A 56886-nucleotide genomic window follows, 5' to 3' on the forward strand; every position below is an offset into this window, starting at 1 on the left:
GCAAGAAGCCACGCAGGCCGATGTCCAGGATGAGGCCACCCTTGACAACCTCGATGACGGTACCGGTAACGACGCCGTCCTCTTCCTTGATCTTTTCGATGTCGCCCCAAGCGCGCTCGTACTGTGCACGCTTCTTGGACAGGATCAGGCGGCCTTCCTTGTCTTCCTTGGTCAGGACCAAGGCTTCGACGCTGTCGCCAACGGTGACAACTTCACCTGGGTCGACGTCGTGCTTGATGGAAAGCTCGCGGGAAGGGATGACACCTTCGGTCTTGTAACCGATGTCGAGCAGAACTTCGTCGTGGTCAACCTTGACGACGGTGCCTTCGACGAGGTCACCATCGTTGAAGTACTTGATGGTGGCGTCGACTGCGGCCAAGAAGTCCTCAGCAGATCCAATGTCGTTGATTGCGACGACTGGTGCGCTGTTGTTCTCGTTCGAGGTGATGGTCATGTAGTAGGGACTCCGATGTGGATAGATTTGATCAGTCGAAACCCCGGAAGTCCCGGAATTTCGAAGGGGGTAAAACTTGATTGCGGACACGGCAAAGCCATGGCACGCTGTTCAAGTCTACGCGTATACCAGAGTGCGGGTCAAAGCGTAACCCACTAACATCCACGTCAGCATTTTGTGAACTTCGTCATAACCGCCAGTTCACCGACCGGTTAATCAGAAAGCATATGGGGTGAATGGTGCGCGCTTCACCGCGAACAGATCGGCATTTTCTTCCAGCGAGTCCGAGCACTGGACGGTGGCCCGGCCCACCGCGAGCAGTTGCGGCAAGGACACGGTGCCCAGATAAAGCCCAGCCAATTCGCGTTCGCTCATCTCCACCCGCGCCACACCCGCCAGTTCTGCGGCGTCGTCGGCGACAGCTTTAACCCTGGCCGATCCCCCTGCGGCCTCGATGAGATAGGTCCCTTGTACCAGTCCCAGACGATCACCCACGCTAAGCGCCAGCCGCCCCTCATGGTGATAGCCGCGCGCTTCGAAGGCCGCCGGCACGTCAAGGATGCGCAGCCACAAGACATCGTCCACGGATCGGACTTCGTAATCCCGCACGTCCTGCAGCACCGAGCGCAGCGGGTCATCGGGCGCGCCTTGCGCATGGACAACTCGAACCAGATCATGGCTGGCTATATATTCCAGAAGTTTCAACCGCGCCACGTCATTGGTAGCCATCAGCTTGTGCACGACCATTTTGGCGTCGGGATCGTCCCACCCGCCGAACTTGTAGGCGGCGAAACCGCCCAGCTCGCCGGTCTCATCGTAGTAGGCCGCGTGGCGCATATTCTTGGCCTTGCTCAGGGTATCCCACCCCTCCCAACGACCCAGCGCCCACCCTTTGTCATGTTCGGTTCCATCCACCGAACCAAATGTCCGATCGAAGGAACGTGCCATCAGATCGTCGAGCTGCGGGGCAAATCGTTCAGGATCAATATCGAGCACAGTCCCCGGCAGATCCACCAGCAGCTTCAGTCCATCCTGGCACTTGAGCTTAAAACGCGTCTGGTAAGTAGCCGGCTCGAAACCAAAACGGCCATAGATGCCCGCCTCCGATACGGTCAGAGCTGCCAACGAAAAACCTTGGTCCTGCGCGTAGCGCAGATCGTCGACGATCTGCCGCGACAAGATCCCCTGGCGGCGATGTGTCGGCGAGACCGTCACAGCGGTGATCTTGTGCACCGCCACCGGCCGGGCGGCGCCTGCATTAAGCAGTCCCGGGAATGATCCATAAGTGTGCACCGGTTCGGTGGAATGGCGCGACTCCGGCGCCGCCTGCTGATCGAACACCATCGAAAACCGCAATTTCATGGCGCCCATCAAGTCCGCATAGGTGGACATGCAATCCTTGTCAGGCTGGTCCTCATAAAAACCGATGGTTGTGGCCTGCTGGAATTGGCCGATCAGCGCCTGCTGTTCGCCGTGCAGTTCTGCGGCGTCATACGTCACGGTCTTCAGATGGCTGGCAGCTTCTCGCGTCACTATGAAGTGCCCTTTCAGTCAGCTCACGGATGTACTCAGGTAGATATTGTGGCCCGCCCCCGGTGCAGATGCCACGATGCTGCCGGCGGTGAACCATGGCGGTTTCACTCCCGGCAGCATCGAATGCCCGCGGTAGCCCCTTTAGTGGGCGGCCTCATGCCAGGTTCGGCCGATGCCCGGCTGGACATCCAGCGGCACCAGCAGGTCAGCGGCATGACCCATTTCGCGGGTCACCAATTCCTGCACCTTCTCCAGCTCCCCGGCAGCGACTTCCAGAATCAATTCGTCATGGACCTGCAACAGCATCCGGGACTTGTACTGGCCTGCGGCCAAGCCCTCAGCGATCTTGAGCATGGCGACCTTGACCAGGTCCGCGGCCGACCCCTGAATCGGAGCATTCAGCGCAGCGCGTTCGGCGATATCGCGAAGCCGCCGATCCGAGCTATTGAGCTCCGGCAGGTAGCGGCGGCGGCCGAAGATGGTTTCGGTGTAGCCATCCTTGCGGGCCTGATCGACCACCGAGCGCAGGTAGGTGCGGACCGCACCGAAACGATCGAAGTAGTCCTTCATCAGCTTGCGGGCTTCGTCCACGCCGATCTTCAGCTGCTTGGACAGGCCGAAGCTGCTCAGTCCGTAGGCCAAGCCGTAGCTCATGGCCTTGACCTTGGAACGCATCTCCGAAGTAACCTCTTCCGGGGCCACGTTGAACACGCGCGAACCGACATAGCGGTGCAGGTCTTCGCCGTTCTGGTAGGCCTCGATCAGCCCTTCGTCTTCGGACAGGTGCGCCATGATGCGCATTTCGATCTGCGAGTAGTCCACGGTCAGCAGGGTTTCGTAGCCTTCGCCCACCATGAACACGTCGCGGATCCGGCGCCCCTCTTCGGACCGCACCGGAATGTTCTGCAGGTTCGGGTTCAAGCTGGAAAGCCGGCCAGTCGCCGCGACAGTCTGTGCGTAGGTCGTATGAATGCGACCGTCCGAGTGCGTGGCCTTGAGCAAGCCGTCCACCGTCTGGCGCAACTTGATGGCATCGCGGTACGCCATCAGGGCCACCAGGAAAGGATGCCCGGTCTTGACCAGAAGATCCTGCAATGACTCGGCATCGGTGGTGAAGCCGGTCTTGATCTTCTTGGTGCGCGGCAGATCCAATTCCTCGAACAGCACGACCTGCAGCTGCTTGGGGCTAGAAAGATTAACCTCGTGTCCGATCGCCGCGAACGCGTCGTTGGTCGCCTGATCCACTTGGGTGGTGAAGTGCGCGCGCAACTCGTTCAACCGGTCCACGTCCACTGCAACACCGGCGCGCTCCATCTCGAAGAGCACCGGAATCAGTGGAAGCTCCATTTGCGCGGCCAGCTCATCAGCATGCTTTTCGGCGAGCTTGGTAGCGAGGAAGGCGGAGAGATCGTGGATCGCCTGGGCCTGGGCCAATGTCGGCTCGGCTAGATCCGAGGTCAGCCCCAGATCCAGTTCGCCCTTTTTCGCCTCGTGCACGGGCACGGCGTACTTCAGGTGGTACTGCACCACATCCACCAGGTCGTGGCTGCGGCGATCCGGCTGGATCAGGTACGCGCTGATGAGCGTATCGTCCTTGATTCCGGCAACCGGCAGACCTCGTTCGATCAAGAGGTGCATCGCGGCTTTGGCATCGTGGAAGATCTTCGGCGCGTTCTCATCGGCCAGGAATCCGGCCAGCACGCTCTCGGTGGCTTCATCCAGTTCAGCCAATTCGAGCCAAGCAGCCTGTGCACCTTGGAAAAGCGCCAGCCCCACTGCTTCGCCGTCGACAACGGCCGGCTGCACGGCGATCGGCGCGCCCTTGCCCGCGTCGATAAAGCTCTGCAAGCCTTCGGCGTTGTCGGTGATTACGCGGGTGAAAGCCGCGACCTCAGGTGCCGCTTCCTCTTCCTGGGCAGCGAACAGGTCAAAGAGCCGCTTGCGCAGCGTATTGAACTCCAGCGCCTCAAAGAGGTTCTCGATTTCCTCGCGATTCGGCGCCTCAAGCTCCATCTCTTCCAGGGTCACCGGCAGCTCAAGATCGTGCTTGAGCTGGTTGAGGCGACGGTTGCGGGTCACGTTGTCCACGTGCTCGCGCAGGGATTCGCCGACCTTGCCCTTGATGGCATCGATATTTTCCAGGATGCCGGCCAGATCGCCGTAGAGGTTGATCCATTTGGCGGCCGTCTTCGGGCCAACGCCTGGCACACCGGGCAGGTTATCCGCGGTCTCGCCGACCAGTGCGGCCAAATCCGAGTAGCGTTCAGGCCGGACGAAGTATTTCGCTTCCACGGCCGCCGCATCCATCGGCGGAATGTCACTGATGCCCTTCTTCGGGTACAGCACCAGGGTCTTTTCGGTGATCAGCTGGAAGGCGTCGCGGTCGCCGGAAACCACCAGGACATCGAATCCCGCCTCTTCGCCCTTGGTGGCCAGCGTGGCGAGGATGTCATCAGCCTCGAAGCTTTCCAGGGTGATAGCAGGAATGTTCATCGCCTTCATGACTTCTTGGATGAGGTCGATCTGCCCGTAGAACTCTTCGGGGGTCTTGTTTCGACCGCCCTTGTACTCGGTGTACTCCAACGAGCGGAAGGTCGGGGTGTCCAAGTCGAAGGCCACAGCCACGTGTGTAGGCTTCTGCTGTCGGATCATGGTCAGCAGCATCGATACAAAACCATGCACGGCGTTTGTGTGCTGTCCGGTGCTCGTTGCGAAGTTTTCCGCCGGCAACGCGTAGAACGCGCGGAACGCCATGGAGTGTCCGTCGATAATCAGCAGTCTCTTGTCCGACGAGGGTGTCGGTTTGGTAGTTTCGCTCACACCTGAAAGCCTAGTTGCCATGAACGACAATTTCACTACTCAACCCACGCAATCTTCGGCACATCCCTTCGCCGATCAGCTGTCCCGGCACGGCATCCCGGAGACCATGTGGCCTTATCTCACCCAGAACGGCGTTGGCGAGCTGGTGGAGAAATTGCAGATCGTCTTCACCGAGTTCAGCACGCAGCGGCTTTGCGCGACCATGCCGGTGGCGGGAAACACCCAGGTCTACGGCATTCTGCACGGCGGCGCCTCGGCTGCATTGGCCGAGACGCTGGGCTCCATGGCCGCTGCCCTGCACGGGGCGGGAACCTCGCAACCGGTGGGCGTGGATTTGAACATCACCCACCACAAGGCCGGCCGATCTGGAATGGTGACGGCCCAGTGCACCCCGATCCACCTGGGTGCCCGCAGCACCAGCCACGAGATCATTATCAGCAACGACGCCGGCCAGCGGCTGGCCACCGCGCGGATCACTAATATGCTCTTGCCGCTGGAGCGCTAGCCCTAAAGCAGGGGGGTGCTCAGCCGACCGAGTAGCGCGTGATGAAGGTATCGTCGCCAAGGCCGGTGATTTCCAGCGATGACAGCTGCGCGCTGATGCCTCGGCCAAAAATGCTGGTTCCCTCGCCCAGCACCACCGGAACGGTCACGATGAGCACTTCATCGAGCAGGTTAGCCTGTACGAATCCCCCGGCTACATCAGCACCGCCGGCGATCCACACATCCCCGGCGCCCGCGCTGCGTGCAATATCCTGGCTCCAGAATCCGATTTCGCCGCGGATGAAGGTCAAGTCGGTCTGGGGCAAGGTCGGCAGCTCGTGATGAGTGAAAACCCACACGGGCTTGTTGCCGAACATCCACTGCATGCGCCCTTCGGCGACTTCACGGGCGATATCGGCGTAAGTTTTGCCTCCGATCACGACCGCTCCGACCTTCTCGAAGAACTGGTCGAAATGTTCTTTCACACCGGGTTGCTGGGCGAACGTGGTGAACCAATGCGCCCCTTTGTTGCCGTCGGCGATAAAACCGTCAACGGAGGCACCCACGTAGTACTTGAAGCTTGTCATGGCTCCAGTCTAGGGGTGCCTCCGTTGAAGGCAATATTAAGTCCTTTGCACCTGCCAGATCCTGGTTTCCCGGGATCTTCTTGGCGCTAGTGGCTTGAGGAGAAGCCCAAGATCGCTTCGCTCAGCTGCGGCACGATCAGCACGACGCCGAAGGCGACGATCGATCCGGCAACTGTGAAGCAGGCGTAGGCTCCGGTCTTGCTCAGGCTGGTGCTCTTGCCGTCGTCCTTGGCGACAGCAAGCAGGCGCACGCCGAATGAATATGCAGCGACGATCAGCATTGCCGAAATCCACGTGACAATGGCAACGATCCCAAAGGCGGCCCAGTCGATCATGAGTTATCAGCTTCCTTCTGCGCTGCAGCGAGCTTGGCCTGCTGCGCTTCGGCTTTTGCCTTGGCCCGACGCTGCTTCTTGGTCAAGATGTTGACCGCTGCGCCGGAGTTGTCGATGTCGGACATGGTGGCTTCTGCGCCGTGTGGCTGCTTGCGCGAGGCGAACCAGATCGTCAGCATGGCAGCAACGCCCAGAACGGCGACGATCATCACGCCGACGTTGCCCAGGTGGGTGATCCAGGCAGCCACGCCACCGACGATCGCGGCGGCCGGCAAGGTGAAGAGCCAGCCCAGGGCGATGCGCCCGGCGGTCCCCCAGCGGACTTCGCCGCCCTTGCGGCCCAGTCCCGAACCGATCACCGAACCGGAAGCGACCTGGGTGGTCGACAGCGCGAAGCCCAGGTGGGAGGAGGCCAGGATCGCCGAGGCGGTGGAGACCTCCGCGGCGAAGCCCTGTGCAGGCTTCACATCGGTCAGGCCCGAACCCATGGTCTGGATGATGCGCCAGCCACCGGTGTAGGTACCCAGTGCGATGGCAAAAGCACAGGCGGCAACAACCCACAGGTGCACGCCGGAGTCGGAATCCTGCAGCCCCGATGCGACCAGGGTCAGCGTGATGATGCCCATGGTCTTCTGCGCGTCATTGGTGCCGTGAGACAGCGCAACGAGCGAGGAGGAGAAAATCTGGCCGTAGCGGAAGCCGCCGCGTTTCGGCGAGGCGCCGCTTTGGCGCTTGGTGATGGCGTAGGCCAGCTTGGTGCTCAGATATGCGGAGACGCCGGCGATCACCGGCGCGCAGATCGCCGGCAGCAAGACCTTGGAAAGCAGAACACCGTAGTTCACCGAAGCGAAGCCGGCACCGACAATAGCGGCACCGACAAGACCGCCGAAGAGCGCGTGCGAGGAGCTGGAAGGAAGTCCCAGCAGCCAGGTCAGCAGATTCCAGATCACAGCGCCCATGAGGCCGGCAAAGATCATGGCCGGGCCGATGGCTACGCCGGTGGATGGGTCTTCGTTGATGATGCCGCCAGAGATGGTCTTCGCTACCTCGGTCGAGAGGAAAGCGCCGACGAGGTTCAGAATTGCGGCGAGGGCAACTGCCTTCTTAGGGGTGATTGCACCGGTTGCGATCGGGGTGGCCATCGCATTGGCCGTGTCATGAAAACCGTTGGTGAAGTCGAAAAACAACGCCAAGGCGATGACCAGGACGACGATCAGCGTCAAATCCATTTAGTACCAGCCTGAGGGGTCGAACGGCAAGGGGAAGTGTGCGGGCTTCGAATAAGTTCCCCTGCGGAAGTCAGTGTCATGCAGGACTTGGTTCCAAGCGCAGTTTCAATCTTAGGCGTACTGAGCGGTTCGTCAATCTAGGCAGTCAACTAACAACTGGCTAATTTCGGATTAACTTTGAACTTTCAGCAGGCCTAACGCTCAATGGCCGATGCCCCACACTGCGTGGACATGAAAAATGTGCGTCAAAACACAAGGTGTCTTAACGCACATCTTCATCGACGGCCTATGAGCTGCAGGCGCCTACTTGACCTGGTCGACCACGGTTTCCGCTACCTGGCGCATGCTCAGGCGGCGATCCATGGAGGTCTTCTGGATCCAGCGGAAGGCTTCCGGCTCGGTCAAGCCCATCTTGGTGATCAGCAGGCTCTTGGCGCGATCAACCAATTTGCGGGTCTCGAACTGCTCGGCGAGGTTGCTGACTTCTTCTTCCAGCGCGCGCAGCTCGTCATTGCGTGAAATGGCGATCTCGATGGCCGGAGTCAGATCGGCCGGGGTGAATGGCTTCACCACGTAGGCCATGGCGCCGGCTTCGCGAGCGCGCTCCACCAGTTCCTTCTGGCTGAAGGCGGTCAACAGCACGACCGGGGCGATCTTCTCCTTGACGATTGCCTCGGCGGCGGTAATGCCATCCATGACCGGCATCTTCACGTCCATGAGCACCAGGTCCGGCTTCAGCTCCCGAGCCTTGTCCAATGCGCTCTGCCCGTTATCGGCCTCGGCGACAACCTCGTAGCCTTCGGAGCGAAGGATTTCGACGATATCCAGGCGGATAAGAGTTTCGTCCTCGGCAACGAGAACACGACGCGGTGTGGACTGCACCTCGGATGGAATTCGGGTGATTTCGGGTAGTTCGCTCATTGGCGCCTTCCTCCATGGTCAAAAATCCTGTCCGTGCGCTGGACAGCAGATAGATGGTTTCCGATAGCGAAGCCACGTTGCCTCGGTTTCACATATAAGCCTACTTGCATGTACTCTAGTTCAGGCGAAGACGCGAGGATCCTGATTAGGAAATCTGGAAAACCTCTAGTAAAGTAGTCAAAGTGCCAGCCCAAGTGGCGGAATCGGTAGACGCGCCGCACTCAAAATGCGGTATCGAAAGATGTGTGGGTTCGAGTCCCACCTTGGGCACAATATAGAAACCGCTGGACCGAAGATTTTTTCTGGTCCAGCGGTTTTTTCATGCCCGGAATCAGCATGGCTGTGACCGAGTTCACAGCAACGGCCTTTTGCCCCCAGTGCACAAAAAGTTCCGCTGCCCGACACCAGATGGTGTTGAACAGCGGAACTTTTAAGGTATCAGCGTAATAGCCGAATGTTACAGGGACTCAGGAGTCGAAACATTCTCCGCTGCCCATGGGCCGACCTTTTCACGGGCAGGCATTGGCTTGCCGTCAACCAGCTGGCCTGCGTCGGCCAGATCGCCGATCTTGTGCACGCGCAGCGAGTTGGTGGAACCGGCCTGTCCTGGAGGGGAACCGGCAGCGATGCACACCAGGTCGTTGATGTCGGCCAGGCCTTCGGAGAGCAGAGCCTCGTCCACCTGGGCGGTCATCTTATCGGTGTGGTCCGCGTAAGCCACCAGGCGAGCCTGGATGCCCCACATCAGGGTCATGATGTTGTAGGTCTGCTGCAGCGGGGTGAAGGCCAGTACCGGCTTCTTCGGGCGCAAGCGCGAAAGACGTCGAGCCGAGTCGCCGGACTGGGTGAAGGCCACAATGTACTTTGCATCCAGCTGATCGGAGATCTCCACAGCGGCACGGGTGATCGCGCCACCGCGGGTCTTAGGCGCCGAGCCCAGACGCGGGATGCGGTCCAGGCCGTGCTCCTCGGTGGAGGAGATGATGCGGGACATGGTCTCCACGGTCTCCACCGGGTAGGAACCCACCGAGGTCTCCCCCGACAGCATGACCGCGTCGGCGCCATCAAGCACGGCGTTGGCGCAGTCCGAGGCTTCAGCGCGGGTCGGAGTTGGCGACTCGATCATCGATTCGAGCACCTGGGTGGCGACGATGACCGGCTTGGCCCAGCGGCGGGCCAGCTCAACGGCGCGCTTCTGCACCACAGGAACTTCTTCCAGCGGCAATTCGACGCCGAGGTCGCCACGGGCCACCATGATGGCGTCGAAGGCGTCGACGATCTCCTCGAGCGCAGCTACTGCCTGCGGCTTCTCGATCTTGGCGATCACTGGGACGCGACGGCCTTCTTCGTCCATGATCTCGTGCACGCGCGAAATGTCTTCGGCGTTGCGCACGAAGGACAGGGCGACCATATCGATGCCGGCACGCAGTGCCCAGCGCAGATCGTCCTCGTCCTTTTCGCTCAACGCAGGAACGTTCACAGCCACGCCTGGCAGGTTGATGCCCTTGTTATTGGACACCTCGCCGCCGACGACGACCTCGGAGTGAACCGAAGTGGCGTCGACCGAAACGGCCTTGAGCTTGACCTTGCCGTCGTTGACCAGCAGGAAGTCCCCTGGCTTGACGTCGTTAGGCAGGCCCTTGAAGGTGGTCGAGCACAGGTTGCGAGTGCCCTCGACGTCGTCGATGGTGATGGTGAATTCTTCGCCGGCTTCAAGGATGTACTTGGCGTTGTCCTTGAAGCGGCCCAAGCGGATCTTCGGACCCTGCAGGTCGGCGAAAATACCTACCGCACGGCCGATCTCTGCTGCCGCGTTGCGCACATTCGCCAAGGATTGTGCGTGCATGGAGTGGTCTCCATGGCTCATGTTCAAACGGGCTACGTCTACGCCCGCCTTTAGTACCGCTACAGTGTTTTCATAGCTCGCCAGGGCTGGACCCCAGGTTGCCACAATCTTTGCGCGTCTCATTCCGTCAGCCAAATGCCTTTCATGTTCACACAGGCAAAATGCGGCCCACCCGGGATCCGGGTGTGCCGCATTCAAGCCTATGACACTCAAATGATGCTGATGGCCCTATCGGTTGGAGCTACCGGTGCTGGGAGGGTGGTCGAGCCCATGAGGAACTTATCGACCGAGGCTGCGCAAGCGCGGCCTTCGGCGATAGCCCACACGATCAGCGACTGTCCCCGACCGGCGTCTCCGGCGACGAAGACCGATTCGGTGTTCGTCATGTAGTAGCCATCTCGGGCGACGTTGCCCCGGTTGTCGAATTCGATACTGACCTGTTCGTCCAGCCCTGAAACTTCAGGTCCGGTGAACCCGAGGGCAAGCAAAACCAGATCCGCTTTGATTACGCGTTCGGTTCCAGGCTTCGGGAGGCGCTTGCCAGCAACAAATTCTGTCTCTGCAACTGTAACACCGATCACCTTGTTCTGCTCAGTTCCCTCACCATTGACAAAGTTCACAGTCGAGGCGAGGTAGGTGCGTTCGCCGCCTTCCTCATGGGAAGACTGCACCTCAAAGAGCACTGGCATCATTGGCCACGGGTGGTTTTCGCTACGTTCAACGCCCGGCTGCTTGCCGATCGCCAGCGTCGTAACACTAGCAGCTCCCTGGCGCAGGGAGGTGCCGATGCAGTCCGAGCCGGTGTCGCCGCCGCCGAGGATCACCACATGCTTGCCCTTGGCATCAATGGCGCGCTGTGCGCTGGTGCCGGCAACCACGCGGTTGTTATCGGTGAGGAATTCCATAGCGTGGTGCACGCCATCGAGCTTGTTGCCGGGTACCGGAAGCTCGCGCGGCACGGTGGCGCCGGTGGCGACAATCACCGCGTCGTAGTCGCGCTGCAACTGGTTCCAGGTGATGTCCTTGCCGATCTCGATGCCGGTGCGGAAGATCGTGCCTTCCTCGCGCATCTGGGCCAGGCGGCGATCGATGATCTGCTTTTCCAGCTTGAAGTCCGGAATGCCGAAGCGCAGCAGACCGCCAATGGCCTCATCGCGTTCGTACACTGCCACGGTGTGGCCGGCACGAGTCAGTTGCTGGGCCGCGGCCAAGCCGGCAGGGCCCGAACCGACGATGGCCACGCGGTGCTCGGTGTGGCGTGCTGGCGGCTGCGGAACGAAGTCCCCGCCATCCATCAGGTGCTCAGCCAGTTCGGCTTCCACCTGCTTGATGGTCACCGCAGGCTGGTTGATGCCCAGCACGCAGGAGGATTCGCACGGGGCCGGGCACAGCTTGCCGGTGAGCTCCGGGAAGTTGTTGGTGGACAGCAGGCGGGCCGCCGCATCATCCAGCCGGCCCTTGTAGGTCAGGTCGTTGAACTCAGGGATCAGGTTGCCCAGCGGGCAGCCCTGGTGGCAGAACGGAATGCCGCAGTCCATGCAGCGCGATGCCTGCTGCTGCAGGGTGCCATTCTTCTGGCGCTCTACAACTTCCTTGTAGTCCATGATGCGCACCGGTACCGGGCGCTTGGGTTGGGTGACGCGCTCGGTCACCTTCAGGAATCCGCGTGGATCAGCCACGGGTCACCTCCAAAATCTTGTTCCATACCTGTGGCGAATCAGGGTTCTGCCCATTGGCTTCAGCATCACTGCGCACCTGCTGCACGGCTGCGAAGTCGCGCGGGGTAATGCTGGTGATGCGGCTGCGGGTCTGCTCCCAGTTCAGCACCAGGCGCTGCGCCAGCGGCGAAGCGGTCTGCGCGATGTGCTCGGTGAGCAGCGCGTGGATGCGCTCGGCTTCCTGATCGGTGATCGGGTTGATCAGCAGGTCGCCCTGGCTGGCGGCCAGCGGGTTGAGCTTGGCTTCGTCGAAGTCGACGATCCATGCGACACCGCCGGAGAAGCCAGCGCCGAAGTTGCGGCCGGTCTCCCCCAGGATCAGCACTTCGCCACCGGTCATGTACTCGCAACCGTGTTCGCCGATGCCCTCGGTGATGATGGTCGCCCCGGAGTTGCGCACGGCGAAGCGTTCGCCGACCATGCCGTTGATGAACATCGAACCGCTGGTGGCGCCGTAGCCCACCACGTTGCCGGCAATCACCTGTTCTTCCGGTGCGGAAGTGGTGCTCGTCGGCGGGTGGATGACGATCTTGCCGCCGGACAGGCCCTTGCCGACATAGTCGTTGGCATCGCCGTCCAGGGACAGGGTGACACCGGCTGGCAGGAATGCGCCCAGCGACTGGCCGGCACGCCCGGCGAGGTTCACCGTGATGGTGTCCTCATCCAGGGTCTCCAGTCCGAAGGTCTTGGTGACATGGTGGCCCAGCAGCGTGCCGACCGAGCGGTCGGTGTTCACGATGTCCGCGTCGATGGTGACCGGGATGCGATCCGACAGGGCCGGGCTCGCGGCGGCCAGCAGGCGCTGGTCCAGGTGGCTGTCCAGACCGTGGTCCTGGCCGATGCGGCGCCGGCGGGCGGCAACTTCGACAGCAGGCTCATGGGTGATGGCAGCCAGCGCCAGGCCCTGGACCTTCTGGTGCGCGCCGAGCTGATCGGCGTCGGTCTCCAGCAGTTCAACACGGCCGATCACTTCATCCAGGGTGCGGGCACCGAGGGAAGCGAGCAGTTCGCGGACTTCCTGGGCGATGAACTCGAAGAAGTTCACCACGAATTCGGCCTTGCCGCTGAAGCGTTCGCGCAGCACAGGGTTCTGCGTGGCCACGCCTACCGGGCAGGTATCCAGGTGGCAGACGCGCATCATGATGCAGCCCGAGACCACCAGCGGCGCGGTGGCGAAACCGAACTCCTCGGCACCCAGCAGGGCGCCGATGAGCACGTCGCGGCCGGTCTTGAGCTGGCCGTCGACCTGAACGGTCACGCGGTCGCGCAGGCCGTTGAGGATCAGGGTCTGCTGTGCTTCAGCCAGGCCCAGTTCCCACGGGGTTCCCGCGTGCTTCAGCGAGTTCATCGGCGAAGCGCCGGTGCCGCCGTCGTGGCCGGAAATCAGGACCACGTCGGCCTTGGCCTTGGCCACGCCGGCAGCCACGGTGCCGATGCCGGATTCGGAGACCAGCTTCACGTGGACGCGGGCGCTCGGGTTCGAGCACTTGGCGTCGTGGATCAGCTGGGCCAGGTCCTCGATCGAGTAGATATCGTGGTGCGGTGGCGGGGAAATTAGCCCCACACCCGGGGTGGAGTGGCGGGTCTTGGCGATCCATGGGTAGAGCTTCTGGCTCATCAGCTGGCCGCCCTCGCCCGGCTTGGCGCCCTGGGCCATCTTGATCTGGATGTCGTCGGCGTTGGACAGGTACAAGCTGGTCACGCCGAAACGGCCCGAGGCAATCTGCTTGACCGCGCTGCGGCGCTCGGGATCGAGCAGGCGCTCAGGGTCCTCGCCGCCTTCACCGGTGTTGGACTTTCCGCCCAAACGGTTCATGGCGATCGCCAGGGTCTCGTGGGCTTCGGCGGAGATCGAGCCGTAGCTCATCGCACCGGTGGCGAAGCGCTTCACGATCTCGGAGACCGGTTCAACCTCGTCGATGTCGATCGGGGTGATGCCCTCGGTCTTGAGCTTGAGCAGGCCACGCAGGGTCTTGAGCTCAGCGGCCTGATCGTCCACAGCCTTTGTGTACTCCTTGAACACGTCGTAGCGACGGGTGCGGGTGGAGTGCTGCAGGCGGAAGACGGTCTGCGGGTCGAACAGGTGCGGCGGGCCCTCGCGGCGCCACTGGTATTCGCCTCCGACTTCGAGTTCGTTGGCCTGGGAGGCGCCTTCGATCTCCGGGTAGGCGCGAGCGTGGCGGGCGGCGGCTTCAGCTGCCACCACATCCAGCTCGATGCCCGAAAGCTTGGTGGTGGTTCCGGTGAAGTACTGGTCGACCACGCGCTGGGACAGGCCCACGGCTTCGAAGGTCTGGGCACCGCAGTAGCTGGAGACCGTGGAGATGCCCATTTTGGACATGATCTTCAGTACGCCCTTGCCCAGGGCCTTGATCAGGTTCGAGTTGGCGGTGGCGCCATCGATGCCCGGCAGTTCGCCCTCTTCGGCCATCTGCTCCACCGACTCCAAGGCCAAGTACGGGTTGATCGCGGCAGCGCCGTAGCCGATCAGCACCGCAATATGGTGCACTTCGCGGGCGTCGCCGGATTCGATGATCAGCGAGGCGCGGGTGCGGTTGGAGCTCTTGAGCAGGTGGTGGTGGACGGCGCTGGTCAGCAGCAGCGATGGGATCGGGGCCCATGCTGCGGAGGAATCGCGGTCGGAGAGCACGATGTAGCGCACACCGCGGTTCACCGCTGCGGAGACCTTTTCGCAGATTTCCTGCAGGCGGGCGCGCAGCTCGGATTCGCCGCCGGCCGGGCGGTACAGGCCGCGGACCTTCAGCGAGAGCTTCGAACCGGACTCGTCGCGCAGGTTCACGATCTTGGCCAGCTGGTCGTTGGTCAGCACCGGGTAGTCCAGGGCGATCTGGGACTGCGGGACCTTGTCCAGGCTCAGCAGGTTGCCATCCGGGCCGATGGTCGTGCTCATCGAAGTGACCAGCTCTTCGCGGATGGCATCCAGCGGCGGGTTGGTGACCTGGGCGAAGGACTGGGTGAAGTAGTCGAAGAGCAGGCGCTGGCGGTCGGCCAGGGCCGCGATCGGCGTGTCGGTGCCCATGGCTGCCAGCGGCTCGGCGCCGGTGGTGGCCATTGGAGCCAGCAGGATGCGCAGCTCCTCGGTGGTGTAGCCGAAGGTCAGCTGGCGCAGCAGCACGGAGGCCGAATTGTGGCGCACGTGCTCCAGGTCAGGGAAGTCGGCCAAGGTCTTCATATTCTGCGAGACCCATTCGCGCCAAGGCTTGGCCGCAGCGACCTCGGCCTTGATCTCGGCGTCTTCCACAATGCGTCCGGCGTTCAGATCGACGGCGAACATCTTGCCCGGGGCGACACGGCCCTTGGAGACGATGTGCTCTTCAGCCACGTCGATCACGCCGACCTCGCTGGCCAGGACGACCAGATCGTCATCGGTGACCCACCAGCGGGCCGGGCGCAGGCCATTGCGGTCCAGCACGGCGCCGGCCATCTGGCCGTCGGTGAAGCAGACCGCTGCCGGGCCGTCCCAAGGCTCGATCAGCATCGAATGGTACTGGTAGAAGGCGCGCAGATCCGCGTCCATCTGGGTGTCGTTTTCCCATGGCTGCGGGATCATCATCATGATCGCTTCGGTGACGTTGCGCCCCGAGAGCATGAGCATTTCGGCCACTTCGTCGAAGCTGGCCGAGTCCGAGGCACCCGGGGTGCAGATCGGGAACAGCTCTTCGGGGACCTCGCCGAGCAGCGTGGAGTCCAGGGTGGACTGGCGGGCACGCATCCAGTTGCGGTTGCCCTTGACCGTGTTGATCTCGCCGTTGTGCGCGATGGTGCGGAAAGGCTGGGCCAGCGGCCACGACGGGAAGGTGTTGGTGGAGAAGCGCGAGTGCACGATCGCGCAACGGCTGGTGAAGGCCGGATCGGACAGATCCGGGTAGAACGGTTCTAGCTGCGCGGTGGAGACCATGCCCTTGTAGACGATGGACTGCGCGGAGAAAGAAGCGAAATAGATGCCCATCTTGTTGTGCGCACGGCGGCGGATGCGCCAGGCGGCGGCATCAAGTTCGCGGCTGCTCAACGCGGGTTCGCCGGCAGGCGAGGAAACGAAGAACTGGGTGATGTAAGGCATGACCTTGCGTGCCGAGGCGCCGAGCACCGAGGCGTCGACCGGCACTTCGCGCCAGCCCAGGACCGCGAGGTTCTCTTCAGCGGCGAGGCCTTCGAGCTCAGACTGGGCGAATTCGCGCTCTTTGGTTTCAGCAGGCAGGAACCCCATGCCCACGGCATACGTTCCAGCCGCTGGGAGGGGGAAGTTTGTGGCGCCGCGCAGGAATGCGTCTGGCATGTGAAGCAGGATGCCCGCACCGTCACCGGTGCCTTCGTCGGCGCCGATGGCGCCACGGTGTTCCAGGCGGCGCAGAGCGGTCAGCGCGTGCACGACGATCTCGTGGCTGGATTCGTTCTTCAGGGAGGCAATCATTGCCAGACCGCAGGCGTCCTTTTCAGCCGCTGGATCATACAATCCCTGCGCGGCAGGCATTGCGGCGAAGCGGGTGTACGGCGAGGCAACGTCCTCGCCGGAGCCTGGCGAGGCGTTCATTTGGACTCCGGTCATGCTCATGAGCGTGCCTTTCTGTGGTTCATGCAGGATAGGCGCGCCAGGCCCTTTGGCAAAGAGTATATTTCCTGCAAGGGCGACCGGCCGCCTGGATGTTTCATCGTGCTGAAACTTGTCGACAGTGCTAAGCGGGGTATGCCTGCGTATCGAGGTTCCGGGGACGAACATTTCCCACCTCGTTGTGGTACTGCATCGCGGGTCCGCTCCAGGGGGTTGAGGGGCCCATCACGATGCCAACATCACACGTTACGCAATTTTTGTTTCTCCAGTGCGACCGTTTGTGTTTCAGAAATGTTAAAAACGGGGTCTACGCCACATTTCCAGAACACCTCATCCTGAGGTCGAAGTCCGAAAAAACCGGTTTTGTCTACCTGTTTTGGCAGTTTCTTATGTTTCGGGAATGTTGCGGACTCTTATCGCGGGCCGCGAGAAATTTCTTCCGAATTTTTCCGCAGGTTTCGCCATACTTCGCCGATCGCGCGTCATGAAAGCAGCATCCGGCGGCCACCTGCCCGGGTTAAACAGCGGTGGCCGGCAAGCACGTTTGCTTGCCGGCCACCGCCGCTGGCTCAGGACCGGGGGTCGATCCCCGGCACCGGGCTACTGGATATCTTTTTCCTGTGCGCCCTCATCGGTTGGCTTGGCAGTCTGGCCGGCCTGATCCGATCCGGTGCCCTGCACCGCAGGTTCCGGGGCGCGCCCGGGCAGGAAGAACGGATCGGCAACCTGCGACCTGGTGCGCTTCAATACCAGCACCAGCGCGATCGCGCCGGCGATCACCAGCGCGATGGCCAGCCACTGGTGGACGCGCAGGCCCACCGGGCCGATGTTGATGATCTCCGCCGGATCCAGACGCAGGGATTCGGTGAAGGTGCGGCCGATGCCGTACCAGATCATGTAGCAGCAGAACATGGCGCCGCGGCGCAGCTTGAACTTCCGATCGAGCGCGATCAATACCAGCGCACCGAGAACGTTCCACAGCGACTCGTACAGGAAGGTCGGGTGGAAAAGCGTATCGGCCGGGAGTCCCGCGGGGAAGTTGTAGTTGTCCGGGTCGATCTGCAGCCCCCATGGCAGCGTGGTCGGTGCACCGAAAAGCTCCTGGTTGAACCAGTTGCCCCAGCGTCCCAGCGCCTGCGCCAGCAGTAGCCCCGGAACGGCCGCGTCGGCGAAGGCCGAGAGCCGCACGCCGGTTTTGCGGCAGCCGATCCAGGCGCCCAAGGCTCCGAGCGAGACCGCGCCCATGATGCCCAGCCCGCCCAGCCACAGCTGCGGGATCTCGGCCCAGTGCGACTGTTGCCCGCCCAGGCCGAAGTAGTACATCGGATCGGTAATCAGCACATGGTAGAGCCGTCCGCCGATGATGCCGAAGGGAATCGCCCAGATCGCGATATCCCAGAGCATGTCCGAATTGCCGCCGCGAGCCTGCATCCGCTTGTTCGTCAGCCACAGGGCGATCAGGATGCCGGCCAGGATGCACAGAGCATAGGCGTGGATGGTCAGCGGGCCGATGCTGAATTTGGAGAACTCCGGGGGCGGCGACGGAATGGAGGCCGGCAGCGCGAGGGCCAGTTGCGTGCTCAAGCCCATCAGGCTCGTCCGCTCAGTTCAGCCGCGAGGCGCCCCACCGCTGGCACTCCCCCGTCACGCAAGGCAGCTACCAGCGCGGTACCGACGATCACGCCGTCCGCGTAGGCGCCGATTTCTTCCACGTGCTCGCGGCGCGAGACGCCCAGCCCCACGCACGCGTTCACGGCGCCGGCCGAGTGGGCGGCGGCCACCACGGCTTCGGCAGCCGAGGAGACCTCGCTGCGCGCACCGGTGACGCCCATCAGCGAAACACAGTAGATGAAGCCGCTGGAAGCATCCACGGTGCGCTGCACGCGCTGTTCGGTGGAGGATGGCGCGATCAGGAAGACCCGCTCCAGATCGTACTTGGTGCTCGCTTCGATCCATTCGCCGGCTTCTTCGGGCACCAGGTCCGGGGTGATCAGCCCGGCGCCGCCGGCTTCGGCGAAGCGGCGCGAGAATTCATCCACGCCCAGGCGCAGTACCGGGTTCCAGTAGGTCATCACCATCACTGCCACGTCGGTGCGTTCGGTAATCCCGCGCACGATGTCAAAAATCTGCGGCACCTTGAAGCCATTGGCCAGGGACTGCACCGTGGCTTCCTGGATTACCTGTCCGTCCATCACCGGGTCGGAGTACGGGATGCCGATTTCGATGATGTCCACGCCGTTCTCGGCCAGCGCTACGGCGGCCTCGATGCTGGTCGGCACATCCGGGAAGCCGGCAGGCAGGTAGCCGATCAGCGCTGGGCGACCCTCGGCACGAGCGGCTGCGATCTTTTCGGCACTAGTCACGCGGGTCATCTACTTCTCCTCGGAGTTCTGCGAGTTGGCCGCGTTGATTTCGGCTTCGGCGTCTTTTTCGTCGATCATGTTGAACCAGGCGGCAGCGGTGCCCACGTCCTTGTCACCACGGCCCGAAAGGTTCGCGATGATGATGGTTTCTTGCGGCACGGCTCCTTCGGCGATCTTGCGCTGGGCCAGGCGGATGGTGCCGGCCAGCGCGTGGGCGGACTCGATCGCCGGCAGGATGCCCTCGGTGCGGCATAGGGCCTTGAATGCGTCCATCGCCTCGGTATCGGTCACCGGTTCGTAGCTGACCCGTCCGATGTCCGAGAGGTACGCGTGCTCAGGGCCGACGCCCGGGTAGTCCAGCCCGGCGGAAATGGAGTGCGACTCGATGGTCTGGCCGTCCTCATCCTGCATCAGGTAGGACTTCGCGCCGTGCAGCACGCCGGGGCGGCCCAGGGTGATGGTGGCCGCGTGGCGATCGGTATCCACGCCGTCGCCGCCGGCCTCGAAGCCGTAGATTTCTACTTCCGGGTCGTCCAGGAAACCATGGAAAATGCCGATCGCGTTCGATCCGCCGCCGATGCAGGCGGTCACGGCATCGGGCAGGCGGCCGGCCTGTTCCAGGATCTGCTCGCGCGCTTCGTCGCCGATCACCTCGTGGAAGTAGCGCACCATGGCCGGGAAAGGTGCCCCGCCGGCAGCGGTGCCGAGCAGGTAGTGGGTGTTCTCCACATTCGCCACCCAGTCGCGCAAAGCCTCGTTGATCGCGTCCTTCAGGGTCTGGGAGCCCACGGTCACCGGGATGACGGTGGCGCCGAGCAGGCGCATGCGGGCCACGTTCAGCGCTTGGCGGCGGGTATCCTCGGCCCCCATGTAGACCACGCACTCCAGGCCCATCAGGGCTGCGGCGGTGGCCGAGGCGACACCGTGCTGGCCGGCGCCGGTTTCGGCAATGATGCGGGTTTTGCCCATGCGTTTGGCCAGCAGAGCCTGGCCGAGGACGTTGTTGATCTTGTGGCTGCCGGTGTGGTTCAGATCTTCGCGCTTGAGGAAGATGCGCACTCCGCCGCAGTACTGCTCGGAGAAGCGCTTGGCTTCGGTCAGCAGCGAAGGGCGGCCCGAGTAGTTCTTGTTCAAGTCCTTGACCTGGGCGATGAACTCGGGATCGTTCTTCGCGGCTTCAAAGGTCTCGTTCAGCTCGTCCATGGCCGCCATGAGGGACTCTGGCATCCATCGTCCGCCGTACGCACCGAAATAGGGGCCACTTGCGTGCCTTAGCGACTGTGCATCGATCGACTGGCTGTGCTCGGAATTCTCCGGGGTGCTCATCGATTCCCTCTTTTCTCAAACGAAGCTTGATTGGTGGTATGTCTCGTGCCCCGCCGGAAGCTCCTGCGGGGCACGTGAAAGTTTGTTCGTGGTTCCTTGGCTCCGCAGCTGCTAGCGCTGCGGTTTGGCTTCGGTTCCAGCGGTGATGAATTCGGCGACGGTGGCGCGCGGATCGGCGTGCTTCACCAGTGCTTCACCCACCAGGATGGCGTCGGCGCCGGCTGCCCCATATTGGGCGACCTGCTCGATGGATTCGACGCCTGATTCGGCGACGATCACCGCTTCGGCCGGGATCAGCGGAGCAAGTTTGCCGAAGGTCGCAGGATCGACGTCAAGCGTCTTCAAATTGCGCACGTTGACGCCGATGATTTTTGCTCCGGCCTTCAGTGCCCGCTGGATTTCTTCCTCGGTGTGCGCCTCGACCAGGGCGTTCATCCCCAGCTGATGCGTCAATTCTAGGAAAGAAGCCAGCAATTCATCATTCAGCGCCGCAACAATGAGCAATACGAGGTCCGCGCCGTGGGCACGGGCTTCGTAGATCTGGTACTCGTCGACCGTGAAATCCTTGCGGAGCACCGGGATCTGCACCGCGGCACGCACCGCGTCCAAATCAGCCAGCGAACCGCCAAAGCGCCGGGCTTCGGTGAGCACCGAAATCACCGAGGCGCCGCCGGCCTCGTATTCGGCAGCCAGGGCCGCCGGTTCAGCGATCTGTGCCAGCGCCCCCTTGGATGGGGACTTGCGCTTGACTTCCGAGATCACCCGCAGCAGGTGGTCGCGGGACTCCTGCTGTTCGCGGCCGCCCAAGGCCGCAAAGGCGTCGCGGGCCGGGGCAGCCTGAGCGGCAGCCGCTTTGACCGCTTCCAGGCTGGTGATTGCGCGACGGGCGCCCAGGTCTTCCCGGACGCCCGCAATGATGTCATCAAGAACGCTCAATTTAGTGCGATGCTCCGCTGCGAGCGCCACCGACACCAAAGCCGGCTGCCTTCAGGATGGCGCCAACGATCAGGCCGAGAACCACGATGCCGCAGCCGACCCAGACGATGGACCAAGCTAGGTTCGCGAAAGCGATGCCGCCCACGACGAAGCCTAGGGTCATGATCAGCACGCAGCTCCATGCTGCGATGGAGTTACCGTGGCCAATCTCTTCGGCGTATACCGGATCGATCTCGGTGTTCTGCGACATGTCTCGCGTTCTCCTTATGTTTGTTAAGCCCTGGGACCCAGGATGCAGGCCGCGGGCGTTGGTCTTCAGGAACCATTCTGCCATCTGTGCCCGGTCACATCCTATTTGCGCGGGCTTTCGTTTCAAATCGGTGGCGCGAATCACCACCGGGCGAGCTATTTGGCCTCGGAGGTGGGATCCTCGCCGGCCGACAGCTGCTCCCAGTTCGCGATGCTGCGCGAGGAGGGATCCTTGGCTGCGGTGGCGTTTTTTGCTGCCTGGCGGTCGTATTTGCTGGCCTTGGTCGGCCACTGGCGCGCGAAGACGAAAACCAGCACGGCCTGCAGGGCCATCAGGGCTCCGGCAATGATCGCCATCACCGGCCATGCGGTCACCGTGTAATCACCGGCGTTCTGCGCCAATCCGGTGGCTTCGGCGACGGCGGTGGCCGCCACGGCCTGTGGATCGCCCAGCGCGCCGGCTCCCGCGGCGATCGCCGCCACGCCGGCCAGCAGGCTCAGCGCCGCGATGATGTAGCGGGCAACCTTGCCGGCGATCAGCAGGGCCAGCGAACCAGCCAGCACCACCACGCACACGGCCGTCACCGAGCCGGCGGCTTTCGCCCCGTCGATCACGATCTGCGGGATCTGCACCGAACTGGCGGCCACATCGACGGTGATCCAGGTTCGGGTCGCGGACCAAAAGCCCAAGAGGGCGCCGAGCATGCCAACCATGGCAAGGTAGCGGGCACTGGTCAATTTTTTCACTTCTGTTCACCTAGTTCGGTGTTGATTTTGTGTGCTGCATGCATGGATTGGGCGGCCCACACGGCGCGCAGCGGGGCGGCGGCCTTGTTCACCGTCTCCAGCGCCTCATCGGCAAACTTCGAGTCGTTGACGATTCCGCCGCCGGCCTGGACATAGGCTCGGCCGCCCTTCAAGAGCGCTGAACGGATGGCGATAGCCATATCCATGTCGCCGGCGAAGTCCAGGTAGCCCACTACTCCACCATAGATGCCCCGGCGGTACGGCTCGTATTCATCGAGCAGCTGCAGGGCGCGGGGCTTGGGAGCACCGGAGAGCGTGCCGGCCGGGAAGGTCGCGGCGAGCACATCGTAGGCGTCCACATCGTCCCGGGTCTTGCCCACGACGTTGGATACCAGGTGCATGATGTGGCTGAAGCGCTCGACCTCCATGAACTGGGTGACCTCCACGGTGCCTGCCTGGCAGACCCGGGACAGGTCATTGCGCGAAAGATCGACCAGCATCAGGTGCTCGGCGCGTTCCTTCTCATCGTTCACCAGCGACTTCTCGAAGAGCTGATCGTCCTCGTAGTTGGCGCCGCGCGGACGCGAACCGGCGATCGGGTGGGTGACCACATGAGAGTCGTTGACCGTCACCAGGGCTTCAGGCGAGGAACCGACGATCTCGAAGGCCTCGCCATCTTCGTTTTCGAAGTTGAAAAGGTACATGTAGGGGCTCGGGTTGGTGGCCCGCAGCACGCGGTAGACATCCAGCGCGTCGGCCTGGGTTTCCAACTCGAAGCGTCGCGACACCACGATCTGGAACACTTCGCCGTCGACGATCGCGGTCTTCGACTTGGCCAGCGCGTCCAGGTACTCGTTTTCCGCCCACGAATGGGTTACCGATTCCATCAGCTTTTCGCGCGGTACATCGGTGCCGGTGAGCACCGAGGCAGTGGCTTGAACCGGTTCGGCCAGCTGATCGAGCATCCGCTGCAGACGAGCCACGGCATCGTCGTAGGCTTCGTCAACGTTCTCGTCGTTGCCGTTGAAGTTGATGGCGTTGGCGATCAGCGTGACCGTGCCTTCGGCCGAATCATGCGCCGCCATATCGGCGACCAGGTTCATGCTCAGTTCCGGCAGGTTCAGGTCATCCGCCGGAGGATTCGGCAGCTTCTCCCAATGGCGAACGCACTCCCAGCCGACAAACCCGACCATGCCGCCGGTCAGGGTGGGCATGCCTGGCACCGGTTCGGTCTTCAGAGCGCGCACGGTGTCGCGCAGCACTTCGACGCCCACGCCGCCGGTTGGCAGTCCTTCGGGTGCCTGCCCCTGCCAGTAGGCTTCTCCCCCACGGGTGCTCAGGGTGGCCGGCGAGTTCACGCCGATAAACGAGTACCGGCTCCACACGCCGCCCGGAGCCGCTGATTCCATCAAGAAGGTGCCGCGGCGCCCTTGGGCCAGGGTGCGGTAGAGCCCAATCGGGGTCAGCGAGTCGGCGAGGACGGTGATCGTCACCGGTATCACCCGACGATCAGCGGCCATGGTGCGGAAGTGCTCGCGTGATGGGGAAATCTTGCCGAGAGTTTTCATCAGTGTTCTTCTTCTACGTTTTGTTCCTGCAGGTTCGCACCGTGCAGAAAGCATCAAATTCCCGCCTGCCCGCATGGGCGGCTGGAGATTTGGAAAGTACTATTCTGGGCGGTTGCCGACCACAGCCGGCAGCTGCCGATCGGTGAAACAGGATTCGGTACCGGTGTGGCATGCCGCCCCCACCTGGTCCACCTGCACCAGCAGGGCATCGCCGTCGCAATCCAGGGCGACGGACTTCACGAACTGGAAGTGCCCGGAGGTATCGCCCTTGCGCCAATATTCCTGCCGGGAGCGCGAGTAGAAGGTCACGCGGCCCGTGCTCAAGGTGCGGCGCAGAGCTTCATCGTCCATCCAGCCGAGCATCAGGACCTTGCCCGTGTCATATTGCTGTGCGATCGCGGCAACAAGCCCGTTTCCGTCGCGCTTAAGCCGATCGGCAATCGCTGGATCGAGGCTTGGGGTTTCGGGGCTCGGATTCGAGCCGTCGTTAGAAGTAGACATCCCCTTTAGCATACTGGTTTTGGCGCCGTTTCATCGCCCTGTGACGCACCGCTCGTCAACGCCATTGAGCAGATGGGCGACACTGCCCCAGCATTGCGCAATTCAATGCTTGGCCCGTGCTACTTTCAGAAGTGATGCACTTAGTTCAGGCTTCCAGACTCGCGTTGGCCGAGACCTTGCTTGCCGCAGGTCCTACCGCTGACACTCTTTGCGACGGGTGGCAAACCCGTCATCTTGCCGCGCACCTTGTGGTCCGCGAGCGATCGATCCTTGCTGCGGGCGTAGTTTTCAAACCGCTCTCCAAGAAACTCGATGCCAAGGTCGACGAGCTTGCTACTGCGGCGCAGTCCCCTGAACGTTATGCCTCGCTGATCCGCACCTTCCGCTCTGGTCCCGCCAAGTACTCGCCGTTTGTTATCGACAAGTTCGATCAGGCCGCTAACCTCTCGGAGTACTTCATCCATACCGAAGACGTCCGACGCGCCCGTGCGCAGTGGGCACCTCGCGTCCTGGACAAGGAATACACCGAGCTTTTGTGGCAGTCCCTGACTCGGATGTCCCGCGTCCTGTTCCGCAAGGCACCTGTCGGCATCATCCTCACCCGTCCTGATGGGCAGCGCCACGTGGCCAAGAAGGCACCTAACGCTGTTTCCATCACTGGACCTGTCACCGAATTGATGCTGTACGGTTTCGGACGCATCGACCAGAGCCTCGTGCTCTTTGAAGGTGGAGAGACCGCTCTGGAAATCGTCAAGGGTTTCAAGCCAGGGTTCTAGCAACACTCGTTTGCGTTACTTGACCGGAGATTACGAAGATGCCCCGTGTCTGCGCTGAGCCATCGAATATCCGAGCCTATCCTACGCAGTCAAAGCAAGATTGATAACTTCAAATATCTCCACAAGTGATTTTCAGGCTGGCCACTGTTGAAGAGCACAGCACTATTCCTGCCTCCATCTCTCTACTTACAAAATGCCACGTATCGCTCGTTGTCAATTGATCGAAAGCGCTGTATGTAGTTATTTCGTCAAGGATTAACAAGACAGCGTCAGGAGAGTTTCGGAGTGCGCTTGACATCTTCAGAACGACAAGAATCGAACATCAAGGCGTGCCTGAAGTGCAAAAAGTCTTTGAAGTTAGTCCACAATTTTGTTTAGCGATCTCCCCAAGGTGCGTCTTCGGGCATAAGATAGCGGTCAACCAGAGGACGAGAGACTATTGGAGTACACCAATGGGAAAATCCAATCTTGCGATGGCCATATTGGCAGTTGTGCTACTCGCGGGCTGCACCATGACAAGTACAGACTCGCCTTCGTCGACTCAAGTAGCTTCACCCTCGCCATCACCCACGGCTTCAAAAGTCGCTCAAAGCGCAACCCCCACTCCGACAAAGGTTTACAGACCTGCTACTGAAATGGGGCCCGCTGAGAATGTCCCATTACCTGCGATACCTCAATCTGCAAAAGCAAATACTGCAGATGGGGCTTCTGCTTTTGCCGGCTACTACTTTTCGCTCATTAACTACGCAGTTGAAACAAACGACGCTGAACCACTTAAGAAGTATTCGCTGCGTAAGTGCGAAATTTGTGGAACTGCACTCATCGATCCAGCCGGACGAGCTCAGGTAACCGGAAAATGGCAGGTCGGTGGCAAGCATGAATATAAGATGATTGACGCCTACAAACCCTCAAAGGACAAGGCAACAGTTTCGGTGCGCTTCAAGGTTGACGCAGCTAAGTTCTATATCACGCCCAAGAAGGTTGAATCGAGTAACCCAGAGTCCAGATCCCAAGTTGCCGCTCTTACCTTGGTTTATGACTCAGGTTGGAAGGTTTACGCGATCAATTTCGAAAAGACCGACCAATGACCGCTCGGTGCCTAATTATCCTGTTAACCGCCTCGTCAATCTTATTGACACCGTTATCTGCATTCGGGGACATACGGGAGCCTGCGAAGCCGGCTTGTCCTGAGTCAAATGACGAAGTTGGGTTCGGCCAGAACAACGTCAAACACAACTCAACTGAATGTGATTCGTTGGACCCTGAAGACGATAGATTGAAGAATTTCGAAATATGGTCAGACGAAGATGACGGCTCGGAGCAACACGATGAAAAAAGGGTGAAAAAGCCAAAATATCGAATACGCGATTTTGACGAATGCTTTTCAGGCAAGGAAAACAAATCAACTTGTGACCAAAACCCAGATATGGCCCGATGCCCTGACGGCTCACTACCAATCACAAGGCAGATTTACACGATCGATTTCATACTGGTGCGACAATACCGGCAATGTCCGGGCGATCCTCTTCCAGAAGATCTACCTGAGGATTTATTTGTCGAACAAATAAGAATCGACCTCCAGAAGTTTCGCTCGTTCCCAATCAAGGGCTCGACGATTCAGAGTGCACCAAACAAGTTTTCTCTTCGCAATGGACACACGCATTTCTGGGCAAGCAAGGAGACTCAGGAATTCAAGTCAAATTTGTCTGGGGCAAATGTCAGAATCAAAGCTATCCCTATCCAGTGGAACTGGAACTACGGAGATGGATCCAAACGAAACTTGAGTTTCCCTGGCGAAGCTATGCCAGGACATACCCTGCATGACGAAACTCCGACCAGTCATTCGTATTCGGAGACGGGAAAATTCGGAGTCGACGTGACGACCTTGTATCGCGGCGAATTCAGCGTAGATGGTGGACCTTGGCAAGCGATTCCCGGACAGGCAGCAGTTCCTAGCAATACCTTGCAAATGGACGTTTGGCGTACGGAGAAAGAACTCATCGCCAATGACTAAGCATACAGAAATGGCTCGACACCTCGGTGTCGAGCCATTCGCGTGTTGAGCTTAGCGAACTGGGTAGCCAGCGTCGCGGATCGCCTGCTTTACCTGGGCGATCATGTCCGTTGGACCGAAGTGGAAGATCGACGCAGCTAGTACCGCATCAGCGCCAGCTTCGATCGCAGGCGGGAAATCCTCAGGCTTGCCAGCGCCACCGGATGCGATCAAAGGCACCGACACTGCTGCGCGCACAGCCCGGATCATTTCTAGGTCGAATCCATCCTTGGTGCCATCAGCATCAATGGAATTAAGCAGGATCTCACCCACACCACGTTCTGCGGCTTCTTTCGCCCAGGCCACAGCACACATTCCGGTACCGGTTCGGCCACCATGGGTGGTCACTTCATAACCGGATGCGATCGAAGGGTCAGCAGTGCGTCGTGCATCAACCGAGAGCACCAGCACCTGGGACCCGAAGCGCTCAGTGATCTCGTTGATCACCTCAGGGCGAGTCACAGCAGCGGTATTGATCGAGGCCTTGTCAGCACCGTTGCGCAGCAGGCGGTCAACATCCTCTACCGCTCGCACGCCACCACCGACAGTCAGCGGAATGAAGACTTCCTCGGCGGTTTGGCGAACTACTTCGTAGGTGGTTTCGCGATCCGAGCTGGACGCGGTGACATCCAGGAAGGTCAGTTCGTCGGCGCCAGCTTCGTTATAACGGCGAGCCAGTTCAACTGGATCGCCGGCATCACGAAGGCCCTCGAAATTGACGCCCTTGACGACTCGGCCAGCATCAACATCAAGACAAGGAATAACGCGGATAGCAACGCTCATCGAAGGTAGTTTCCTTGTCTACTAGATGCGGCAGGCGTGGATTTGGCTCACCAAGATGGCGCGGGCGCCTACGTCGTACAGTTCATCCATGATGGTGTTGGTCTGCGACTTCTTCACCATCGCACGGACTGCAACCCAGTCGGAGTTGGCCAGATCCGAAACGGTTGGCGACTCCAAGCCCGGGGTAAGTGCGCAGGCTTCGTCAGCCTGTTCGCGACGCACGTCGTAGTCGAGCAAGACGTACTGGCGGGCCACAAGCACACCGTTCAGGCGGCGAATCAGCACATCCAGGCCAGCTGGCTTGTGGTCAACGCGGCCGATCAAAACGGCCTCCGACTGCAGCAGCGGATCGCCGAAGATCTCCATGCCTGCAGCCTTGATGGTGTTTCCGGTTTCGACCACGTCGGCAATGGCGTCGGCGACGCCGAGGCGAACCGAGGATTCGATAGCACCGTCAAGGCGGACGATCGATGCATCGATGCCGGACTTTTCCAGATAGTGGCGCAGCAACACGTCGTAGCTGGTGGCAATGCGCTTGCCGTTGAGCTGCTTGGCGTCGTTGAACGCACCGATGGGGGCGGCGAAGCGGAATGCGGACTTGCCGATGCCGAGGGAAAGCTGTTCTTCGACGTCATCGTCCACGTCTGCGTCGAGGTAGAGATCGCGACCGGTGATTCCCACGTCGAGGATGCCGCGGCCTACATATACGGCGATGTCGCGGGGACGCAGGTAGAAGAATTCAACCTGGTTCTCTTCGTCGACGAGGACCAGTTCGCGCGAATCGCGGCGCTGGAGGTAACCGGCTTCCTTGAACATGGTGGAAGCGATTTCTGAAAGGGCACCCTTGTTGGGCAGGGCTACGCGGAGCATTGTTGACTCATTTCGTCAGTGTGGCGCTGCGGCGTTCAGCCATAAACAAGCGCCAAGGATTATTTTCGTTGGCCGTCGTTACTGCCGTGCGATCGTCGCGTGCGGATCGAAGGTGATCCGCACGCGGCGATGCGACGGCTATAGATGCTTGTAAACGTCGGCCAAGGTCATGCCCTTGGCGATCATGAGAACCTGAAGGTGGTAGAGCAGCTGGGAGATTTCCTCTGCTGCGGCCTCGTCGGATTCGTACTCCGCAGCCATCCAAACTTCGGCGGCTTCCTCGACAACTTTTTTGCCGATGCCATGGACACCAGAGTCGAGTTCGGTGACGGTACGAGAGCCTTCCGGGCGTTCTTGTGCCTTGAGCGACAGTTCGCTGAAGAGCTCGTCAAAAGTTTTCACGGAACCAATCCTAGCGTTTTTCTTCACGGCTTCTGCATTCAGGTGGCCCTTTGTGACGGGCCGCCTGGGAGCTAGGCCAGGGCGGCGACGGTCATGACCGCTGCCGAGTAGGCCTCGTATCCCTTGTCTTCGCTGGAGTTTTCCAAGCCAGCGCGGTCCAAGCCCTGCTCTTCGTTATCGCAGGTGAGCACGCCGAAACCAACAGGGGTCTTGGTGTCGACACTCACATTGGTTAAGCCATTGGTCGCCGCCAGGCAGACGTAGTCGAAGTGCGGGGTGCCGCCGCGGATCACCACGCCCAGGGCGATGATCGCATCGTAGTCGCTGGCCAGCGAAGCGGCCGCAACTGGCAGCTCGAAGGTGCCCGGGACCCGAATCAGGGTGGTGTTGTCCTCAAGTCCTGCGTCTTTGGCGGCACGCTGAGCGCCGTCGATCAGGCCGTTCATGATGACCTCGTGCCAGCTGGCGGCAAGGATCGCTACCTTCAGTCCGGCGAATTTTTCGGTGCCGGCCAGTGACTTCAGCTGGTCGGTGACATCGGTGGGGGCTCCGTGCTTGCTCATGAATTTGCTCCTCGTGCAGTGGGGTATCAGGCGCCGTGGTAGGCGTTGGCTTCGGTATCGGTCAGCGGCTCATCGGGGAGATCCAGGTGGTGGCCGAAGCGTGCTTGCTTGGTGTGCAAGTAGGCGGAGTTCTGTTCGCGCGGGGTGATGCGCAGCGAAACCAGTTCGTCGACCGTTATACCGGCATCGGTCAGCTGCTGCTGCTTGTCAGGGTTATTGCTCAGCAGGCGGATGGCCTGCAGCCCCATGGCCTTGAGGATCGCCGCCACGGCAAAATACTCGCGGGCGTCGGCCGGGAAGCCCAGATGCAAGTTGGCATCCAGGGTGTCCATTCCGGATTCCTGCAAGGCGTAGGCGCGCAGCTTGTTCGCCAGGCCGATGCCACGGCCCTCGTGGCCGCGAATGTAGATGATGTGGCCGCCCTCGGCGGCGATCTGCGCCATCGAAGCATGCAGCTGCTCGCCGCAGTCGCAGCGGTAGGACCCGAAAATGTCACCGGTCAGGCATTCGGAATGGATGCGCACCAGATTTGATGGCGTGCTGCCGTCCGGCCCTTCGTGGCTGAGAACCATGTGCTCGTGGCCTTCGGCGGTAGCAGCCCGGGCAGTGAAGTCGCCGAAAGCGGTCGGCAATTTGATCGGATCGGTCAGTTCGATCTCGTCGTTGACCCGGCGCCAGCGTGCCAGATCGTCAATGGAGATCAGCGGCAGGTCGTTCTCTGCGGCGAAGATCCGCAAGTCATCCAGGCGCATCATTTCGCCGTCATCCTTGGTGATCTCGCCGATCACACCTACCGGTTCCAGGCCGGCCGCACGGCACAGATCTACCGCGGCCTCGGTGTGGCCGCGCCGTTCGAGCACTCCCCCGGCGGCCGCACGCAGCGGGAAGATATGACCGGGACGCGAAAGCTGCGCCGGCACGGTGGCTGGATCGGCCAGCAACCGGGTGGTCAACGCGCGATCGGCCGCGGAAATGCCGGTGGTGATGCCTTCGGCGGCGTCGCAGGTGATGGTGAAAGCGGTGCCCTTGGCGTCCTGGTTGATTCCGACCATCGGGCCCAGGCCCAGGGCGTCGGCGCGCTCGGCCTCTAGCGGAACGCAAATGACCCCTGAGGTGTAGCGGATGGTGAAGGCCATCAGCTCGCTGGTGGCATGCTGGGCGGCGAAGATGATGTCGCCTTCATTTTCGCGGTCCTCATCATCCACGACAACGACGGCACGGCCTGCAGCCAATGCCGCCAGCGCCGCTGGGATCGGGTCTAGCGTGGAAGAGCTCATGCGCGGGCCCCGCCAAATTCGTTCAGGCGGGCGACGTACTTGGCCAGCACGTCGACCTCGATGTTGATCTTGTCGCCGACCTGGCGCTGGCCCATGGTGGTTTCGGCCAAGGTGATCGGGATGATGCCCACTTCCACCCAGTGCGCTCCGGTGGAGCTGGCTGGCGAGACGCCGGTGATGGTCAGCGAGATGCCGTCAAGGGCGATCGAGCCCTTTTCCGCGGTCAGCGGCGCGTACTGATCGTCCAAGGAAATGCGGAAGGTGGTCCACTGGCCGTGGTCGACGCGCTGCAGGACTTCACCCACGGTATCCACGTGGCCCTGCACGACGTGGCCGTCGAGCCGTGCGCCTGCCTGGGTGCAGCGCTCAAGGTTGACGCTGTCGCCGGCACGCAGGGATCCGGTAGTGGTGCGGCGCAGGGTTTCTCCCATCACATCAACACTGAGCTTCTCCCCCTCCAGCTCGGTGGCGGTCAGGCAGACGCCGTTAACGGCCAGCGATCCGCCCAAACCGAGGTTCTCGGTGTGCCCTGGGGCGCTGAGGGTGAGTACTGCCAGGTCCTGATCGGGATCGGTCGTGATCCCCTCGATGATCCCCTGGCCGGTGACGATTCCGGTGAACATGGTTTCTCCTCGAAAAATTTGTAGTTCGCGTTAAGCGCTGGGCAGTGGTTCAAGATGCAGCATGATGTCATCGCCGAGCCGGGCCAATGATTCGTTGCTGGCGGTATCCAGCCGGTAGCGGTGTGCCTGGCTCAAGGTGGTCGTGGGCAGATTGACCGATGAACTGCCGGCGCCGATGAGCAATGGCGCCTGGTAGCAGTAGAGTTCATCGGCCAGATCGGCTTCGATGAATGCGGAGGCGACGGTGGCGCCGCCTTCGATCAGCAGATGGCCCAATCCCAGCTCGTTGGCGCGATCGATGACCGCGTGCACGTCGTGGGTGGCGATCTGCTCCCAGTCTTCGCCTTCGGCCAGCGCCAGATTCCCTGGCAATTCGCGCTGTCCCATGACGAGGCGGTACGGCTGCATGCTGTGCAGCTGGCCGTCCCTGGTGCGGGCGGTGAGCCGCGGATTGTCGATCACCGCGGTATTGGTGCCGATCAGGATCCCGTCCACTCGGCCTCGCAAGCCATGGGCATGGTTGCGGGATTCCGCCGAGGTGATCCACTGGCTGGTGCCATCCGGCGCGTTGATGCGGGCATCCAGCGACTGAGCCAGCTTCACAGTGATGAAGGGGCGCGCCTGCTCTTTGGACAGGAACCACCGATGGTTCAACGCGCGAGCGGCGGCATCATCTTCAAACTGGGTGGTCCGAATTCCGCGGCCGCGCAGGTATTCTGCTCCCCCGCTGGCAGCCGTATTATCGCTGACCGCATAGTAGACAGAGCCGATCCCGGCGTTGGCGATCGCCGCTGCGCATGGACCGGTGCGGCCGGTGTGGTTGCACGGTTCCAGGGTGACGACCATGGTCAGCTTTCTTGCTGCTGCCGGATCGATTTTCCCCAGCCGGCGCAGGGCGTCGACCTCGGCGTGCGGGTGGCCGGCGCCCAGGTGGTAGCCGGTGGCGATCAGGTTGCCTTCGTCGTCCAGGATACAGGCGCCGACCAGAGGATTCGCTCCGCGATGCCCGCGGCCTGCGGTTTCCAGCGCAGTGCTCAGCGCGGCGTCCAGTTCCTGGGTTGTTACCATCGTTCTTCCACCCCTTTATCGCTGCTGCGAGATGGTCGGATCGGGCAGTTCGGTTTCGATCCGGGGTTTGGCGTCGCGTTTGGACTTGGCCCAGACGAAGAACCCGATCAGCGTGAAGGCACCGTAGAACAGGTACATGAAGGCGCTGGCGTAGTAGCCGGCGGAGAAGAGCAGCGGGACGCCTACCGCGTCGACGGCGACCCAGATGAGCCAGAATTCGACCCAGCCCTTGGCCATGCCGTAGGTGGCCAGCATCGAGCCAACGAAGGTCCACGCGTCGGCCCACACCGGCTCGTAGGATCCGAGCAGGCGGAATAACGGGGTCAGCGCGATGGTGCCGAGCATCAGGATGGCGACAAGGGCCAGCCGAGCTTTGTTCGATGCCCACTGCGGGGTGACGGCATGCCCGGTGCCGTTTTTCGCCTGCTTCCAGCGATACCATCCGAAGACCGAGACGGCGATGAACATGATTTGGCGGCCGGCTTGGCCCCAGAGGTTCGCCGTGTAGCCGGTGTCGAAGAGGCTGCCGAGGAAGACCGTAAGCAGCAGGAGGTTGCCGATGATGCCTACCGGCCAGGCCCAGACTTTACGGCGCATGCCGCCGACGGCACTGGCCAGGCCGAAGATGTTGCCGACGACTTCGCGCACTAGAAGTGCCGAGGAGCCGATCGCGATTTGTGAGTTGAAAGCTTCAATGAGCCACCGCAGGAAATCCATCTTTCCACCCTTCTCGAAGCTGCGGCTCCGGGGGTGTGCATTTGATGGGCCTGTGGCTCCGCTTTAGACGATAGCCCGGTGAAGGGCTATCGGCAGGACCAATAGGCAAATCAAATTCGTGCTTCTCCCATCCAGACTTTAACTGTCGGTACCGGAATTCCACCGGCTCAACCGCAGCCTCGGCTTGTGGCCTTGGCAGCGGGTCGCGGACTATCACCGCCGGTTCGGACTTTCACCGACCCCGGAGCACGTATTCGTGTTTACAACAAATTATTCTGGCACACTTTGGCCGGCTTTAGTGACCACCCAATGCAAGATTGCGTAATACATCCACCTCGGCCGAGGGCTCAGGAGCCGAATATACCGCGGATCCGGCTACGAATACGTCTGCTCCGGCTTCAGCTGCCCGCAGAATCGTGTCACGCGAAATGCCGCCGTCGACCTGCAATGCGATGGGCTTGCCGCTGCCTTCGATCGCTGCGCGGGCCCGCTGGATCTTCGGCAGCACCAGATCCAGGAACTTCTGGCCGCCGAAGCCCGGCTCGACGGTCATCAGCAGGACCATGTCCAGTTCGCCGAGCATATCCAGGTAGGGCTCGATCGGGGTGGCCGGGCGAAGGGCCATGGCGGCCTTGACACCGGCGGAGCGCAATTCACGAGCCAGGCGAATCGGCGCCGCGGAAGCTTCTGCGTGGAAGGTCACCGAGTCCACGCCAAGCTGGGCGTACTCCGGGGCCCAGCGATCGGCATTCTCGATCATCAGGTGCACGTCGATCGGCAGCTTGCTGACCTTCTGCAGGGCATCCACCACGGGCAGGCCGAGCGTCAGGTTCGGGACAAAGTGGTTGTCCATGACGTCCACGTGCACGGCGTCGGCGGTGTGGATCCGCTCCAGCTCGCTGGCCAGGTTTGCGAAGTCGGCGGACAGGATCGAAGGATTGATCCGTGCGTTGCGCATAGGTGCTCCTTGGGATACTCGTGCTTGGCTAGGCTTTTTTGGTCAGAATCGCCATGAACATGGCATCGGTGCCGTGGATGTGCGGCCATAGCTGCACGGTGCTGCCCTCGCCCAGGGCATGTCCGGCGGCTGGTGTCTGCGGGTACACGACGTCGGTGACGGCTGCCCCGGTATCCAGCAGCGCGGCATTCTCGTGACGCTTGAGGAAGTCCTCGACCACCAGGCGGGTTTCAGCCTGGTGCGGCGAGCAAGTGACAAATCCGATGACACCGCCGACACGCACCGCATTGAAGGCGGCATCCAGCAGTTCGCCCTGCAGTGCAGTCAATTCCGGAATATCCCGTGGAGCCTTGCGCCAGCGCGACTCGGGGCGGCGGCGCAATGCACCAAGGCCCGAGCAGGGCGCGTCGACCATGATTCGGTCGTAATCCCCCGCATAGTCTTCCCCGCCGAAGTCGCGGCCGTCCTGCTCGGTCACCATCCAGTAGCCATGCGGAACCGCATCCAGGGAATTGGCAACGAGGCGTGCTCGGTGGGCGGTCGGCTCGTTGGCGGTCAGCCGGGCGTCGCGCTGCACCGCGATGGCGCCGAGCAATGCCGCCTTGCCTCCGGGGCCGGCGCACAAGTCCAGCCAGTAGCGGTCTTCGCCGTCGTCGGGCAAGGCAACGCTGGCCAAGGCGCGGGCCATGACCTGGCTGCCGGCGTCCTGGACGCGCACGGTGCCCTCTTTGACGCCGGGCACACGCGCAACATCGCCGTGCTTGTAGGTTGCCGAATCAGCCAGCAGGCTCCCCGGTTCGGCCCCTGCTTCCAGGGCGCCGGACAGATCGCCCAGCCCCGGCAGGGCAACCAGGTTCACCAGCGGCGCGAGGTTGTCGGCCTCAAGCAGGGCCTCGATTTCCGACGCGTCGCGGCCATGGGCGATCAACGCACCGCGCAGTGCGCGAACGATCCAGTCCGGGTGCGAATGCTCGATGGACAAACGCTCGGATTCCGAGCTGGCGGCGCCCGCCAGCTGCTGGGTCCAGTCCTGCGCTTCCTGGGCCGAAACACGGCGCAGCACCGCGTTGATCAGCCCTGATGGGCCGGCGCCGATCTGCGCGCGGGCCAAAGAAACCGTTTCGTCCAACGCAGCATGCTTGGGTACGCGCATGGCCAGCAACTGGTGGGCGCCCAGACGCAAAGCATCCAAGATGGCCGGGTCCAGTTCGGCCAGCGGCCGGTCCACCAAGGTTCCCAGGATCGCGTCATAGAAACCCTGTCCACGCAGTGCCCCGTAGGCCAGTTCGGTGGCGAATCCGGCGTCGCGCCGATCAAGCTGGTACTCGCGGATCATCTTGGGCAGCACGAGGTTGGCGTAGGCATCGGAGCCGGAGACCTCCCGCAAGACCTTGAAGGCCACGAGCCGGGCTGGGTCGGCCTGGCGTTTACGCTGCCCGGGTGCCGACTGCGAGTATTGGCGAGGACCGGCTTGGCCGCGATTGCGGGTTCGGCCCTGCGCATTGCGTCGCGGTTCATTGTCACGGTATCCGCCGCGTGGTTCCTGCCCGCTCATGCGAAGCTCACTTTCGTTCCCTGGGTGAGCACGCCACGTGCCCAATCGGAGGCCTTCATCATCTTTTTGCCCGGAGGCTGGATTTCTGTGGGTTCAAGGGCCCATGTCGCGGTCCCGATGTACACCTTGGGCTGCTTGCCCGGTTCAATGCGCACTTCGCCGGGGGCCAAATCGGTGATCTCGCGGTGCTCGCGCAGCGGACCGAACTTGAAGCGCTGGTTCTGAACCTTGACCCAGGCGCCGGGGAACGGGGTGGTCCCGTGGGCGCGGCGCCTGATTTCCGTGGCCGGGCGGCCGAAGTCCAGTTCCGCGTCGATGTCGGTGATCTTCGGGGCGTAGGTGTGCGAACCGGATTGCGCGACGGCAACGGCCTGACCCGATTCCAGGGCCTGCAGTGTTTGGACCAGCAATGTGGAACCAGAGTGGCCCAATCGCTCCAACATGATTCCGGCGGTGTCCAGTTCGTCGATTCGCTCGGTGACCTGGCCGAAAACCGGACCGGTGTCCAGTCCTGTTTCCAGCTGGAAGGTCACTGCGCCGGTGATGTCATCACCATGGATAATCGAATGCTGGACTGGCGCGGCGCCGCGCCAGTGCGGCAGCAACGAGAAATGCAGGTTGATCCACCCGTGGGTGGGGACCTGCAATGCGGCCTCGGGCACCAATCCGCCGTAAGCGACAATGGCTGCTGCTTCGAGGTTCAGTGCTTGAAGCTCGGCGGTCGTCTCTTCGGTGATCTTGGCGGCCTTGATGATGGGCAAGCCGAGTTCTTCGGCGCGGGCGGCCACGGGAGAAGGCGTAAGAACGCGTTTGCGTCCCAGCGGCGCGTCCGGTCGAGTCAAGACCGCGGCGATTTCGAACCCGGCTTCGTACAAGTAGTCCAGCGAGGTGACAGCCACTTGGGGCGTGCCGGCAAAGAGGATCCTCATGTCCTAGTTCCCCAATCCTGCGCCGAAGCTGGAGCCGAGCGCACCTGAGCGTTTTTGCACCGTGGCATTTGCGGTTTGCGAGTAATTGGCTGAACGCAGTGTGCGCCAAGCGGCCTTCTTCTCCTCCGGCGCGAGCCGATCGAGGAAGAGAATTCCGTCAAGGTGGTCGGTTTCGTGCTGGAAGCAGCGTGCGAGCATGTCGGCGCCTTCCAGCTCTACGGGATTGCCGAACTTATCGAACCCCTTGGCCTTGACGTAGCGGCGACGCGGTACCGGCGCAGCGACACCTGGTATGGAAAGGCATCCTTCGACCTGGTCTTCCTGGAAATCGTCGCTCAGTTCGAGGACCGGGTTGACGATATGGCCGCGTTCGCTGCCAATTTGGTAGGTGAACACGCGCAGTGAAACGCCCACCTGCGGTGCTGCCAGGCCAGCGCCATGGACGTCCTCCATGGTCTGATCCATATCTTCGACGAGCTTCTGGAGCTCCGGGCCAAAGTCGGTCACCTCCTGCGCTGGGGTGCGTAGAACGGGGTCTCCGATGATCCGAATTCCCAAAATCGCCATAATCCGCTGGTACCTTCTTTGCCGTTGACTGTTGGTATTAGCTCGTGCCGTGCTGAAAGCTAACCGTTCCAGTCTACGCGGTCGACGCTGGGCTTTATCGAGCTGGCGGCGTGATTTCAGCCAGCGTGGCCCGCGCTTGGGAGATCTTGTGGGTGGCTTCCCAATTGCGGCGCAAGGCGAAGAACTTGGCCCAGTAGTCCGGCATTGCAGATGTGGGGGCCATGAAGGTTCGAGTTCCGGTATCCCCCAGCGCTACTGCCAGCAGCATGGAGTCCATTCCGTATTCCCATGGCTTCCACACGCCAGCTTCGGCGTCGACTATCTGCTCTTCGGCTTTGCACGCCGCGGCGAGCTGCATGATGACCTTGTCATCGGGGCGTTTGACGATGCCATCGCGGTCAGAGGTTTTCGTCTTGTAATCCACGATGCATACCCGCCCGCCGATCTTGGCCACTAGATCGATGGTTCCCGCGTAGCCAACGGTGTCATTCCAAACCGTGACTTCTGCGGCGAGCGGTTCAACGTTGTAGTCCGCCCACCAGGATTCGAAGTGCTGAGCGTAAGCCAGCTCATTATTAGCTTCTAATTCTGCCTTTGCGCCGGCAAGATCGTGTTCTTGTCCCAGTGCTTGTAACGCCCATGCTTCTGCATAGTTGTGGACCCGGTCCCCGCGCGCTGCCGCTTGGTCGCGGTAGATTTCAGCAGCGTTTGCCGCGTCCCTGACCAAGGAACGCAGTTGCCGCCCGTCTGCCAGGGCTTGGGAAAGCCGCTGGTCTTCCGACAACGACTTAGCCGCCATATAGCCGGCCCAGCCAGAAAGATCCATATTGTCCATGCCGATGACTGTGGTGATGGATGGGACAATCGCTTCTCCCCCAACCATCCTGCAGTACATGCGGCCCGAACCGGTCTGAGTGGCTAATTTTGGAGACGTCATGCACACGATCATGACATGCGGCTACCCCGCTTCGCTCCTAGTCGCGGTGGAAATATGAATTTTCCGCGTAGTTTCGGGGTTTTTGGGCGTTGTGAACCAGATCTCAGCGTTTCGATTTGGACGGATGCGAAATCTCGTATAGAGTTTTTACTCGTTGGAACGAACGGAAACGTTCAGAAAACAGCACATTTTGCGGACATAGCTCAGCTGGTAGAGCGCAACCTTGCCAAGGTTGAGGTCGCGAGTTCGAACCTCGTTGTCCGCTCGCAAAAAGATTCACCGACTAGGTAAAACTAGTCACTCTGGCTTCGGCCAGTATGGTGGGGTGGCCGAGAGGCGAGGCAGCGGCCTGCAAAGCCGTATACGCGGGTTCGAATCCCGTCCCCACCTCGCAATGAAGATTGCAGATCTTTTTAGCGCGATTGGCGCAGCGGTAGCGCGCTTCCCTGACACGGAAGAGGTCACTGGTTCGATCCCAGTATCGCGCACGGAATTATGGTTCACCAGACCATGAATCTGTAATAAGTAAATATTATGCGGTCATAGCTCAGCTGGTAGAGCGCAACCTTGCCAAGGTTGAGGTCGCGAGTTCGAACCTCGTTGACCGCTCTGAGAATTCAGATTCCATTTGAATTCTGTCGGGATTCCATCTTGAATCTTCGGCGCGATTGGCGCAGCGGTAGCGCGCTTCCCTGACACGGAAGAGGTCACTGGTTCGATCCCAGTATCGCGCACTGAATATCCTTGTGATATCCATGCGGTCATAGCTCAGCTGGTAGAGCGCAACCTTGCCAAGGTTGAGGTCGCGAGTTCGAACCTCGTTGACCGCTCCAAATAATTGAATATAGTTTTGCGGTCATAGCTCAGCTGGTAGAGCGCAACCTTGCCAAGGTTGAGGTCGCGAGTTCGAACCTCGTTGACCGCTCCAAATAGAGAATGGGAATCACTCCAAGTGGTTCCCATTTTTGCTTTAACTTCAACCGTTCGACACACCCGAGTTTTCCACTACTCTTCCCTGATCACATTTTTCGTTTTAGGGTGGAGAACAGTTGTGGAGCTAAAGGGGTTCCCACAAACGAATGGAGGTGCATCATGGTAGGTTTTGATGATCTACGTGGCAAGGCAGAGGAATTCGCACAAGAGAACCCAGACCAGGTCTCCCAGGGCATCGATCAGGTCGGCGATTTCATCGACGACAAGACCGGTGGCAAGTTCGCAGAGCAGGTCGACGGTGCCCAGCAGGGCGCTAACGACTACGTCAACGGACTTGGCGGAGGCGCTGAGGGTGGCGAAGGCGAGAACAACGAAGGCTAATCCCTTCGGATAACTCCCCTCGGCTTGCCCGAGCATCCAGAAAAGGTACCGGCTGCGGTCGGTGCCTTTTCAGTTTAACTTCACAAACTGATGTGATTATCCCCTAGCCGGAGTGAACCTGTAGAAATGACTTATGGTTCAACGCGCCTCGACTGAAGATAGTTTAAGCCAAGCCGTAATTGCGGGATTGATCACCACGATGGTTGGCTTCGTCGCCTCCTTCGCAGTTGTACTCGCTGGGCTATTCCAAGTCGGTGCTTCACCCTCTCAAGCAGCCTCGGGCCTGCTGGCCCTCTCGGTCTTCGTGGGCGTGTGCACGATAGCGCTGTCCTGGCGTCACCGAATCCCGATCAGCATCGCCTGGTCCACACCTGGTGCCGCGATGCTCGCCTCCTTGGCGCCCGGAGCATTTACGTTTTCAGAAGCGGTCGGCGCATTCATTATCAGCGGCGTCCTGATCGTGCTCACCGGGCTGGTTCCGGGATTGCACAAGCTGCTCACCCGGATCCCGGTTCCCATTGCGCAGGGCATGCTCGCAGGCGTTCTGCTCCCCCTGTGCATCAAGCCCTTTACCTCGCTGGGCGCAATTACCCTGCCGGCCCTGGGCATACTGCTGGTCTTCTTGATCGGCCTGCGAATACTGCCTCGGTTCGCGGTGGCATTGAGCATGCTGGCTGCCGTGGCATTCGGGCTCTGGCACATCGGGCAGAATCAAGCATGGTCGCAGTTGCAGATCGTGCCGCAGCTGCAATTCGTTGTACCTGAATTTTCATTGCAAGCGATAGCCAGCATCAGCGTGCCGCTCTTTATTGTCACCATGGCCTCGCAGAATATTCCGGGCGTGGCCGTGCTCAATTCCTTCGGATACGAGTTGCCGTGGCGGCCTTCGATGGTTTCCACCGGGATCGGATCCGGCGTCGGGGCGCTCTTTGGCGGCCATGCCATCAACCTTGCAGCTATCACCGCCGCCCTGGCTGCCGGAGAGCAGGCGGGTGCCGATCCGAAGCTCCGCTGGCGGGCTGGCATCAGTTCGGGCGCCTTCTACCTGATCTTCGGCGCGTTCAGCGCGCTGATCGTCTCGGTGGCGAATGCCTCGCCTGAAGGCCTGTTCCAAGCGGCGGCCGGACTGGCCTTGTTGGCTACGCTGGGAAGTTCCCTCACCGGGGCTATCACCGATCCCGCATGGCGCTTGAGCGCACTGGTTACCCTCCTGGTGGCGGCGGGAAATCTCACGCTCTTTGGCATCGGCGGAGCATTCTGGGCACTGGTGGCAGGGCTCTTAACGCACTTCATCGCCGAGCGGGCTGCTCGGCGATGAAGAATTGATGAGGGCTAGGCGCTGCTAGATCGCCGGTTCGCCGATCTGGCCCTCACGAGCCAAAGCGGTCAAGCGCGAGACCGCGCGGTAGTACTTCTTCTGGTAGCCGCCGGACATCATCTCCGGGGTGAACAATTCGCTGAACGGCTTGCCCGAGGCAACGATGGGCACGTCCTTGTCGTACAGGCGGTCGGCCAGGACCACGAAGCGCAGGGCGATGGCCTGATCAGTGATGGTGTCCACGTTGTGCAGCACCAGCACGTCGGTTTCCGACAAGAGCTGGCGGTAGCGCGAAGGGTGGACCTGGGAAAGGTGGGCCACGAGCTGGTCGAAGTTATCGACGGCAAGGGTCTTCTCCGGGTAACGCTGCTGCGCGAAGGCTTCGATCTGCTGATCGTCCAATGGTTCAGGGGCATCGGGCAGGCCGCGGTGGCGGAAGTCCTCGCCCTCCACGCGGTGCACGTCGAACTGCTCGGACAGCGTCTTGATCTCGCGCTGGAAGTCAACCGCGGCGAAGCGGCCTTCGCCGAGCGCGCCAGGCAAGGTGTTAGAGGTCGCGGCGAGCTTCACGCCGGCATCCGAGAGTTCGCGCATCAAGCGGGACATCAGCACGGTGTCCCCCGGATCGTCCAGCTCGAATTCGTCGATGCAAACCAGCGAATACTGGCTGAGCACATCCACGGTTTGGCGGAAGGAGAGCGCGCCGACCAGGTTGGTGTATTCGACGAAGGTGCCGAAAGCTTTGCGCCCCGGTGCGGCATGCCACAGCGAGGCCAGCAGGTGGGTCTTGCCCACGCCGAATCCGCCATCGAGGTAGATGCCGTTCTTGGCTTCCTTTTTCTTGCCAAAGAGCTTGGAGAAAAGGGATCCCGAATCTTTTTTGCCGACCGTTTCAGCAAAGGCCTTGAGCTTGTTCACGGCTTCGGTCTGCGAGGGCTGGGTCGGGTCGGGCCGGTAGGTGTTGAAGGACACTTCACCAAAGCGGTAGGACGGATGGAAACCGGCCAGCAATTCTTCGATTGAAAGATTCGGCTTGGTCTCGCTCAGGTGGGTGATTGTCGCCATTGGCTGTGGGAGCCCTTCAGTTGATTGCTCAGTTGATCCGGGCTGCCATGGCAAGCCCACCGGCCAGTTTACCTTGAATAGTGTCGTTGATTGCCTAAAATGTCGTATCCCACACTGCCTTCCCCGCCGTTCGGGACTAGGCTAGAAGTAAAGTCCGCGCCATGTGCTTCTAGCGCGGCCAAGTACCAAGAACCGCAAGGATCGTGATCATCAATGCCATTGCCCGTTGAGTCCAACGATAAGTACGCCTCCTACGCCCACCCTGAACGCCTGGTCTCAACCCAATGGGTCGCCGATCATCTGGGCGAGGAAAACCTCGTCGTGCTGGAGTCCGATGAAGATATCCTGCTCTATTCCACCGGCCATGTCCCTGGCGCGCTGAAGATCGACTGGCATACCGAATTGAACGACGAGGTCACCCGCGACTACGTCGACGGTGAAGGCTTCGCCGCGCTGATGTCCGCCAAGGGCATCACGCGAGAGAGCACCGTGGTGATCTACGGAGACAAGTCCAACTGGTGGGCAGCGTACGCGTTGTGGGTCTTCACCCTCTTCGGCCACGAGGATGTGCGCTTGATGGATGGCGGGCGCGACAAGTGGATCGCCGAAGGCCGCGAACTGAGCACGCAGAAGCCCGAAGCCGCCAGCACCGAATACCCGGTCATCGAGCGCGCCGACTCTGAGATCCGCGCTTTCCTGCCCGAGGTTCTGGCGCATCTGGGCAGCCCGCTGATCGACGTCCGCTCGCCTGAAGAGTACACCGGTGAGCGCACCCATATGCCGAACTACCCGGAAGAGGGCGCACTGCGCGGTGGCCATATTCCGAGTGCGGCTTCGGTGCCATGGGCCAAGGCCGCAGCCGAAGACGGCACGTTCCGTTCCCGCGAAGAGCTGGAGGCCATCTACCTGGACGGCGCGGGCTTGAAGCCAGGCGATGACGTGGTGGCCTACTGCCGAATCGGCGAACGCTCCAGCCACACGTGGTTCGTGCTCAAGCACCTCTTAGGCTTTGAGAATGTCCGCAACTATGACGGCTCCTGGACCGAATGGGGCAACGCTGTGGGCGTGCCGATCGTCCGCGGCGAAGCCAAGGGCGAGGTACCTGCCAAGCGTGGAGCGCGCGCATGAGCCAGTTGCCCGAGGAACTCAAGGAAATTGTCGAGGAGTTCACCGAAGTTCCCGAAGCGGACCGCCTGGAGTTGCTGCTGGAATATTCACGTGAACTGCCGGAACTGCCACCGCGCCTAGCGGACCACCCGGAGCTGTTCGAGCAAGTGGTCGAGTGCCAGTCGCCGTTGTTCCTGGTGGTGGAAGTCGCCGAGGATGCGGATCGCACGGTTAATCTGTTCTTCTCCGCCCCGCCTGAGGCGCCAACCACTCGTGGTTTCGCATCTGTGCTGGCCGCAGGCTTGGACGGCATTGATGCGCAGTCCGTATTGGATGTGCCCGATGACATGCCGCAGCAGCTGGGACTGACCCGTGCGCTCTCCCCGTTGCGCATGCGCGGCATGACCGCGATGCTCGGGCGGATCAAGCGCCAGGTCTCCGAACAGCTGGCCGCCTAGTCTCCTGGCGCCGAGAGCACGTCGCCTGAAGCAAAGGAATTTTCAGTAGTGGGCAAGAAAAAGCAGGCTGCCTCCACGCCGGCCACCGCGGCCTTGGACGCTGCCGGCATCAGCTATGTCGCGCACAGTTATACGCACAGCGATTCGGCCGAGAGCTACGGCGCCGAGGCTGCGCAGCAATTGGGCGTCAGCGGCGATCGGGTGTTCAAGACGCTGATGGTCTCCACCGGGTCCACGGCGGCCGAGGACTTGGCCGTGGCAGTGGTGCCGGTGGCCGCGATGCTGGATTTGAAGGCCATCGGCATGGCGCTGGGCAAGAAGAAGGCGCAGATGGCTGACAAGGCCGCCGCACAGCGCCGCAGCGGCTACGTGCTCGGCGGAATCTCGCCCTTCGGGCAACGCCAGCACTCGCGAACCGTGATCGACAGCAGCGCACAGCAATTCGAGACGGTGTTCATTTCCGGTGGCCGGCGAGGCTTCAGCTTGGAGATCGCCCCGCAGGACGCTGCACAGGCCACCGAAGCTCTCTGGGCCGCAATCACCAGCTAACCGCTCCACCCCCACGCAAAAAGACCCTGCATCGCTACGGGAAGCTATCACCGTAGCGAGGCAGGGTCTTTTGTGCGTTACGAGGCTTCAGCCGCGGCAGCGATGCGCTTGGCCAGGAAGTTCGTGATCGCTTGGGCGAAGCCTTGCGGATCAACGTTCGGCTCGCGCGTATGCCCGGCCTTGGTGAAGGTCCGCAAGGTCACCAGATCCGGACGCAAAGCAGCCAGCTTGAGGCTGGGCCCGTTGGGCACGAATTCGTCGTCGCGGGAATGCATGATCAGCATGGGATGGGTCAGCTCGCTGGCGCGGTCAACCCAATTCAATCTGCGCAGGTTGACCGGGGCGGCTTGGCCGGTGACCCAGCGTCCGGCCTTGTTGGATAGCAGCCACTGGGCGAAGCGCCCGACCGACTGCGGGATCTTATTGGCCCGGGCCTGGTGCGAGAGCACATCTACCCAGTTGATCACCGGTCCCACGAGCATCAGCGAATCAATGCGGCCGGCCAGTTCGCTGCGGTCGGCGGTCTGCAAGCTGATGGCACCGCCCATGGACCAGCCGAGCAAGATGATTTGCTTCGCGCCGTGTTCCAAGGCGAAGCTGATGCCGGCTTGGACATCGAGCCATTCGGTATCCCCGAGTCCGTAGCGCCCGTCGGGCGCATTGGGCGCCAGCCCGTCATTGCGGTAGCTCATGAGCAGCGCCGTGACTCCCATGGAGGCCAGGGCGGGCAGTGCGCGGATGGTCTCGTTGCGCCTCGCACCGCGGCCATGCACTCCAATCACCCACACGTCTTCATGATTGGTGCCGCGCACCAGCCATGCGGGCCCGTCGCCGCCTTCCAGGGGAACGACGACATTTTCGGCGGTGAACCCCAGGTCCTGGGGGTGTTCGTAGATCGCTCCGGAGAGATAGCCTCTGCGGACTCTTTCAAGGCTGCCGCGGTAAACGTGCTCGATTTTGCGGGCGACAAGCCGCGGCTTGCCGGGCACATCGGATGGGGCCGAGAGCCGCAGGGCGCAGGCGTCGAACTCGGTCAGGAAGATGCACGGGCCAGGCTGGTTGGTGTCCGCATCTTTGGTGAAGTGCAGCCACAGTTTGCCTTCGGAGTCGGTGACGACTTCGCGAATCATGCTGTTTCCGATGCGCCGCTCTTCAGGGGTGACAACGCGTCGGGCGAAGTATCCGGCGAGCGCTGAGACGCTGGCTGCCACCAGCGAGCCGGCGCCAACTCCGAGTCCCACGCCCAGCAGGGTCGCGGGGATGGTTTTACGCGGTTGCAGGGTATCTACGATATTCCGAGCCATGTTTTCATCTTTCCACGTTGCCGTGCGGGAATCATCTGTCGCGTCCGAACGTTTCCATGGGTATGAGTGAAGAATCATTAAACAAGACCCCGGACTCTGCCCAGGACGTTTCGGCTCGCACCGAGGTGCAGTGGCAGGAAATACTCTCCCCTGAGGAGTTCCATGTGCTGCGCCAGGCCGGGACCGAGCGTCCGTTTACCGGCGAGTACTGGGATACAACGACCGAGGGCGTCTATTCCTGCCGTGCGTGCGGGGCCGAGCTTTTTGCCAGCACGACCAAATTCGACGCCAGCTGCGGCTGGCCATCGTTTTATGCCCCATTGGCCGAGGACCGCGTTCGGTATATCACCGATGAGTCCCTGGGCATGAAGCGCGTGGAAGTCCGGTGCGCTGCGTGCGATTCGCACATGGGCCATGTTTTTGAAGGTGAAGGCTTTAATACGCCGACCGATCTGCGCTATTGCATGAACTCGCTGAGCCTGTCCCTTCGCAGCTCCGCTGAATAATTGCTGTGGCTGCATCGCGGTCGAGATCACATTTAGAACAAGAGTTACTTATTCATGAGTGACTCAGCATCAACTTTTCTATTGTTTGGGCGTAGCGTTCATGTCAAGCACATGAGCGCCCCCGAACATGAAAAGAAGGTGTACTGAAATGACCCAGATTTCCGCAAAGCCAATGCCAGCCAGCGATGCCGAAGTACTGCAGATCGCGAACTCCGACGCGTGGCTGTCACTCAAGGCCGCCACCACGGAATTCCAGAGCCTGCAGGCCAAGGACGGGTCGCTCATCGATTCCTCCTCAACTGCGCAGGCGACCGAGCTCATTAACACGGTGATCGCCGCGGTCCAGAAGCTGCAGGTCCACTTTGAGCACGATGCCGAATATCTCGAGCAGCTCGTGATCGACCTGCGCCAGTGGTCGGATGCCGGGTTCACGGTGCCTGATTTCCTGGATTCCCTGCTGCAATTCCAGCCACAGGCCCAGCGCATCGATGGGCTGATGCACCTGGTGCTCTTCCCGATGTACACCCAGAACGGTTCGACCAACCGCCATCTCGAAGCCGTGCTGGTACAGGTCATGTGGCCCGAGTTCATCGCGGATCTGGAAGGTTCGGACTACACCAACGCGCTGTTCGTGCCGCTGCGCTTTGTCGACTTCACCGAAGGCTACGACACCAACTCCGCGGTGCTGTTCCCTGAATCCGTAGCCATTCGCGAAACCCCTTCCTTCACCTGGGGAGCCATCTTCCAGGATCGCGAAGCGGCACGATTCCGCAAGGTGCTGCAGGAAGCATCGTCCATCACGAATTTGCAGCTGCCAGATGATGCCGCTGAGCTGCTGGCCGACCAGCACCTGACCGAAGAAACCTTCATCATGTGGGACCTGATCCACGATCGCACCCACATGCGCGGCGACCTGCCCTTCGACCCGTTCATGATCAAGCAGCGCATGCCGTTCTTCCTCTACTCACTCGAAGAGCTGCGCTGCGACCTGACCGCCTTCCGCGAATCCATGAAGATCGCCGCCAACCCGAAGACCGATGCGAAGACCGCCAAGATGGCCAAGCTGGTGCAGTACGCGGTGATCTTCGACCGGATCTTCCGCTTCGCCATCACAGGTTCGCGCGTACGCAACTACGACGGCCTGGGCGGCCAGCTGCTGTTCGCTTGGATGCATCAGCACCATGTCCTGCACTGGACCGACACCAAGCTGAGCATCGATTGGGACCAGGTTCCTGAAGTCGTTGCAGCCTTGGGGGATGCGATCGACGAACTGTACTGGAAGTCCATCGACCGCCCGAAGCTGGCCCATTGGCTAGCCGCCTATGAACTGGTCGCCGCAACGGTGACCCCGAATCCTGCCTCGGTGTGGGCCAAGGGCCCTGAAGCGTTGCCGCTGACCGCGCCGCTGCGCGAAATCACCGACCAGGTGATGGACGACGAGTTCCCGCTGTCGATGTTCTACGAGGCATTGAACAAGAAAATGGCCAGCGTCATCGAGTCCACCAAGGGCATGACCGGCGCCACGGAAATCTAGCGCTTCTGCCTTAGGGTAGGAAGTGTGAGCGACGAAAGATCATTCTTGAACCAGACACCACGATTAGTGCTCATCGCCGGTGCCACCTCGGCCTCCGGCATTGCCTGCGCACAAGCGCTGTGCGATGCCGGAGTTCGGGTCTTGGCCGTGGGCAGCAACCAGGAACGCCTGGACGAGCGCCTCGACTTTGTCGAGGCCCGCATCGAATGCGACCTCACCGATTTTGCGGCAGTGAACAAAATGGCCCAGGCCATCCATGCCTCCTACGGCCCGATTGATGGCCTGATCCATCTGGTCGGCGGATGGCGCGGCGGCAAATCCATCGTCGGCCAGAGCGACGATGACTGGGACTTTTTGCACCGCACCGTTCTGACGACCTTGCGCAACACCACCCGGGCTTTTGTTGACGATCTGGTCGGCTCGGCGGCCGGACGCTTGGCGATCGTAAGCGCCGAAGCCGTGCTGAATCCGACGCCATCGAACGCCAACTACGGCGCCATCAAGGCCGCCGCCGAACACTGGGTCAACGCGATCGCCCGCCTGTTCAGCAAAAACGCAGAAAATGCATCGGCACTCAGCTGGGTCGTCAAAGCACTGAGCGACAAGTCGCCCGAAGACACTGCACCCGGACAGACGTCGGTTCAGTGGCTGGCCGAGGCTGCTGTGGAGCTGCTTTCGGATGGCGCGATAGCGCTCAACGGCACCCGGTTGCCGCTGCGCCAAGCCTGATCCTCCGCTTCGGCGTTCACCCGCTGCCTTGCTCCCTGCCCCCGTTTTCCAATCCCTTATAAGGACCACATCACCATGACAACACTTCACGATACTGCCGTGCGCGGTTTCGCTTCCGACAACTATTCCGGAGTGCATCCGCGCATCCTCGACGCGATCGCACGTGCCAATGGCGGCCACCAGATTTCCTACGGCGAAGACCAGTACACCGAGGCCTTGGGCCAGGTCGCGCACGATGTCTTCGGGCCAGAGGCTTCGATCTTCCCGGTATTCAACGGAACCGGCGCCAACGTCACCGCGCTGCAGTCGCTTTTGCCTCGATGGGGCGCCGTCATCTGCGCCACCACCGCGCATATCAACGTCGACGAAAATGGCGCGCCAGAACGCGTCGGCGGCTTCAAGCTGCTCCAGGTTCCCACCCCGGACGGCAAGCTCACCCCTGAGCTGATCGACAAGGAAGCCTGGGGCTACGGCGACGAGCATCGCGCCCAGCCGCTGGCCGTATCCATCACCCAGGCCACCGAGCTCGGCACGCTGTACACCCCGGAAGAAATCAAGGCCATCACCGACCACGCCCACAAGCTGGGCATGAAGGTGCACCTTGACGGATCGCGCCTGTCCAACGCCGCGGCATCGCTGGGCGTTGAATTGCGCGCCCTGACAACCGACGCCGGCGTGGACATCGTTTCGCTCGGCGGAACCAAGAACGGCATTCTACTCGGCGAAGGGATCTTGACCCTGCGCAAGGAGCTTGCCGATGACATGAAGTACCTGCGCAAGATGAACATGCAGCTGGGCAGCAAGATGCGTTTCATCTCGGCACAGCTGATCGAACTGTACGGCACCGGGCTGTGGCGGGAATTGGCCAGCCACGCGAACCTGATGGCGTCCAAGCTCGCCGAGGCAGTGGAGCAGATCGATGGCGTCGAGCTGGTCTACCCAACCCAGGCCAACGGCGTTTTCGCGCAATTGCCGACCGAGGCCAGCGATGAGCTGCGCCAGCATTTCCGCTTCTACGACTGGGATCGCGCGGCCGGCCAGGTGCGTTGGATGTGCTCCTTCGACACCACCGAAGAGGATGTTGCCGGGTTCATCGCGAAGCTGCGCGAGCTGATGGCAGCACACCAGGGCGCTTAGCAAAGAGTGCGGGTCGGCGTGCCGTACCGCGCCTCAGGTACGGCACGTTTAGACTCAAATTGTGACCAACGATCGCTCTGCTTCCGCCATCCCGAGTGCCTTCGCCAAGGCCCTCGATGAGCTGTCGCATGCCAAGGTACGCAAAGAACTGAAGTTCACCGAAATTCCAGCGCCGGGGCGCTTGGCTCCCTTCTCTTTGGCCCTGAGCGGTGACGTGATCGACGTCGTGCCCCCAGACCACGGACCGCACGGACAGGAAATCGGCCGGACCCCGTTCCTGCAGCCGCAAGAACAGCTGGCCACCGGACGCTTCATCCTCCTCTATGATCCTGCCGGCCAGGAACTGTGGAACGGCCAGTTCCGCATCGTCACCTACATCCGAGCACGCCTGGATCACGATATGGGCCAGGACGCCATGCTGGCCTCCGTGGCCTGGTCGTGGCTCGAGGATTCGCTGCGCGAACGCGAGGCTTTCCACCACTCGGCCGGCGGCACCGCCACCCGTGTCATTTCAGAGTCCTTTGGAAATCTGGCCGGGGAACAAGACCACATCGATATCGAGCTGCGGGCCTCCTGGTCCCCCGACTCAGATCACCTCGGGCCGCATTTGAGCGCCTGGGCCGATCTGGTGTGCACCTTCGCCGGCCTGCCGCCCCTGCCCGAGGGCGTCCAGCAGCTGCCGCATCGCCGGCTTAGTTAACCCCACCGGCTCCGAGGCCCGGACCGGTTGGATCTAGAATGGAAGCATCATGCCGAATTCTGACTCCGCCCCTTCCGCATCAACCGCCGCTGGCATTGAGCCCGCCGAACCCGTGTTGACTCCGCTCACCCGTCCTCGCGACGGCATCCCGGAAGTCATCAACACCCAGGTGGCCCTGCGCCGGGCGGTACGGGAACTCAGCGCGGGAACCGGCGATCTGGCCGTGGATACCGAACGAGCCAGCGGATTCCGCTACGGGCAACGCGCCTTCCTGCTCCAGATCCGCCGCGAAGGCGCTGGCACCTGGCTGATCGACCCCGAGGTATTGGATGATCTGGGCGAGCTGCGCGACTTCGTCAACCAGCAGCCGTGGATCCTGCACGCCGCAACCCAGGATTTGCCGTGCCTCCACGAATTGGGCATGTCCCCCACTTCCTTATTCGATACCGAATTGGCCGGCCGGCTTGCCGGGTTCCCCCGCGTTTCACTGGGCACCATGGTCGCCGAATTACTAGGCCTGCAACTAGCCAAGGAGCATTCGGCAGTGGATTGGTCCACTCGCCCGCTGCCTGAATCGTGGCTGAACTATGCGGCTTTGGACGTAGAGGTCCTCGAAGAGCTGCGCCAGGAAATCACCAAGGTCCTCGAAGAGCAGGGCAAGATGGAGTTCGCGCTGCAGGAGTTCGAGTATGAGCGGAACCTGCCTGATCCGCAGCCAGCCGAGGAACCATGGCGCAAGCTCTCGGGAATCCACAAGCTCAAGGGGCGGCGCAATCTGGCGATCGCCCGCGAGCTGTGGCTCTCGCGCGAAGCCCTGGCCCGCAGCCAGGATACTGCCCCGGGCCGATTGCTGCCTGATCGCGCCATCATGGCCGCGATCGAGCAGAAGGCCTCCAGCGTTCCGGCATTGCTGCAGATCCCTGGATTCCACACCCGCCACGCGAAGCGTGATGCCCCACGCTGGATGGACGCGATTCAGCGCGGCCGCAACACCCGGGATTTGCCTGAATTGCGCTCGGCCAAGCCCGGGTTGCCCCACCCCCGATCCTGGGCGGAGAAGAATCCTGTTGCCGCCCTCCGCCTGGACGCGGCCAAGGTTGTGCTCGTCGAGCTGAATGAACAGTGGAATATCCCAGCCGAGAATCTGTTGACTCCCAAATATCTGCGCGAGTTGTGCTGGAACCCGCCAGCGTTGATCAGCGTGGAAACCGTCGCGCAAAAGCTGGAGTCGCTGGGGGCTCGACCATGGCAGCGAGAGCTGCTGTCCCCAGGTTTCGCGCAGGCTTTCGCCACCGTTTAGGCCCGCAGTCCCGCCCACGCGCTCCAAGGCGTCTTGCGCCTGTGATGTGCTGCACTTGCACTTCAAGTTACTCCTGAGTAACCTATGGTTTAGGTCACAGTGATGCTGGCCACTGCCCGCCCTCGGGCAGCATGAACCAACCCCAAGGAGCCCGACGGTGAGTGCCAACGCTTCGACCGTGCCCAATAACGTGCACCCTACGCTCGATGACCGCGACGTCGTGTTTGTCGATGGAGTCCGTACCCCCTTCGGCAAAGCCGGCGAAAAGGGTATCTACCATGGAACCCGCGCTGATGATCTGGCCGTCAAAGCGGTCCGCGGCTTGCTCGAACGCAACCAAAATGTTCCCGCCGAGAAGATCGACGAAATTTCCATTGCCGCCACCACGCAGTCCGGAGACCAGGGGCTGACCCTCGGCCGCACCGTGGGCCTGCTGTCCGGCATCCCCAAATCAGTTCCCGGTTTCGCCATCGACCGCATGTGCGCCGGTGCGATGACCGCCGTCACCGCTACCGCAGGCGGCATTGCCTTTGGCGCTTATGACGTCGTCGTGGCCGGCGGAGTCGAGCATATGGGCAACCACCCCATGGGCGCTGGAGCCGACCCGAATCCGCGATTTCTGTCAGAGAAGATCGTTGACCCGCAGGCCCTGAACATGGGCAACACCGCGGAAAACCTGCATGATCGCTTCCCGGCGATCACCAAGGAACGCGCCGACCGCTACGCCGTGGCCTCGCAGGCCAAGCTTGCCAAGGCCTACGAGAACCAGCAGATCCAGCCGGACCTGGTGGCCGTTGCCGCGCAGCGTCCCGGCGAAGGATGGGCCGTCAATACCAAGGACGAGCCTCCTCGCCCCGGAACCACCATGGAATCGCTCGCCGAATTGCGCACTCCATTCCGCGCCCACGGCCGAGTCAGCGCCGGCAACGCCGCAGGCCTTAATGACGGCGCCACCGCAGCGCTGCTCGCCAGCGGCCAGGCGGTTCGCGAGCTGGGCCTGGAGCCCAAGATGCGCATGGTTTCCTTCGCCTTCGCCGGCGTCGAGCCAGATGTCATGGGTTACGGACCGGTGCCAGCCACCGAAAAGGCGCTCGCCAAGGCAAAACTGGGCATCGAGGATATCGGGCTCTTTGAAATCAATGAGGCCTTCGCCGTCCAGGTGCTCTCCTTCTTGGACTACTACGGCATCGACCAGGATGACGACCGAGTCAACCGCTATGGCGGCGCCATTGCCGTGGGCCACCCGCTGGCTTCTTCGGGCGTCCGCCTGATGACCCAGCTGGCTCGACAATTCTCCGAGGACCACACCGTGCGCTATGGAATCACCACCATGTGCATCGGCCTGGGCATGGGCGGCACCGTCATTTGGGAAAACCCTCACCATCCTGATTTCGGCAGCAAGGCGTAAGGACAGAAAACCATGACTGCAACCACCAATAACTTCGCGGCCGTCGCCGAACTCATGCATGACGAAACCGTCACGCACTCCTACGTCAACGACGTAGCCCTGCCGAGTGGCAAGACCCTGGCCTTGCTGACCTTGGACAACGGCTTGGACCACAAGAAGCCAACCACCTTGGGCCCCAATGGCCTGCTGGAATTGCGGGCGGCTCTTGAAGTCCAAGCAGAACGTGCCAAAGCCGGAGAGATCCATGCCTTGGCAGTCACCGGCAAGCCATACTTCCTGATAGCCGGCGCAGACCTCTCGGCGGTCACCCGCCTCAGCGCTCCCGACCAGGCCACCGCCATGGCATCACTGGGCCACTACACCTACGAACTGCTTGCTGATCTGGGCGTGCCGACTTTCGCCTTCATCAACGGGCTGGCTCTCGGCGGCGGATTGGAAATCGCCCTGGCCTGCAACTACCGCACCGTGAGCAGCACGGCCGGCGCTCTGGGCCTGCCTGAGTCCTTCCTCGGCTTGATCCCGGGCTGGGCCGGCGTCTACCGCCTGCCGCGGCTGGTGGGCCCCGAGAACGCCTTGAAGGTGATGATCGAGAACCCGCTGAATAACAACCGCACCCTCTCCGGCCCTGCTGCCTACAAGATGGGTGTCGCCGATGCCCTCTTCGAGCCAGCGGACTTCATCGAGCACTCCACCACGTTTGTCGACGCCGTGTTGTCCGGGGAAACCCAGGTACAGCGGCCAAATGCCGTGGACCCGAGTGATCCGGAAGTCGCACGTCGTTGGCTCGATGCTGCAGATCAGGCTGAACAGTTCGTTGACGCCAAGCTCTCAGGCGCAGCGCCAGCCCCATACAAGGTCCTGGAAGTCTTCCGCAAGGGATTGACCTTGACCCAGCAGGAGTCCGCACAGCTTGAAGTCGAAGCCCTGACCGGATTGATGCGCACCAGCCAATTCCAGAACACCGTGTACGCCTTCCTGGATTTGGTGCAGAAGCGCGGCAAGCGGCCAGCCGGAGCACCAGATGCAAAACTCGCCCGCCCGGTATCAAAGGTCGGCGTTGTCGGCGCTGGCTTGATGGCTAGCCAGCTGGCGTTGCTCTTTGTCCGGCGCCTCAGCGTTCCGGTAGTAATCACCGACCTGGATCAGTCGCGCGTGGATAAGGGCTTGGCCTATATCCATGGGGAAATCGACAAGCTGCACGGCAAGGGCCGTTTGAGCCAAGACGCGGTGAATCGTGCCAAGGCATTGGTCACCGGTTCGGTCACCAAGGAGGCATTCGCCGATGCCGATTTCGTCATCGAGGCGGTCTTCGAGGAACTGAGCGTCAAGAAGCAGGTCTTCGCTGAAGTCGAAGCCGTGGTCTCCCCCGAGTGCATCCTTGCTACCAATACCTCGTCCCTGTCGGTCACCGAGATGGGCCGGGATCTGAAGCATCCAGAGCGCTTGGTCGGCTTCCACTTCTTCAACCCGGTTGCAGTGATGCCGCTGCTGGAAATCGCAGCCACCGAATGGACCAGCGAGTCTGCACTTTCCACGGCCTTCGTATTGGGCAGGAAGCTGAAGAAGACGACGGTCAAGACCCAAGATGCGGCTGCCTTTGTCGTCAACCGCGTCCTGCTGCGCCTCATGAGCGAAGTCCAGGCGGCCTTCGATGAAGGAACCGACGCCGCTACCGCTGATTCGGCGCTGACTCCTATGGGGCTTCCGATGAGTCCGTTCACCTTGCTGGCCATGGTCGGACTTCCGGTGGCCCAGCACGTCAATGAGTCTTTGAACGCTGCCTTTGGCGAGCGCTTCGAGGTTTCTGAGAACCTCCAGAAATTGATCGATGCAAAGATCACCACTATTTGGGTCAAGAACGATCAGGGCGAACAGGTCCTGAATCCAGACGCCAAGGATCTATTGGTCCAGGGCTCGTCCCCATCCACCCGAGAAGAAATTCTTCTGCGCGTGCAGGACGCGCTCGCTCAGGAAATCGGTTTGCTTTTGGCTGAAGGCGTTGTAGCCGAAGCTGCGGATGTCGATCTGTGCATGATCACCGGCGCGGGTTGGCCTATGCATCTGGGCGGAATCACCCCATACCTCGACCAGGTGGGTGCTTCAGAACGCGTGAACGGCAAGAAATTCAATAGCTGATCCCGGCACAAACTTTGGGCTTCATTCCTCGAGGAATGGAGCCCAAAGTCATTCTGGCGTCTTGGCGTAGCTGAGGTTAAAAATTATTCTCCGGCTCTTAGCACCGCCACAGGGTGATCTGTCAGAATGTTGCCATGACTGACTTCGCTCAACCAGCCCGCCGCACCGTCATGTGCGCCTCGGCCGCTCTTGGTTCTGCTGCACTGCTGACCGCCTGTGGTGATGGCCATTCCGAGGCGCAAGTTCCCGAAGCTTCTCCAGTTCCATCGGCCAGCGGAAACGGCCAAGCAGTTATGGACCTGGCCGAGTTGGAAGTTGGCGCACGAGCCACCGTACAGGCAAAACATCCGACAGGAGCGGAAATTCCTGTCTTGCTATTCCGTCCTGACGAGAAAAATGTGTTGGCCTATTCGAGCGTTTGCACCCACCAAGGGTGCGTCGTGACGACCAAATCTACGCAAGAAGACTTTTTCTGCGCCTGCCATGGATCGCGTTTTAAGCCTGCAGACGGGACAGTGACTGATGGCCCAGCCATCGCTCCCCTCGCTCGCTACGCAACCGAAATCAAAAACGACAAGGTCATCGTCTTCGTCACCGATTCGAAATAAGTCGGATAGTTCTCTGAACACAGCGAGAGGCTGCAATCCCTTGTATTGGGATTGCAGCCTCTCGTCATGAGCAACAGCGACTAGAAGAGCGCGACCTTCTGCGGAGCCGGGAAGATGGAATCCAGCTCGGCACGTTCCTCATCGGTGGGTACCCAACGCACTGCCTGCGCATTCATCTGGATTTGTTCAGGACGGGTGGCTCCGGCAATGACCGAAGTAACTGGCTGCTGGGCGGCAAGCCAAGAGAAAGCCAATTCGATCGGCGCCAAATCCCGTTCAGCGGCAAACTGCGCAAAACGATCCAGCTGTTCGAAATCCGAGGTCTCTACCAACTGCTGGCGAGCATGGGTCAGGCGGCTTCCTTCAGGCGCGAAGCCCTTGGAGTACTTTCCGGTCAGCAATCCGTTGGCCAATGGGAAGTAGGGCAGGACGCCCAAGCCGAATTCTCGAGCCGCCGGCAGAACTTCCAGTTCCGCACGCCGGTCAATGAGATTGTAGTGATTCTGCGCCGAGACGAATCGCTCGGTGCCAAGCTCACGGGCTACATATTCGGCCTGCGCGATTTGCCAACCGGCACGGTTCGAATGACCGATATAGCGGACCTTGCCGCTGGTGACCAGATCATCCAGGGCACGCAGGGTCTCATCGATCGGTGTGTTCGGATCAGGCGTGTGGAACTGGTACAGGTCGATGTGATCGGTGCCCAGACGCTTCAAAGAAGCTTCCACGGCCTTCATGATGTAGCGGCGGGAACCGCGTGCGTTGAAGTCCGGCCCATTGGCTCCGCTGACATCCATGCCGAATTTGGTGGCGAGAACGATGTCCTCGCGGTTCTTGCCCAATGCCTTGCCCAGCCGCTGCTCCGAGAGCCCAGCGGTCTTGCCGTAGTTATCAGCGACGTCGAAGAACGTGATGCCTGCATCCAATGCGGCGTGGACCACCGCGTCGGTGCCTTCCTGGGACTCAGTGGCGGTACCGGTTCGGCCCAAATTATTGCAGCCCAAACCTACGACAGAAACGCTCAATCCACTGTGGCCTAGTTGACGGAATTCCATGTACACCTCACTGTTTTTCCTTCGCCGCTTTTCTGAGCGACCTTATACCCCTAGGCTATCGGTTAGGTCCTGTGACCGAAGAGTTAAAGACACAATTCACTGCATTGCATATTTATCCATTAGGATGGAAACATGTCTAAAGTTCTTACCAATCTTCCTGTAGGCGAGCGCGTCGGAATCGCGTTCTCCGGTGGCCTCGACACTTCGGTCGCAGTAGCCTGGATGCGCGACAAGGGCGCCATTCCATACACCTACACTGGCGATCTCGGCCAGTACGACGAACCAGATATCGACGCTGTTCCTGGCCGTGCACTGGAGTACGGCGCTGAGAACTCCCGTCTGGTTGACTGCAAGCCAGCACTCGTCGAAGAGGGCTTCGCCGCTCTTGCCTGCG

The 56886-nt window shown here is 61.3% G+C and carries 53 protein-coding genes, 8 tRNA genes and 1 riboswitch (2 of these 62 cut by a window edge); of the genes, 27 read left to right on the top strand and 34 right to left on the bottom strand.

Annotated features, from left to right (window positions below; all coding sequences use genetic code 11):
• The 3 genes from rpsA to polA form a co-directional block, all read right to left on the bottom strand.
• Positions 1-454 carry the beginning of a 30S ribosomal protein S1 gene (gene rpsA, locus D3791_RS01065; protein WP_022876437.1) on the bottom strand. It extends 1025 nt beyond the left edge of the window, so only the first 454 of its 1479 coding nucleotides appear in the window; the start codon lies at positions 452-454; its stop codon lies off the left edge, out of view.
• Positions 455-670: 216 nt separating this feature from the next.
• Positions 671-1987 carry a GNAT family N-acetyltransferase gene (locus tag D3791_RS01070; protein ID WP_172511061.1) on the bottom strand — a complete coding sequence of 439 codons (1317 nt, stop codon included), beginning with the start codon at positions 1985-1987 and terminating at the stop codon, positions 671-673.
• A gap of 141 nt (positions 1988-2128) precedes the next feature.
• Entirely contained in the window at positions 2129-4741 is a 2613-nt protein-coding gene (gene polA / locus D3791_RS01075) for a DNA polymerase I (protein WP_246242622.1), read from the bottom strand.
• A gap of 85 nt (positions 4742-4826) precedes the next feature.
• Between polA and D3791_RS01080 the strand changes: the two genes are divergently transcribed.
• Entirely contained in the window at positions 4827-5312 is a 486-nt protein-coding gene (locus D3791_RS01080; protein ID WP_172511063.1) for a hotdog fold thioesterase, read from the top strand.
• 19 nt (positions 5313-5331) lie between these two features.
• Here D3791_RS01080 and D3791_RS01085 read toward each other — a convergent pair whose 3' ends face one another.
• The 4 genes from D3791_RS01085 to D3791_RS01100 all read right to left on the bottom strand — a co-directional run bounded on the left by D3791_RS01085 (position 5332) and on the right by D3791_RS01100 (position 8362).
• Complete coding sequence (locus D3791_RS01085) at positions 5332-5877, bottom strand: dihydrofolate reductase family protein (RefSeq protein WP_172511064.1); 546 nt, start codon at positions 5875-5877, stop codon at positions 5332-5334.
• An 86-nt stretch (positions 5878-5963) separates the two neighbouring features.
• The gene (locus tag D3791_RS01090; protein ID WP_172511065.1) at positions 5964-6212 is read right to left on the bottom strand and encodes a hypothetical protein; all 249 of its coding nucleotides are present in this window, start codon (positions 6210-6212) and stop codon (positions 5964-5966) included.
• Complete coding sequence (locus D3791_RS01095; RefSeq protein WP_022876443.1) at positions 6209-7441, bottom strand: inorganic phosphate transporter; 1233 nt, start codon at positions 7439-7441, stop codon at positions 6209-6211. The genes D3791_RS01090 and D3791_RS01095 overlap by 4 nt, the downstream gene beginning before the upstream one ends.
• Before the next feature lie 303 nt (positions 7442-7744).
• Positions 7745-8362, bottom strand: coding sequence for an ANTAR domain-containing response regulator (locus D3791_RS01100; RefSeq protein ID WP_022876444.1), 618 nt, complete (start codon positions 8360-8362; stop codon positions 7745-7747).
• Positions 8363-8550: 188 nt separating this feature from the next.
• Here D3791_RS01100 and D3791_RS01105 point away from each other — a divergent pair.
• Positions 8551-8632, top strand: a tRNA-Leu gene (locus D3791_RS01105).
• A gap of 187 nt (positions 8633-8819) precedes the next feature.
• Here the strand turns inward: D3791_RS01105 and pyk are convergent.
• The 11 genes from pyk to hisI all read right to left on the bottom strand — a co-directional run bounded on the left by pyk (position 8820) and on the right by hisI (position 24186).
• Positions 8820-10331: a pyruvate kinase gene (gene pyk, locus D3791_RS01110; RefSeq protein WP_172511066.1), complete on the bottom strand. Its 1512-nt coding sequence runs from the start codon at positions 10329-10331 to the stop codon at positions 8820-8822.
• Positions 10332-10417: 86 nt separating this feature from the next.
• The gene (locus D3791_RS01115; protein ID WP_172511067.1) at positions 10418-11887 is read right to left on the bottom strand and encodes a glutamate synthase subunit beta; all 1470 of its coding nucleotides are present in this window, start codon (positions 11885-11887) and stop codon (positions 10418-10420) included.
• The gene (gltB, locus tag D3791_RS01120) at positions 11880-16499 is read right to left on the bottom strand and encodes a glutamate synthase large subunit (RefSeq protein WP_425483129.1); all 4620 of its coding nucleotides are present in this window, start codon (positions 16497-16499) and stop codon (positions 11880-11882) included. The genes D3791_RS01115 and gltB overlap by 8 nt, the downstream gene beginning before the upstream one ends.
• A gap of 597 nt (positions 16500-17096) precedes the next feature.
• Positions 17097-18086 carry a prolipoprotein diacylglyceryl transferase gene (gene lgt, locus D3791_RS01125; RefSeq protein WP_172511068.1) on the bottom strand — a complete coding sequence of 330 codons (990 nt, stop codon included), beginning with the start codon at positions 18084-18086 and terminating at the stop codon, positions 17097-17099.
• Positions 18086-18868, bottom strand: coding sequence for a tryptophan synthase subunit alpha (gene trpA, locus D3791_RS01130; RefSeq protein ID WP_022876449.1), 783 nt, complete (start codon positions 18866-18868; stop codon positions 18086-18088). Before trpA ends, lgt begins: the two co-directional genes overlap by 1 nt.
• On the bottom strand, positions 18869-20185 hold the full coding sequence (gene trpB / locus D3791_RS01135; RefSeq protein ID WP_172511069.1) for a tryptophan synthase subunit beta: 1317 nt from the start codon (positions 20183-20185) through the stop codon (positions 18869-18871).
• A gap of 111 nt (positions 20186-20296) precedes the next feature.
• Positions 20297-21121: an indole-3-glycerol phosphate synthase TrpC gene (trpC, locus tag D3791_RS01140; protein WP_172511070.1), complete on the bottom strand. Its 825-nt coding sequence runs from the start codon at positions 21119-21121 to the stop codon at positions 20297-20299.
• Position 21122: 1 nt separating this feature from the next.
• On the bottom strand, positions 21123-21371 hold the full coding sequence (locus tag D3791_RS01145; protein WP_022876452.1) for an HGxxPAAW family protein: 249 nt from the start codon (positions 21369-21371) through the stop codon (positions 21123-21125).
• A 155-nt stretch (positions 21372-21526) separates the two neighbouring features.
• A complete protein-coding gene (locus tag D3791_RS01150; protein WP_172511071.1) occupies positions 21527-22117 on the bottom strand; it encodes a Trp biosynthesis-associated membrane protein in 591 nt (196 codons plus the stop codon).
• A complete protein-coding gene (locus D3791_RS01155; RefSeq protein ID WP_172511072.1) occupies positions 22114-23685 on the bottom strand; it encodes an anthranilate synthase component I in 1572 nt (523 codons plus the stop codon). Before D3791_RS01155 ends, D3791_RS01150 begins: the two co-directional genes overlap by 4 nt.
• 99 nt (positions 23686-23784) lie before the next feature.
• A complete protein-coding gene (gene hisI / locus D3791_RS01160; protein WP_022876455.1) occupies positions 23785-24186 on the bottom strand; it encodes a phosphoribosyl-AMP cyclohydrolase in 402 nt (133 codons plus the stop codon).
• 134 nt (positions 24187-24320) lie between these two features.
• Between hisI and D3791_RS01165 the strand changes: the two genes are divergently transcribed.
• The 3 genes from D3791_RS01165 to D3791_RS01175 all read left to right on the top strand — a co-directional run bounded on the left by D3791_RS01165 (position 24321) and on the right by D3791_RS01175 (position 26976).
• On the top strand, positions 24321-24962 hold the full coding sequence (locus D3791_RS01165; RefSeq protein ID WP_022876456.1) for a TIGR03085 family metal-binding protein: 642 nt from the start codon (positions 24321-24323) through the stop codon (positions 24960-24962).
• Positions 24963-25414: 452 nt separating this feature from the next.
• Entirely contained in the window at positions 25415-26050 is a 636-nt protein-coding gene (locus D3791_RS01170) for a DUF6318 family protein (protein ID WP_172511073.1), read from the top strand.
• Positions 26051-26238: 188 nt separating this feature from the next.
• Entirely contained in the window at positions 26239-26976 is a 738-nt protein-coding gene (locus tag D3791_RS01175; protein WP_172511074.1) for a hypothetical protein, read from the top strand.
• Between the two features lie 51 nt (positions 26977-27027).
• On the opposite strand, the gene hisF is transcribed toward D3791_RS01175, so the two are convergent.
• The 13 genes from hisF to D3791_RS01240 all read right to left on the bottom strand — a co-directional run bounded on the left by hisF (position 27028) and on the right by D3791_RS01240 (position 38264).
• Entirely contained in the window at positions 27028-27798 is a 771-nt protein-coding gene (gene hisF / locus D3791_RS01180; RefSeq protein WP_172511075.1) for an imidazole glycerol phosphate synthase subunit HisF, read from the bottom strand.
• Positions 27799-27819: 21 nt separating this feature from the next.
• Positions 27820-28668, bottom strand: a complete 849-nt coding sequence (gene hisG, locus D3791_RS01185) for an ATP phosphoribosyltransferase (RefSeq protein WP_022876459.1) — start codon at positions 28666-28668, stop codon at positions 27820-27822.
• Positions 28669-28806: 138 nt separating this feature from the next.
• Positions 28807-29070: a phosphoribosyl-ATP diphosphatase gene (locus tag D3791_RS01190; RefSeq protein ID WP_022876460.1), complete on the bottom strand. Its 264-nt coding sequence runs from the start codon at positions 29068-29070 to the stop codon at positions 28807-28809.
• 71 nt (positions 29071-29141) lie between these two features.
• Positions 29142-29633: a 6,7-dimethyl-8-ribityllumazine synthase gene (gene ribH, locus D3791_RS01195; protein WP_172511076.1), complete on the bottom strand. Its 492-nt coding sequence runs from the start codon at positions 29631-29633 to the stop codon at positions 29142-29144.
• Positions 29634-29659: 26 nt separating this feature from the next.
• Positions 29660-30910, bottom strand: coding sequence for a 3,4-dihydroxy-2-butanone-4-phosphate synthase (gene ribB, locus D3791_RS01200; RefSeq protein WP_172511077.1), 1251 nt, complete (start codon positions 30908-30910; stop codon positions 29660-29662).
• A complete protein-coding gene (locus D3791_RS01205) occupies positions 30907-31533 on the bottom strand; it encodes a riboflavin synthase (protein ID WP_172511078.1) in 627 nt (208 codons plus the stop codon). The genes ribB and D3791_RS01205 overlap by 4 nt, the downstream gene beginning before the upstream one ends.
• A 30-nt stretch (positions 31534-31563) precedes the next feature.
• Positions 31564-32601 (bottom strand): bifunctional diaminohydroxyphosphoribosylaminopyrimidine deaminase/5-amino-6-(5-phosphoribosylamino)uracil reductase RibD, encoded by a 1038-nt coding sequence (gene ribD, locus D3791_RS01210; RefSeq protein WP_172511079.1) that lies wholly within the window; start codon positions 32599-32601, stop codon positions 31564-31566.
• Between the two features lie 15 nt (positions 32602-32616).
• On the bottom strand, positions 32617-33318 hold the full coding sequence (pnuC, locus tag D3791_RS01215) for a nicotinamide riboside transporter PnuC (RefSeq protein WP_172511080.1): 702 nt from the start codon (positions 33316-33318) through the stop codon (positions 32617-32619).
• Positions 33319-33433: 115 nt separating this feature from the next.
• Positions 33434-33571: riboswitch (FMN riboswitch) on the bottom strand.
• Positions 33572-33613: 42 nt separating this feature from the next.
• Positions 33614-34276: a ribulose-phosphate 3-epimerase gene (gene rpe, locus D3791_RS01220; RefSeq protein ID WP_172511081.1), complete on the bottom strand. Its 663-nt coding sequence runs from the start codon at positions 34274-34276 to the stop codon at positions 33614-33616.
• A 28-nt stretch (positions 34277-34304) separates the two neighbouring features.
• The gene (locus tag D3791_RS01225; RefSeq protein ID WP_172511082.1) at positions 34305-35831 is read right to left on the bottom strand and encodes an RsmB/NOP family class I SAM-dependent RNA methyltransferase; all 1527 of its coding nucleotides are present in this window, start codon (positions 35829-35831) and stop codon (positions 34305-34307) included.
• Positions 35828-36760: a methionyl-tRNA formyltransferase gene (gene fmt, locus D3791_RS01230; protein WP_172511083.1), complete on the bottom strand. Its 933-nt coding sequence runs from the start codon at positions 36758-36760 to the stop codon at positions 35828-35830. The genes D3791_RS01225 and fmt overlap by 4 nt, the downstream gene beginning before the upstream one ends.
• Positions 36761-36763: 3 nt before the next feature.
• On the bottom strand, positions 36764-37327 hold the full coding sequence (gene def, locus D3791_RS01235) for a peptide deformylase (RefSeq protein WP_061951863.1): 564 nt from the start codon (positions 37325-37327) through the stop codon (positions 36764-36766).
• A gap of 94 nt (positions 37328-37421) precedes the next feature.
• Positions 37422-38264: a PD-(D/E)XK nuclease family protein gene (locus D3791_RS01240; protein WP_246242251.1), complete on the bottom strand. Its 843-nt coding sequence runs from the start codon at positions 38262-38264 to the stop codon at positions 37422-37424.
• Positions 38265-38456: 192 nt separating this feature from the next.
• On the opposite strand from D3791_RS01240, the gene D3791_RS01245 reads away from it, so the two are divergent.
• The 9 genes from D3791_RS01245 to D3791_RS01285 all read left to right on the top strand — a co-directional run bounded on the left by D3791_RS01245 (position 38457) and on the right by D3791_RS01285 (position 40896).
• Positions 38457-38529, top strand: a tRNA-Gly gene (locus tag D3791_RS01245).
• A gap of 54 nt (positions 38530-38583) precedes the next feature.
• Positions 38584-38654, top strand: a tRNA-Cys gene (locus D3791_RS01250).
• A gap of 26 nt (positions 38655-38680) precedes the next feature.
• Positions 38681-38752: transfer RNA gene (locus D3791_RS01255), tRNA-Val, on the top strand.
• A 48-nt stretch (positions 38753-38800) separates the two neighbouring features.
• Positions 38801-38873 (top strand) — tRNA-Gly (locus D3791_RS01260).
• A gap of 53 nt (positions 38874-38926) precedes the next feature.
• Positions 38927-38998, top strand: a tRNA-Val gene (locus D3791_RS01265).
• 23 nt (positions 38999-39021) lie between these two features.
• Positions 39022-39097 (top strand) — tRNA-Gly (locus D3791_RS01270).
• A gap of 19 nt (positions 39098-39116) precedes the next feature.
• Positions 39117-39192, top strand: a tRNA-Gly gene (locus tag D3791_RS01275).
• A gap of 164 nt (positions 39193-39356) precedes the next feature.
• Positions 39357-39578, top strand: coding sequence for an antitoxin (locus tag D3791_RS01280; RefSeq protein WP_022876471.1), 222 nt, complete (start codon positions 39357-39359; stop codon positions 39576-39578).
• A gap of 133 nt (positions 39579-39711) precedes the next feature.
• Positions 39712-40896 carry a benzoate/H(+) symporter BenE family transporter gene (locus D3791_RS01285; protein WP_172511084.1) on the top strand — a complete coding sequence of 395 codons (1185 nt, stop codon included), beginning with the start codon at positions 39712-39714 and terminating at the stop codon, positions 40894-40896.
• A 24-nt stretch (positions 40897-40920) separates the two neighbouring features.
• On the opposite strand, the gene zapE is transcribed toward D3791_RS01285, so the two are convergent.
• The gene (gene zapE / locus D3791_RS01290; RefSeq protein WP_022876473.1) at positions 40921-41961 is read right to left on the bottom strand and encodes a cell division protein ZapE; all 1041 of its coding nucleotides are present in this window, start codon (positions 41959-41961) and stop codon (positions 40921-40923) included.
• Positions 41962-42174: 213 nt separating this feature from the next.
• Between zapE and D3791_RS01295 the strand changes: the two genes are divergently transcribed.
• Genes D3791_RS01295 through ybaK form a run of 3 tightly spaced genes read left to right on the top strand, consistent with a single transcriptional unit; the run spans position 42175 to position 44075 of the window.
• Positions 42175-43089, top strand: a complete 915-nt coding sequence (locus tag D3791_RS01295; RefSeq protein ID WP_172511085.1) for a sulfurtransferase — start codon at positions 42175-42177, stop codon at positions 43087-43089.
• Entirely contained in the window at positions 43086-43526 is a 441-nt protein-coding gene (locus D3791_RS01300) for a SufE family protein (protein ID WP_022876475.1), read from the top strand. The genes D3791_RS01295 and D3791_RS01300 overlap by 4 nt, the downstream gene beginning before the upstream one ends.
• A gap of 48 nt (positions 43527-43574) precedes the next feature.
• Positions 43575-44075, top strand: a complete 501-nt coding sequence (gene ybaK / locus D3791_RS01305) for a Cys-tRNA(Pro) deacylase (RefSeq protein ID WP_022876476.1) — start codon at positions 43575-43577, stop codon at positions 44073-44075.
• A gap of 77 nt (positions 44076-44152) precedes the next feature.
• Here the strand turns inward: ybaK and D3791_RS01310 are convergent, their stop codons facing one another.
• Positions 44153-45379 (bottom strand): alpha/beta hydrolase family protein, encoded by a 1227-nt coding sequence (locus D3791_RS01310; RefSeq protein ID WP_172511086.1) that lies wholly within the window; start codon positions 45377-45379, stop codon positions 44153-44155.
• A gap of 62 nt (positions 45380-45441) precedes the next feature.
• Here D3791_RS01310 and msrB point away from each other — a divergent pair, with 62 nt between their 5' ends.
• The 9 genes from msrB (at position 45442) to D3791_RS01355 (ending at position 55437) form a co-directional block, all read left to right on the top strand.
• On the top strand, positions 45442-45885 hold the full coding sequence (gene msrB, locus D3791_RS01315) for a peptide-methionine (R)-S-oxide reductase MsrB (RefSeq protein ID WP_022876478.1): 444 nt from the start codon (positions 45442-45444) through the stop codon (positions 45883-45885).
• Between the two features lie 148 nt (positions 45886-46033).
• A complete protein-coding gene (locus D3791_RS01320; protein ID WP_246242256.1) occupies positions 46034-47419 on the top strand; it encodes a DUF6421 family protein in 1386 nt (461 codons plus the stop codon).
• Positions 47420-47464: 45 nt separating this feature from the next.
• The gene (locus D3791_RS01325; protein ID WP_028268782.1) at positions 47465-48148 is read left to right on the top strand and encodes an SDR family NAD(P)-dependent oxidoreductase; all 684 of its coding nucleotides are present in this window, start codon (positions 47465-47467) and stop codon (positions 48146-48148) included.
• A 75-nt stretch (positions 48149-48223) separates the two neighbouring features.
• Positions 48224-49285 (top strand): threonine aldolase family protein, encoded by a 1062-nt coding sequence (locus D3791_RS01330; protein ID WP_172511087.1) that lies wholly within the window; start codon positions 48224-48226, stop codon positions 49283-49285.
• Between the two features lie 61 nt (positions 49286-49346).
• Positions 49347-49985, top strand: coding sequence for a DUF3000 domain-containing protein (locus D3791_RS01335; protein ID WP_022876482.1), 639 nt, complete (start codon positions 49347-49349; stop codon positions 49983-49985).
• Between the two features lie 49 nt (positions 49986-50034).
• Positions 50035-51285 (top strand): HRDC domain-containing protein, encoded by a 1251-nt coding sequence (locus D3791_RS01340; protein ID WP_022876483.1) that lies wholly within the window; start codon positions 50035-50037, stop codon positions 51283-51285.
• Positions 51286-51442: 157 nt separating this feature from the next.
• Positions 51443-52693, top strand: a complete 1251-nt coding sequence (locus D3791_RS01345) for a thiolase family protein (RefSeq protein ID WP_022876484.1) — start codon at positions 51443-51445, stop codon at positions 52691-52693.
• Positions 52694-52705: 12 nt separating this feature from the next.
• Positions 52706-54829 carry a 3-hydroxyacyl-CoA dehydrogenase NAD-binding domain-containing protein gene (locus tag D3791_RS01350; protein ID WP_172511088.1) on the top strand — a complete coding sequence of 708 codons (2124 nt, stop codon included), beginning with the start codon at positions 52706-52708 and terminating at the stop codon, positions 54827-54829.
• A gap of 134 nt (positions 54830-54963) precedes the next feature.
• Positions 54964-55437, top strand: coding sequence for a QcrA and Rieske domain-containing protein (locus tag D3791_RS01355; RefSeq protein WP_022876486.1), 474 nt, complete (start codon positions 54964-54966; stop codon positions 55435-55437).
• 80 nt (positions 55438-55517) lie between these two features.
• On the opposite strand, the gene D3791_RS01360 is transcribed toward D3791_RS01355, so the two are convergent.
• Complete coding sequence (locus D3791_RS01360; protein WP_061952508.1) at positions 55518-56492, bottom strand: aldo/keto reductase; 975 nt, start codon at positions 56490-56492, stop codon at positions 55518-55520.
• Between the two features lie 132 nt (positions 56493-56624).
• On the opposite strand from D3791_RS01360, the gene argG reads away from it, so the two are divergent.
• Positions 56625-56886 carry the beginning of an argininosuccinate synthase gene (gene argG / locus D3791_RS01365; RefSeq protein ID WP_022876488.1) on the top strand. Its footprint extends 1166 nt past the window's final position, so 262 of the gene's 1428 nt are visible here — the first part of the coding sequence; it begins with the start codon at positions 56625-56627; its stop codon lies beyond the right edge, outside the window.

Origin of the sequence: Glutamicibacter mishrai (assembly GCF_012221945.1) — a bacterium.
GTDB lineage: Bacteria > Actinomycetota > Actinomycetes > Actinomycetales > Micrococcaceae > Glutamicibacter > Glutamicibacter mishrai.

Excerpts from the sequence above, each read along its gene's own strand:
- rpe (WP_172511081.1), bottom strand. The coding sequence starts at position 34,276 with ATGCGCAACGCACGGATCAATCCTTCGATCCTGTCCGCCGACTTCGCA.
- D3791_RS01360 (WP_061952508.1), bottom strand. The coding sequence starts at position 56,492 with ATGGAATTCCGTCAACTAGGCCACAGTGGATTGAGCGTTTCTGTCGTA.
- hisG (WP_022876459.1), bottom strand. The coding sequence starts at position 28,668 with ATGCTCCGCGTAGCCCTGCCCAACAAGGGTGCCCTTTCAGAAATCGCT.
- D3791_RS01080 (WP_172511063.1), top strand. The coding sequence starts at position 4,827 with ATGAACGACAATTTCACTACTCAACCCACGCAATCTTCGGCACATCCC.
- ribB (WP_172511077.1), bottom strand. The coding sequence starts at position 30,910 with ATGAGCTCTTCCACGCTAGACCCGATCCCAGCGGCGCTGGCGGCATTG.
- D3791_RS01340 (WP_022876483.1), top strand. The coding sequence starts at position 50,035 with ATGCCGAATTCTGACTCCGCCCCTTCCGCATCAACCGCCGCTGGCATT.
- def (WP_061951863.1), bottom strand. The coding sequence starts at position 37,327 with ATGGCGATTTTGGGAATTCGGATCATCGGAGACCCCGTTCTACGCACC.
- D3791_RS01280 (WP_022876471.1), top strand. The coding sequence starts at position 39,357 with ATGGTAGGTTTTGATGATCTACGTGGCAAGGCAGAGGAATTCGCACAA.
- D3791_RS01240 (WP_246242251.1), bottom strand. The coding sequence starts at position 38,264 with ATGACGTCTCCAAAATTAGCCACTCAGACCGGTTCGGGCCGCATGTAC.
- trpA (WP_022876449.1), bottom strand. The coding sequence starts at position 18,868 with ATGACCCGCGTGACTAGTGCCGAAAAGATCGCAGCCGCTCGTGCCGAG.
- gltB (WP_425483129.1), bottom strand. The coding sequence starts at position 16,499 with ATGAGCATGACCGGAGTCCAAATGAACGCCTCGCCAGGCTCCGGCGAG.
- polA (WP_246242622.1), bottom strand. The coding sequence starts at position 4,741 with ATGGCGTTCCGCGCGTTCTACGCGTTGCCGGCGGAAAACTTCGCAACG.
- trpB (WP_172511069.1), bottom strand. The coding sequence starts at position 20,185 with ATGAGCACCCCGGAGAATTCCGAGCACAGCCAGTCGATCGATGCACAG.
- hisI (WP_022876455.1), bottom strand. The coding sequence starts at position 24,186 with ATGTCTACTTCTAACGACGGCTCGAATCCGAGCCCCGAAACCCCAAGC.
- D3791_RS01170 (WP_172511073.1), top strand. The coding sequence starts at position 25,415 with ATGGGAAAATCCAATCTTGCGATGGCCATATTGGCAGTTGTGCTACTC.
- D3791_RS01085 (WP_172511064.1), bottom strand. The coding sequence starts at position 5,877 with ATGACAAGCTTCAAGTACTACGTGGGTGCCTCCGTTGACGGTTTTATC.
- lgt (WP_172511068.1), bottom strand. The coding sequence starts at position 18,086 with ATGGGCTTGAGCACGCAACTGGCCCTCGCGCTGCCGGCCTCCATTCCG.
- D3791_RS01285 (WP_172511084.1), top strand. The coding sequence starts at position 39,712 with ATGGTTCAACGCGCCTCGACTGAAGATAGTTTAAGCCAAGCCGTAATT.
- ribH (WP_172511076.1), bottom strand. The coding sequence starts at position 29,633 with ATGAGCAAGCACGGAGCCCCCACCGATGTCACCGACCAGCTGAAGTCA.
- D3791_RS01145 (WP_022876452.1), bottom strand. The coding sequence starts at position 21,371 with ATGTCGCAGAACACCGAGATCGATCCGGTATACGCCGAAGAGATTGGC.
- D3791_RS01355 (WP_022876486.1), top strand. The coding sequence starts at position 54,964 with ATGACTGACTTCGCTCAACCAGCCCGCCGCACCGTCATGTGCGCCTCG.
- zapE (WP_022876473.1), bottom strand. The coding sequence starts at position 41,961 with ATGGCGACAATCACCCACCTGAGCGAGACCAAGCCGAATCTTTCAATC.
- D3791_RS01295 (WP_172511085.1), top strand. The coding sequence starts at position 42,175 with ATGCCATTGCCCGTTGAGTCCAACGATAAGTACGCCTCCTACGCCCAC.
- pyk (WP_172511066.1), bottom strand. The coding sequence starts at position 10,331 with ATGAGACGCGCAAAGATTGTGGCAACCTGGGGTCCAGCCCTGGCGAGC.
- D3791_RS01330 (WP_172511087.1), top strand. The coding sequence starts at position 48,224 with ATGACAACACTTCACGATACTGCCGTGCGCGGTTTCGCTTCCGACAAC.
- D3791_RS01225 (WP_172511082.1), bottom strand. The coding sequence starts at position 35,831 with ATGAGCGGGCAGGAACCACGCGGCGGATACCGTGACAATGAACCGCGA.
- D3791_RS01205 (WP_172511078.1), bottom strand. The coding sequence starts at position 31,533 with ATGTTCACCGGAATCGTCACCGGCCAGGGGATCATCGAGGGGATCACG.
- pnuC (WP_172511080.1), bottom strand. The coding sequence starts at position 33,318 with ATGGATTTCCTGCGGTGGCTCATTGAAGCTTTCAACTCACAAATCGCG.
- D3791_RS01100 (WP_022876444.1), bottom strand. The coding sequence starts at position 8,362 with ATGAGCGAACTACCCGAAATCACCCGAATTCCATCCGAGGTGCAGTCC.
- D3791_RS01090 (WP_172511065.1), bottom strand. The coding sequence starts at position 6,212 with ATGATCGACTGGGCCGCCTTTGGGATCGTTGCCATTGTCACGTGGATT.
- D3791_RS01300 (WP_022876475.1), top strand. The coding sequence starts at position 43,086 with ATGAGCCAGTTGCCCGAGGAACTCAAGGAAATTGTCGAGGAGTTCACC.
- hisF (WP_172511075.1), bottom strand. The coding sequence starts at position 27,798 with ATGAGCGTTGCTATCCGCGTTATTCCTTGTCTTGATGTTGATGCTGGC.
- D3791_RS01320 (WP_246242256.1), top strand. The coding sequence starts at position 46,034 with ATGACCCAGATTTCCGCAAAGCCAATGCCAGCCAGCGATGCCGAAGTA.
- D3791_RS01350 (WP_172511088.1), top strand. The coding sequence starts at position 52,706 with ATGACTGCAACCACCAATAACTTCGCGGCCGTCGCCGAACTCATGCAT.
- D3791_RS01310 (WP_172511086.1), bottom strand. The coding sequence starts at position 45,379 with ATGGCTCGGAATATCGTAGATACCCTGCAACCGCGTAAAACCATCCCC.
- D3791_RS01155 (WP_172511072.1), bottom strand. The coding sequence starts at position 23,685 with ATGAAAACTCTCGGCAAGATTTCCCCATCACGCGAGCACTTCCGCACC.
- D3791_RS01095 (WP_022876443.1), bottom strand. The coding sequence starts at position 7,441 with ATGGATTTGACGCTGATCGTCGTCCTGGTCATCGCCTTGGCGTTGTTT.
- fmt (WP_172511083.1), bottom strand. The coding sequence starts at position 36,760 with ATGAGGATCCTCTTTGCCGGCACGCCCCAAGTGGCTGTCACCTCGCTG.
- msrB (WP_022876478.1), top strand. The coding sequence starts at position 45,442 with ATGAGTGAAGAATCATTAAACAAGACCCCGGACTCTGCCCAGGACGTT.
- ribD (WP_172511079.1), bottom strand. The coding sequence starts at position 32,601 with ATGGTAACAACCCAGGAACTGGACGCCGCGCTGAGCACTGCGCTGGAA.
- D3791_RS01165 (WP_022876456.1), top strand. The coding sequence starts at position 24,321 with ATGCACTTAGTTCAGGCTTCCAGACTCGCGTTGGCCGAGACCTTGCTT.